We start from the raw sequence: 57671 nt of genomic DNA, 5'->3' as shown, positions 1-57671 counted from the left end.
GATAATTCTTCTGCGTCATATACACTTCCGCGAGCAGCATGGTAGCAGCTCCTTTAGTAGCAATGCCACTTTGCGGGAATACCGGATTTGCCAGTTTGGCGATTGCATCTTTTGCATCTGCAATAATGCTGGCGTATACCTGATCTACCGTGGAGCGGGTGAGATAAGATTCTTCTCTCGTGCGCACTTCTTTCAGGAATAAAGGCACGCCACCGAAATAACGCACCAGTTTGAAATAATACCAGGCCCGCAGGAATTTTGCCTGCCCTTCAATATCCGCCTTTGCGGCATCAGATAAGGAAGATCCTGCAATCCTGTCCAGCACAATATTGCAACGGGAAATACCTTTGTAAGGCTGGTAGTACAGGTTGTTGGTATAAGAGTTGGTGCTTACGTCCAGGAAGTCTGCAATGTTCTCTCTTTCCAGGTAAGCAGGCCCCCTGTCAATAGAATAGAACTCATAATGGGTATTATCAGAACGCATCTCTGCGCCATAATAATCATAACTGATCACATCCCTCAGCGGCTGATAAGCTGTTGCCAATGCCGAGCGGAACTGTTCTTCCGTTCTAAAGAAAGAAGCGGAGGAAACCTGGTCTTCCGGCGTAAGGTCCAGGAATGAACTGTTACAGGAAGAAATAAGTATCGTTAATATGCTGAAAAAGCTAAGTATCCTTTTCATATCTATGGATAATTGAAATGAACTGATGTTATTTAAAGGTAGCTGTCAGGCCAAAAGAAAAAGTACGCGGAATAGGATAAGCCCATTCGTCAATACCAATACCTTTACCGGAAGAAGCTTCCCCTTCCAGGCTTACTTCGGGATTCAGACCGGAATAGTTGGTGAGCACAAATGCCTGCTGAATAGAAGCATACAAACGGATGTTCCTCATCAGCAATCCTCTCACCGGACAGTTATAACCTAAAGTGATATTCTTCACCGTCAGATGTGAACCATCTTCAACAAAGAGGCTTTGCGCTGCCCTCCATGGACCGGTTGTACCAGTATAAGTGCTGGTAAAATAACCGTTACCCGGGTTTTCAGGTGAGCGCCAGCGGTTTTTGGCAGCCTTTGTAATATTGAATGCACCATCCAGGTTTTCAGTATACTGGTGTGTAGCATTGAAGATATCGTTCCCTACGGAGCCAGACATAGAAATAGCCAGGTCAAAGTTTTTATATTCGAAAGTGTTCGTGAACCCGAATATAAAATCAGGGTTAGGATTACCGATGAAAGTACGGTCTCCCACATCTATCACGCCATCTGCTTTCACATCTTTATATCTTACCGTACCAATGCGGGAAGTAGGTTGAACAGGCTGGTTATCCAGGTCATGTTGTGTGAGGTAGATACCATCATTGATATAACCATAGAACATACCCAAAGGTTGTCCTTCCTGGTTACGGTAGTAGCCGGAGTTCACACTCGCACTTCTATCAATATAACCAGGGCTCACCAGTTTCACTACCTGGTTTTTATCGAAGGAAATATTAAAGTTCGAATTCCATTTCAGTTTGCCCGTAAGGTTCACGGTATTGATCGTGAACTCATGTCCCCACATTTTAAAGGTGCCCACGTTGTACGCAATAGCCGTAAAACCAGATGCACGGGGAATAGGTGTATCATATAACAATCCATCCGTGAGCTTGTGATAGTAATCATAAGTAAAGGAGATCCTGTTATTGAGTACAGAAAGGTCCAGCCCTATATCAAAGGATTTATTACGTTCCCAGGCCAGTTCTGAGTTCTCCAGGGAACTGATGGTCTGCCCGGACACCAGGGTGTTATTGAACACATAATTATAGTTACCGATGCCGGAAATGAATTTATAGTTACCGATATCATTGTTACCCGTTACACCATAGCTGGCACGCAGCTTCAGGAGATTGATCACAGGAATACTTTTCATGAATGCTTCATCACTCAATACCCAGCCCACAGAAATGGAAGGAAAGAAACCGTATTTACTTTCTTTGCCGAAACGGGAAGATCCATCCTGTCGCATAGCTGCTTCCAGCAGGTATTTACCTTTATAATTATAGTTAACACGGCCTAATACAGACAACAGTGAATAAGCATAAGCACTGCTGGAACCGGAAGGGATCAAAGTTGCCTGGTTCAGGTAAGGAATTTCATCATTGGGGAAATTGGTACCATTCACAGATCCGCTTCCGGATTCAAACTTCTGCACAGAATAACCAGCAAGGAGTTCAAGGTTATGATCCTTCGCAAATGTTTTTGTATAGTTCAGGTTCGCATCTGCCGTCCAGGAATAATTATTAACGGAAGAATAGGTACCTGTAGCTTCTGTGGTGGATGTTGTTTGTCCGGGCGCTGCTGCACCGGAAATTGATTTAGGAATGAAGCGGTTGCGGCTTTCGCTACCCAAATCCAATGCAATGCTTGTTTTCAGGGTCAGGCCTGTTAAGAATTCATAGTTGAAATAAGCATTACCTAACAGCCGCGTGGTTTTATAATCATCCTTTGTCAACATCAATATCTTGTATGGATTGGTGTTGGCGATCATACCCGGAGAGGAAGAAGAATAAGGCATTTCACCGTTTGCATCTACAGGAGATATTAAAGGAGATGATTTCACCGCAGCGCTCAGCAACTGGCCCACCCCTTCTGAATTGATCCTTGCATTGTGATCTATCCTGTAGCTGGGAGCCAGGCCAAAGCCCACTTTCACTTTGCTGCTCAGGGAAAAATCCTGGTTCATGCGCAGGGAGAAACGTTTTACATCCGTATTCTTCATCACACCTTCCTGGTTAAAATAACCTGCCACGATGGTGGAAGATGAATTTTCTTTGGCAGTAGAGATCGTAACATTGTAATCCTGGATAGCTGCCTCACGCATCATATAATCGAACCAGTTAGTACCTTCTCCATAACGTTCCGGATTGGCATACACGGGGTTCAATGCGCCGGTATAGTTTTCATATTTCACCCTGTCCTGGTAGAATTCATTCTGGAATTCTGCGAACTCACGTGCATTCATCATATCCGGCCTGCCACGCTGGGGAACAGCCTGCACACCATAATTAGCACTCAGTTGAATTTTAGACTCTCCGGGTTTGGCATGTTTGGTAGTGATCAATACTACCCCATTTGCTGCACGGGAACCGTACAACGCACTGGCAGATGCATCTTTCAATACCGTGAATGTTTCAATCTCTGCGGGGTTGATATTATTGATGCTGCCTGTAATAGGAATACCATCAATTACATACAATGGAGAGTTACCTGCAGTCAGGGAAGCTGCTCCCCGGATCCTTACTTCCATGCCTCTGCCTGGCTGACCGTTAGCGGCATTGATCTGCACGCCAGCCAGTTTGCCCTGCAATTGCTGTGTGAACTGCGCTACCGGGTAATCTTCCATGGTAGCCGCTTTGATAGTGGCAATAGAACCTGTTACGGCGCGGTTGGTTTGTGTACCGTAACTCACCACCACTACTTCATTCAATGAACTGGAAGATGGCTTAAGGCGAACATTCAGAACAGATGACTCACCCACTGCTACCTGCTGCTCTTCAAATCCGATGAAGCGGAATAATAAGGTGGCTCCTTTTGTAGCGTTGATTGAATAGGAACCATCGTTGCCGGTAGAAGTACCTGTGCGGGATCCTTTAACCGATACGGAAACTCCGGGAAGCGCCAAGCCGCTTTCATCCGTAACATTTCCGCTGATCTTGCGCTCTGTGGCTGTCTGGCTAAATGCAGATGCGGCACAGAGGAGTAGGCATAAGAATAGAAGGATACGCCCCTCCTTCATAATGGAATAGTAGATTTTTGCACGCATGTTGTTCAGTTTTTTTCATTAGTGGTCTGAGCCCCTTTGGTATGAGCCGTAATGTCAAAAGGAGGTCGTGGGAGATGACTGGTCCTCTGACAATCTAGTAGCCCAAATATAAAACATTATTAAACATAATTAAACATACCAAAAAAGCCTTTTTAATGCACTTTTTGACATATTTATCCCTAAGCAAGCCCAAACGCCTTATTTCAGCACAAAGAAAGCCTTAATAGCCAGAAGTTGCTAGTCAACTGCGTTAACAAAATGTAAAGTATTTAAATAGAATTAAACATCCTTTAAAGGGAAGTAAGAGGGGATTGGGGCTAAATGATTGCATGCCTGCGCTTTATCGCAGGCATGCAATCAGGGGGAATATGGTTTTTTACCGGGTTGGGCAATGTCCTTGTTGAAAAAGTATAGGTCTTATCTGGTTGGGTAATCACATCATATCTGCTTTACTTGGGAAAGCATAGCTCTTACCCGGCTGGGTAATCACATCATATCATGCTTTAGTTGGAAAAAGTATAGGTCTTACCCGGCTGGGTAGCCACATCATATAATACTGTCTCCTTCAAAACAAGCGGCGTTAGTTTCGCCTTGCCGGAAATAACCGGTTGCGGAATATGCGCTATCGCAAAGAAAGGATTAGGGTTCTCCTCTCTGGTCGTTGCCTTCAAACCTTTTAACACATTCGGCACACGCAAACGGCAATTACCTCCCAATGTTGATCTGATCACCAGCTTCTGCACTTGTCCATCCTTCCACACTAATTCCTTTATCTCAAATCCTCCACGCGCACGCAAACCAGCCACACGCCCATTCTGCCACTGCCTCGGCAAAGCAGGCAACAGATGAACAGCCCCATCATGGCTCTGCACCAACATTTCCGCAATACCTGCTGTACAACCGAAATTCCCATCTATCTGAAAAGGAGGATGCGCATCGAACAAATTATCATAAGTACCACCACCGCTATTCTCTCCTTTATTCAATCCTGCCGGCGTCAACTGATTACGGATAAGCTGATAAGCATGATCCCCATCCAGCAACCTTGCCCATAGATTCACTTTCCAGCCCATAGACCAACCGGTAGATATATCTCCCCGCTGGATCAGTGAATTACGCACCGCCTGGAATAACTCCGGCGTGCGGTAAGCAGATATCTGGTTCCCGGGATGTAAGCCGAATAAATGAGATACATGCCGGTGTTTATCATCCGGATTATCCAGATCTTCCAGCCACTCCTGTAATTGGCCATGCTGGCCCACCTGCATAGGCGGCAACCTTTGCCGTGCAGCTTTTATTTCCACCACCATTTCCTTATCCACCTGCAGGACTTCTGCTGCACGAATGGTATTGGTGAACAGATCAAACACTATCTGATTATCCATGGTAACACCCGCCGCCATAGAAACACCAGGACGAGCTTTCGGTGCGTTCTCCGGAGAAATAGATGGAGATACTACCAGCCATTTATGCGAAGGTTCTTCTATAAGATAATCAAGATAGAATTGCGAAGCACCTTTTAAAGCAGGATAAACAGTTTGCAGGTATTTTTTATCGCCACTGTAACTGAATTTCTCCCAGGTATGCCTGCTCAGCCATGCACCACCCATTGGCCACATCGCATAAAAGATAGGATCTACCGGTCCTGATATACGCCAGAGATCTGTATTATGATGCGCTACCCATCCACGGGCACCATACATTGTTTTTGCAGTACCCTGCCCTGTTACGGATAACTCCTGCACCATCTTTACCAATGGCTCATGCATTTCTGTAAGGTTGGTTTCCTCTGCAGGCCAGTAATTCATTTCTGTATTGATATTGATGGTGTATTTACTTCCCCAGGGTGGGTCCATCTTATCATTCCAGATCCCCTGCAAATTTGCAGGCTGCCCTCCCGGCTGAGATGCAGAGATCAACAGGTAACGGCCAAACTGAAAATACAGGGAGGCAAACTGGGGATCATTACCATTGGCAAAATCCCTTAACCGCACATTCGTAGGGTTCTTCGTGGAATCCGTACGGCCAAGGTCCAGCTTCACCCTGTTGAAATATTGCTGGTATGCCGCTACATGTTCCTTCAGCAATGCAGCATAATTCTGTTGTAATGCCTTCGATAAATAAGTGGCCGCACGTTTACCCTCATCTGCACTCACATCATTATAATTCACAAAATTGGTAGCGATAGAAATATAGATCGTTACCGCATTTGCATTTGTAACGCTTACTGCACTACCAGCAGGTTTAACACTTCCTCCTTCCGTGCGCACTTTTGCCAGTGTGCGGAATTTCACTTTCCCTGCCACACCATCCTTACTACCGGATGTACCCGTCATAATCAATTCATCATTCCCTGTTACTGAAACAGCAGATGGTTTATGTTCAGTTGCAAGCGATGCCGTGAAGCTAATACTACCGGGCTTATCAGCTGTGATCCGCACAACTATTACTTGTCCCGGCACAGTGGCAAATGCACTGCGGGTGTACTGCACACCATTCACACGGTATGTTATTTTCGCAACGGCGCTTTCAAGATCCAGTTCCCGGTAATAGTTCTCAAATGCATCATGCCCCGGGAAATCCAGTTTCAGATCACCTGCCGGCTGATACTTCATACCATGGATCTTTGACTGCATTTTCTCTGTAGCCAGCTTACTGGCTTCTTTATGTTTCCCTTCAAAGATCAGCTTCCTCACTTCCGGCAAAACCGCCAGCGCATCAGGATTATCATTACGATTAGGCCCTCCGCTCCAGATGGTGGATTCATTTAACCGGATCAGTTCTGAAGCAGGATTACCATACACCATAGCAGCAAGCCGTCCATTACCCAATGGCAATGCCGCTTCCCAAACAGTACCCGCAGGTGTTTTGTACCATAACTTGTTCTGCGCGAAGACGCAGCTGGAGAGCAATAATAATCCGATTAGCTTTGAAAACATCAGTTTTATTGTTTAATGGGAATTGTAGAAACATTGGAGGCCTTTCCACGAACAATCTGACTGGTAGCCCCTGCCAAACGAAGATACCAATCCGCCGGCAAAGCAATGCCATCCTGGTCCAGCGAAAGATATTTTGCACTTACCGGTTTCTCTGCTGCCGTTGGAGCCAGTTTATACATGGCTGTTCCTTCATCCACTTCATCGTACATAGCAATGTACACCATATTCGCACCTGCATTGATCACATTATAAGATTGGTGCCAGTAGAAGTTTCCACCGCTCCGTGGTATCTGGTTAAAAGCCGTTTTGCCATTCCGCAGATTGTACCATGAAAAACCCGGCCATATCACCGGCATATAATCGATCCTGTTCTTTTTGCAATAAGCCAGATCCGGCACCACAGCCGTATCCCTGAATTTATCAGCCCCTGCATGATCTTTATAACGCCCTACAGACCATGGACTGATCACATCCAGTTTATCATATACCGGCTTCCATTCATTCTGATGATGCAGCCAGTTATTGTTTACGCCGCCCATGATCGTTGCCTGGTATTTTTTAGCCGCACCTTTATGAAACCAATTCAGCAAAGAATCTGTTTCCGCCGCAGAAGCAAAAGTGGTATGATCAAAACCAAGCCCCCATATCGCCACCAGTGGCCTGCCTTTATGATGAAGATAAGACTTACCCTTCGTAACTTCCAGTGAATCCACCAGGTATTTCCAATCCCTTTCAATGATCTCTTTCCATTGCTCTCCTGCACCGGAGATATCATACATGATGCAATACACGCGTTCATATTTTTCGCTCGCCTGTTTCACATTCCGCACCACCTGGGTAAAATGTTTCAGAGAGGCCCGGCCTTTCAGTTCCGTAACAAACCGTTGCTGGAACACACCATCCAGGTCGTGCTCCTGTAACCATTTGAAATGAAGGTCCACCACCCCGTAATGATAAGCGGAATATACTTTAGCCGGCGAACCATCTGCATATTTCATATGGGTGGCTTCCTGCGTATTTGCAGGATACTCCCGCATATCCGGCCAGAAATCAAAAGTGGCAAAACCAGAATCAGGCTTGTTGCGGAACCAGTGTTTCCAGTAACCCAGCCCGGAACCGTCATTAGGGGTACCAAACCAACCCTGATAACCGAACATCACTTTTCTATCAAGGGTGCGGGGATCTGGTTTATACTTTTCATCTGTTTTATAACCCGCTAATGTTACCAGTACGATCAATCCAAAGAAATATTTTTTCATGGTCTGTCTGCTTTTAATTTTCCGAAATTATAATTGGGTTTTTCGCCCATGAACATCTTTATCTTTCCTCGTTATTTAATATTCTCTAATTCTGCGATCGTCCAGAAAGCATTTCTTGCGGAAGTTTTTGCTCTTACCTGTTTCACACTCTCCACATCTACTACCGGTGTTTTATTTTTCCCGTAATTGTAACGGATATAACTCAACACAGCAGCTACCCATTCATCATTATTCGTAGCACCGAAGGGTGCCATTACATCCGGGTAATTTTTCCCGTCAACAGGCCCTGACAACCCATTCAGCATAATGAGGATCATCGCCACTTTATCTCCATCCACTCTTTTGGAACCTACAAAAGGCGGCGCTGCTGTAGCAGCATCCCCAACGGCCAAACCTTTACCATCCGGACCATGACAGGTAGAACATAATTGTTTATAGATATTCGCACCATTCAGGATCAGGTTACGATGTGCCGCCGGCATATTGGCCAGCCTGCCGCCAAAGAGTTTTGTATTCTTTGTTACCTCCAGGCTATTACTCACCCCATCCAATACACCCGGATACTGAGAATACGCTTTCAAACGTCCTTCCACATAACGCGCTGCCTCCGCTTTGCTCTGTCCCATTGTTAAAGCCAGCTGTACCTGTACAAGAGAAGAGGTATCACTTTTCAGTTCCGCCAGTTTATCCAATACCTGCTCATCATTTTGTTTCAGCAGCGATTCACTGATCCACACCGCAGCCTTCCTTACCTGCGGATCATTATCATCCATCGCAGCAAAGAGGGTGGGTTTATCAATAGCTCCCAAACCCTCCAGTGTCCATAAAGCATGTACACGTGCCAGGTGACTGTTTGTTTTACTTACTGCCATTTGCTTCAGCGCAGGCACCACAGACTGATCTCCTGAAACAATGATCTCCTTTTGCGCATTCTCCCGCCACCATCCGTTGGGATGTTCGAGGTAAGGCAACAAAGCGCTGGCAGGTTTATCCAGAAGTTGGGGTTTAGGGCCTGGTTTATATCCATCATGCACCAGCCGGTAAATTCTTCCGCGCCCGATATTCTTTTCCAATCCCTTTTGCAGGATCCGCGGGCGGAGGAAACTACCTTCTTTCGTCCAGGTGGCTTCCTGGATAATTCCGCGATGCATATCTACAATGTATAAACAGCCATCCGGCCCGGTAGTACTGTTCACCGGGCGGAAATTCATATCATAGGAGGCCATGAATTCTTCTTTCTCGTAAGCATTCCGCAACGTCACCTTTCCTTCGCTGGTAGTAACTTTCGCTCTGCGGATCAGCCTGCCCACCGGCTCACAGATAATGAGATCACCTTTAAGGTCTGCCGGCAATGCATCTCCCCGGAAAACGGATTGCCCGCAACCTGCCGTAAAATGATTCAGGGTGGTATCAGGGCGTAACCGGTTCATGCCGCCTTGTACATCCGGGGTAACAATGATGGGCCATACCGCCAGGAATTCCTGGTTGTACTGATCTTTCGGATTGTACAATCCATAAGCCGGGTTGATCTGAAAACCCAGTGCCGGAATTTCCGCACCTGCACTGGAAAAATACATGCGGCCATAATCATCATTGGCCAAACCCCATTGTCCGCCGGGAGAATTGGTCAGTGTATCTGCCACCAGTTTCCCTTTGGTATAACGGTAACGCACAGGGTCGCAACTTACGTAGATCCAGTTATCCATATTCCAGACCAGCCCGCTTTTCTGATGTTCCAGGTTACGCGTGTCTGCCTTCGGATTTTTATAAACAGGTTCTTTCTGATCTGCTACGCCATCTCCATTTGTATCTGTATAACTGTAGATATCGTAAGTATACGTTTCATTCACCAGTAGTTTATGCCCGATGCACAACATCATGCGGGGCAGCACCAGGCTGTCGATAAATACGGAAGACTTATCCATCGCCCCATCCCCATTCGTATCCTCCAAAAGAGAGATGCGGCAGATGGGTTCATTTTCACCCGTACCATTAATATCCTGCATGTAGGTGCGCATTTCTGCCACGTACATCCTCGCATTGCCATCCCAGACAATGGCCACCGGTTCTTTGATCATCGGCTCACTGGCCACCAGTTGTAATTTATAGCCGGGAGGAAGCTGAATGGATTCCATGCTTTCCTTTACTGAGAGATAGCCGGGATTCGGATGCGGGTTAACAATGATCTTCCCTGATCCATCCCGTTGAACAATTTGCGCCTGCTGAGATACTTTACATTTCCAGGCAAACAGACTGAGCGCTGCCACCAGGAAAACCCAGGCTCCATACTTTCTCATTTGTATCATTTTTATGATTTACATAACGTAATGCTAAGTAAGCAGAAGAGGATTAAAAAAGGATTAATAAACGTTAATAAAAGGGCTAACAAATGCACTAACAGGGGCTAATGCTATATTATTTTTTAAAAAAAAGGAGATTAAACAGTTTTCTTTTCCTCCGTATTTAACTTCCTTACCAGCCAGGGTAAAGTAAGCCCCTGCCCTATGAGCGTAAATAAAACCACCACAATGGAAATAAATATAATGGCGGCCCGCTGCGGAAACGGACTCCCATCCTTCAAAGTTGCCGGTAACCCGATAGCGATAGCCAGGGAAACAATTCCCCGCATACCTGACCAGCTGATGATCAGGCTATTTTTAAAATCCAGCAGGGCATGTTCCGTGATCCGCCCCTTCCCTTTTTTAAAAGCCCGCTCCAGGTTGAGCTGTTGCCCAAATACCCGCGCTACCCGTATCACCAAAGCCACTAGGGTAATAATAAAACCATAACCGATATACAGGATGATCTGTTCCCTTTCCAGGCTTTTGGCCACATAAGGGAACTGGAGACCAATAAGAATAAAGATCAATCCGTTCAGGAGGAAGATGATCACATCCCAGAAAGATTTACTCTGCTGGCGTAAACCATCCGGCAACAATTTTCTGCTGAACCGCGAAATACCCAAACCCAGCATCACCACTGCGATCACACCGGATACATGCATTTCTTCTGCGAGCAGGTAAGTAACAAACGGCATCAGCAACATGAAACCGATAGTGACAAGATAATTTCGATGCACGTATTGCAATACCTTCCCCAGCAGCTTCGCCATAAAAAAACCCACTAAAAAACCACCCACCATTAAGATCACAAATTCCAGCGAGGCCTTCCAGAATACAAAAGCAGTACCCGTAACAGCTGCCACGGCAAACCTGTAAACTACCAGCGCTGAAGCATCATTCACCAGGCTTTCCCCTTCCAGGATGGTATTGGTTTTGTGCGAAAGCCCCAACCCCTTTGTAATACTCATCGCCGCCACAGCATCTGTTGCAGAGAGGATAGCCCCCAATACAAAAGACAGTGGCCAGGTCATTCCGGGGATCAGGTAATGGGCTGTAACGGCTATACCCGTTGCCGTTATAAATACCAGTGAGATAGCTAAAGTGCTGATGGTATTAATGTTCGTCCGGAATTGCCGGAAAGAGATTTTGAAGGCAGCGTCATATAATAAAGGAGGAAGGAAGATCAGGAAAACCACTTCGGGGTTCAACTCAATGTTCGGTAAGGTGGGAATAAAACCCACTGCAATCCCTGCACTGATCAGTAAGATAGGATAGGGCAGCCTGACCTTGTCCGCAATGGCAGACAACCCGATCATAACAGCCAGGATAATAATGACTACGCTGTAATTTTCCATGCCTTCGCTTTAATGCTTATGCGTCCCGAACAACCGGTCCCAGATACTGGTGTAAAAACCAAAGTTATATTGTACATCCTGGTGATGATCATGATGGAAAGTGGAAGTACCCAGGTATTTCATCACAGGAAGGTTGCGGACTGCCGCAGGTAATGGCTCCATCCCCAGGTGACCTGTTAACCCGAACACCACATTTACCACCAGGTAGATCACAATGGCATAGATGGAAAAAGGATACAGCAGCAATAAAGCCAGCCACATTCCACCAAAAGCCATTGTTTCAATAGGGTGTAATATAAAAAGATCTATCGGTTTCGGATGTATGGCTTCATGGTGCAGTTGATGCACCGCTTTAAAGAGAAAGGTTTTATGAATGACGAAGTGGAATACAAACATCAGCAGGTCCATGGCAAAGAACAGGAGCAGGAAGTCAGGTATAATGCCCCAATTAACCCCCATCGTAATAGTGATCCACTCTTCCTTCCACATCCAGAAGCCGGCATAGGTCACTACCGTGTTCAATACATTCGTGATGGCACAAATGCCCCATTCCCTGGGAGTATAAACATTCCGCCTCCCCTGCACCAGCCGCCCGATATACAAAACGAGGAAAGTGATCCCTGCATTTTCCAGTAAAAAGAGGAGCCATAACAGGGGAACAGATAACCCCAACAATGCTTCACATAGGCTTGACATAGGCTCAAGATATGGTACTCCTTAACACATTCAATAAGGAAGGTGTCAGTTTCCCAAAGACAGACACTCCCGCGGCCCCATTTTCCAATGCCAGCTTAATACCCTGCCGGACCTGTTCATCATCCCCCTTAAAATCCGGGAGGTACAATCCAGCATAGAGTGGAAAACTCCCCCGCAATGCCTTCACCCCCTCAGATACCGCATCGCCTATCCACTTCACACTTTCCCGGTAGAAGCCATGATAGATCATGGGGCAAACGGCATCCAAAGGCCAATTTACCCAATCCTGCCGCACAATACGTTTGGCGATCTCTGGTGTAGGGAATACTGCTGCCGTAATGGGCTTTTTATGCTGACGCGCTACGGCGGACATGTTACGTACCACATTGCTGATACTGTCGTACCGGAACTTACGCCAGGAAGGGCTTTGATCAGGATGTTCTATTTCCAGAGGATCTAGGCCATAGGCACTTTTATATTTGCTGCGGCAGGTTTCGCAATAGCAGAAATCGTATTCCGGCAACTCTTTCGATTGGTCAATTTTGTAATTCTCCCAGAGGTTCACCGGCAATATCACATCTACAAAACGGATATAATCAAGATGCAGGCCATCCACATAATCTTTGGATAAGATCTCTTCCGCTTGCTTTTTCAGGTGTTCCACCACCCCTTCCTTATTCGGACAAAGGAAACGATAGTACCCAACATATGGCGGATGCGTAGCACAGGATTCTCCCTTCCTGTTCTGCGAATACCATTCCGGATGATTCGCCAGCAGGTCCTTATCCCCCCTGTTCATTGTCCAGAACCAGCGATGGGCAGCAATACCCACTTCTTTAGCGGTTTTAAAATGCAGCGGACTGTCTTCTTCAAAATAGATCACACCAATGCCGGCTTGTTTGTATTCCTGGTAGCGTTGTTTCAGCTCAGCTGCAGTGTCTTTATGATCGGGGTTGATCCATACCCTGTGCTGTACTTTTTTAGGGGGAACAGGAACTGATGAGATCAGCGTGGCAGGTTGAATGAATGCGAGGCTTCCAAGCCCCAGCGATTTCATGAAGTCGCGTTTATTCATGGCGAGATGTGATTTTTCCTTCCTGGTTTATAATGGTAATATAACCGGCTTCCTGGATAGATGCCGAAAATTGCAAAGTAGTACCTTCTATTACTGCGGGGGAATTGATACCCAATGCCTCCGTATTTTTTGCATAAGATTTATGCTGTTCCCAGTATTGCTTCTGGCGGTAATAGATGTTCCACAACTCATTTGCCGCCGCTGCTATCACCGGTTCTTTGAAAACACCTGGGCGCTGCACACTGAATTGAAGATAACCCCAATGTTCCGGTGCATGCATATTGATCATACCCTGCGGAGACCATACCCAATTGTATTCCGGGGTACGGGGCCGTTTAACATACTGCCCGTCTACAATATCCATTTGCCACTGCACCCGGGAGAAGTTGATCCGCCAGGTGCTGCCATCCTGCACCAGGGAACGGCGGCCATAAAAAGCCAGTGCCCTGAAAGGGATGGCCATTTCCACCGTCCAGGAAGAATCCTTGTCTGCCGGGTTATTTAAAGTTCCATTGAACCGAACTGCCGTACGGAGCCCTTTTGCATCCCAGTTGATCATAGCCTGCCCGCCATTGCGATAGGGTTTTACCATGAACAGGTCCATTACCGTATTGAGGGCATTGATCTCTATCTCATAGTATTGATGTGTATCGCCGTCAGGGTCAATGAACACTTCAAAATCATTGTCATGAAAGATGATGGTATCCCGCTGACGGAGGGTACCCCGGATATGTGGTTCTTCCAGTTCTGCCAGTACATAAAGGCAGGTATCATCCCATTGCATTTTCACACGGGTACGGTAGAGCGGAATGGGTTTGGCTGTGCCTTCTATATCCAGGAAATCTTCTGTCCATGGGATGTTTTGCCAGTCCGGAGAAGTACCTGTAGTACGATAACAAACATAATGCCTTGGCGCCTGCGCGCTTACACTGAAAACACCTGCCAGCAACACGATCAATATTAAACAAAAACGATGCATGGGTTAAATATAACTATTCAGGCCATTTTTATGGGGCAATTTGTGGGGAACAGTTTCAAATTATTTCACTTCATTTCACAAGGTATCAGCTTGCAATTCATACCAAAACTTAACATTGGGTATATTATCTTATTGTTAAATTTACAGTCCTTCACTAAACGATAAATGAATAATGGCCAAGTCCAAGAAAGAACCTGTTAAGGTTAAGCATGCATTACGTGAGCAGATTGCCACCACGCTCCAAACTACTTTTACTGATCTGAAAGAAACTGTTGGAGAAAAGAAATTCAACCGCCATGTGAAAAAAGCGAGTAAGCTATTAGCAGCCGGAGCTGAAAAGAAAACAGCTACGCCGAAGAAAGCAGCCGCCAAAAAAGTAACAGCTCCTAAGAAAGAAGCTGCGAAAAAAGCTACTGCTCCCAAGCAAGAAACAGATCAAAAAACAGCCGACTCAAAGAAAGCAAAAAAAGCAACCGCTCCGAAAAAAGCAGTCGCAAAAAAAGCAAAAGAGCCAAAAGCTAAAGCGCCGAAGAAAGCAGCAAAAGCAAGTGCTCCAAAGAAATCTGCCGCTAAAAAAGCTGCAACGAAAAAGAAAGGCGCAGCGAAGAAATAATTCAACGCTTTCCTTTAAATACAGTAGGAGAAAGGTACAGCGTTCCCTTTTGAACGCAGTAAGAGAAAGGCACAACGCTCTCCCTTTGACCGCGGCGAAGAAATAACTAGCGCTTCCCTTTGAACGCAGTAGGAGAAACTCCCAGCTTATATTTGAACACTGTTGAAAAATAAGCTGGCGAGGAAAATCCTGTTCTATACGCTACCTCTGCCACTGAAATATCTTCATGCTGCAGGAAATACCGTGCCTTCTGCAACCGCGTATTTAGGATGTACTCATTGATATTCGTGCCGATCAGCGCTTTTACTTTCCGGTATAACTGCACTTTGGAAATATTCATCTGCTTGTAGATATTCTCAATAGAGAACTCTTCATTCCCGATATTACTTTCTACAATAGAAGTGAATTCGGATACAAAACGAAGATCAGCCTTCTTAGAAATAGCACCTCTCAATCCTGCCGGAATATCCGCCGTGAAGTGTTCCTTTAGCTGGTTCCTGTTCACCAGCAAACTATTCAGGGTATGCCGCAGTATTTTAAAGTCGAAGGGTTTGGTGATGTAAGCATCCGCTTTATTCTGCAATCCTTCCACCTGCTGTTCTGCAGAAGTACGGGCCGTTAATAAGATAACAGGAATATGCGCCGTGCGCACATCGGTTTTGATCTCCTTCAGCAAAGCATGCCCGTCTTTTACCGGCATCATCACATCACAGATAATACCATCCGGCAGGTATTCAAAAGCCAGCTGCAATCCCTGCTGTCCGTTCTCCGCTTCCAGCACCTCGTATTCATTGGACAAACGGTATTTGATAAAGCTCCGCATCTCGGGATTATCTTCAACCAAAAGCAGTACGCCTTTTTTTTCCTGCGCCTTCTGCTCTTCCGGCAGATCGGTTACAGGCATAAGGTCCGCCATATAGAATTCCTGTTCTTCTTCTTTGGTAGCGGCAATAGCCAGTTCCTCCAGCTGGAAATGCTCTTTCCCTAAAGGCAGCGCCACCGTGAATACTGTGCCTTTATGCTTTTCACTGCTGGCAGTAATAGTACCATGATGCAATTGCACCAGCTCTTTACAAAGCGCCAGCCCTAACCCCGAGCCTTTGTGATTATCTACATCGCCCTGGTAAAAGATATCAAAAGCATGCTGCATTACTTCCGGAGACATACCAATACCTGTATCCTGCACCTTTATCAAAGCCTGCCCCTCTTTCTTTTCCAGGATAACCGTGATGGAACCATTGTCCGTTGTAAACTTAAAGGCGTTGGACAAGAGATTGAACAACACTTTATCCATCATGCCCGTATCCATCCAAACCGGCAGTCTTCTTTCCGAAGTCACCAACCGGCAATCGATCCTTCTTTTCCGGGCTATCTGCTGAAAGATCTCAATGATCTCATTACTGAACTGCACCAGGTCATTCTCTGATGCCTTCACCTGCATTTTACTGAATTCCAGTTTACGGAAATCAATCAATTGATTCACCAGGTGCAAGAGGCGGTTGGCATTCCTGCGCACCAGCGAAAGCTGCTGCCTGTCTGCCCCCTGTAGTTTTGAATGCTGCAGCATTTCATCCAGCGGCCCAATGATCAGTGTAAGTGGTGTTCTGATCTCATGGGAAATATTGGTGAAGAAATCGATGCGCGCTTCATTGGCTTTGGCCGCTTCCGCACTCATTTCCATGAGTTGTTTACTCTGCCGGCTGATCTCATCATTCTGCAGGGCCAGTTTTTTATTGATCTTCTGGTTCAGGTTCCTGGAGTACCATAACAGGCTGGCAAAGATCAGCGCAAACGCCAAAGTGATGCCCAGTATATACAACATCGTCCGCTGGCTGTTATACACTCTTTTCTGTTCTGCCAGCATCTGCTGCTGCAGTTCTATATCCTTCTGCTGGTTCAGGATCTTATCTGATTGCAAAACCATCATCCGCACATTGGTGGAATCCACCACCAGCGTTTGCAGGAAGGTTTCTTTGGGAAGTGGCTGATGTTGTAAGATATGCAGCGCATTACGGATCGCTTCCGTTCCTCCGGTTGGATATAATAAAGATGCTGTGAGCAAACCACCAGACACCATTTCCAATCCACCCCCTTTACCGGATAAAGCATCCACTCCAATGATCCGGGTATGTTGCACACCGGCTTTCAAACAAGCCTCCCTTGCTCCCAATGCCATCACATCGTTATGCGCAAAGATCAGGTCTGCCAATGGCAGGCTGGTGCTGATCTTATTTAAAGCCGCTTCGGATTTCTGTTTTACCCAATCCCCATGCACCTGCTCCAGGATCTGCACTTCCGGGTATTTGCTCAACCCATCCTGGAAACCCCGCCTTCTTTCAATAGCCGGTGAAGATGCCGGAAGGCCTACCACTTCTATTACATTTCCTTTCCCTTTCAGCAAACCTGCCACATATTCCCCTGCTATCTTTCCTATCTCGTAATTATCTGCCCCTATATAATTGGTGTATTTCGTAGAAGCAATTTTCCTGTCCACCACAATCACCGGGATACCTTTATTATATACCTCTTCCACTACAGGTGTAAGCGGACTGGCCTCATTGGGAGAAATAATGAGCAGGTCGATGCCCTCCGCCAGTAATTCCTTTACCTGCTTTACCTGTACACTGCTGTTATCATCCGCCTGTTTATAGATCAGCTCCATACCCGGGTGGAAAGAAAGTTCCCGTTGCATTTCTGCCAGCATGGATTTTCTCCAATGGTCTGCATCCCCGCATTGGGAGAAGCCGATCCTGAAATGACGGGGAGCAGGCGCAGGCCGGCAGCCTGCGAAAATGCCGGCCAGAAAGGTTAATATTACCAGCGTTCTCATTTCTTCACGTGTTTATTTGGAAGATCAGTGGAATTATACCCTCAATGTAGAATTTTCTTTCCTTATCCTGTAGCATAACGTAGCCCGATCCCCGGATATTTGATCCAAAAATGAAAATAGGGGATACAAAATCAAAAACCTTCAAAAAAACATCGGCCCTAAGGAATTGAAATACAGCATAATGGGAAATTGATACGATTTTAGAAGTGATTGAAACAGGGCAGCAGGTTTTCCCCTTAAAAGGCGCGTAAGTTGGTAGAAATTCCCACAACACGTTATATGAAAAACAAAGTTTTCTTCTGGAGTATTACGGTAGCCCTTGGTGGTTTTCTATTCGGCTTTGATACGGCAGTTATTTCCGGCGCTGAACAATCTATTCAACAATACTGGCAACTGGACGGCTTTGAACATGGCCTCACCGTTTCCATTGCCCTGATAGGAACTATTATCGGTTCCATGCTGGGCAGCCTGCCTTCTGAAAAACTGGGCAGAAAGAAAACACTGATCCTGATTGCTATCCTATATCTCTTTTCTTCATTAGGTACTGCACTTGCAACCGGCTGGCCGGTTTTCCTGCTTTTCCGTTTCCTGGGAGGTATTGGTGTGGGCGCATCTTCCGTAACAGCCCCCATTTATATCTCTGAGATCTCGCCTGCCGCCTCAAGAGGAAAACTGGTAGCACTTTTCCAGTTCAATATTGTTCTGGGCATCCTCATCTCCTATCTTTCCAATTACCTGATAGGCCAGGAAAGCGACACCTCCTGGCGCTGGATGATGGGCGTACAGGCCTTCCCTTCCCTCCTGTTCCTGGTATTATTACGTTTTGTTCCGGAAAGTCCCCGCTGGCTGATCCTGAGAAAAGGGCGGATAGCAGAAGCCACAGAAACTTTAAAAGTGATCAATCCCAGCGGTTATAAAGAGGAACTGTATGCCATCCGCAATGATGTACAAAGTGAGCACCAAAGCGAAGCCCTTTTCTCCCGGAAGAACCGCTTCCCCGTTTTCCTGGCTATTACCTTTGCCGTTTTTAACCAGGTATCCGGGATCAATGCCATCATCTATTACGCGCCCCGGATCTTTGAAATGACGGGGCTTGGTAAACAATCCTCTCTGTTATCCAGTGTGGGGATCGGCTTCGTGAACTTCCTTTTCACCCTGCTGGCACTTAGCTTCATTGATAGGGTAGGCAGACGTACTTTGATGCTGATCGGTTCCCTTGGACTGATCATTACCCTGGGCCTGGTATCCCGTGCCTTTTACCTGAATGAGTTCAATGGATTTATGGTCACCATATTCCTGCTGGTATATATTGCGTTCTTTGCTTTTTCCCAGGGGGCTGTGATCTGGGTGTTCATCTCTGAGATCTTCCCCAACCAGGTAAGGGCAAAAGGTCAGACGCTGGGTAGTATGACGCATTGGATAATGGCTGCAGTGATCGCTTTCATTTTTCCCATGTTGACAGAAAGCCTCGGTGGCGGCAACACTTTTCTCTTCTTCTGTGTAATGATGGTATTGCAATTGCTGTTTGTATGGAAGATCATGCCCGAAACAAAAGGCAAATCACTGGAACAGCTGGAAGGCACACTTATCATGCATTAATACTAAGCTCATGAACCACGGTATCGTTTGTTATGGAGAAATATTATGGGACCTGCTCCCTTCCGGCCCACAACCTGGCGGAGCACCCATGAATGTTGCTTATCAGCTGCACAGGCTGGGAAAAAGCCCTGCCATGATCAGCCGCATAGGTAAAGACGAAAGAGGGGATGAACTGATGAAAGTATTGCAAAACAAAGGCCTGAACACGAAATATATTCAAATAGATGAAGCAGTACCAACAGGTATCGTAAAAGCAACGCAACATCCCAACGGAGATATGTCGTACGACATTGTTTCCCCTTCTGCATGGGACCATATTGTTGCAGACGATACCACGGAGGCATTGGTGAAACAGGCGGAGTATTTTGTGTTTGGCAGTCTGAGTGCCCGCCATGCCACTTCCCGCAACACACTTTTCCAGTTGCTGGAATTAGCACATACCAAAGTGCTGGACATCAATCTGCGCACACCACATTTCAGCCGCTCCCTCATTGAATCGCTTTTACAATATGCCGATATCCTTAAACTGAATATAGATGAACTGGAACTGGTGACCAGCTGGTATGGCAGTTATAATAATACAGCAGACCGCGTATCCCTCCTGCAGGATAAATTCGGGATCCGCCATATGATCGTTACCATGGGAGCAAATGGTGCGCAATTACACCTGAATGGCCAATCGTATACTCATCCGGGTTATAAAGTACCCGTAACAGACACTGTGGGCAGCGGAGATGCTTTCCTCGCCGCCATCATCTCCAAAACAATAGACAAAGCAGCACCTGAAGCAATGCTCGATTTCGCCAACCGGTTGGCAGCAACCATCACAACCTACAAAGGCGCAATGCCGGATTATGATATCAAAGAAGTGGATTCCATTTCACATTAAAACCACGTAGTATTATGAAATACAGGATTACAATGATGGCACTTCTGCTGATAGTGCTCAGCAGTTCTGCGCAACAAAAAAAAGTGACGGGCACCGTCACAGAAAAAAACACCGGCATCCCGCTCCCCGGTGTTAGCGTACAAAGTCCTTCTACCGCAGTGATCACAGACAGCACAGGCAAATTCTCCATCCTCTCATCCACAAATGAAACCCTTACTTTCTCCTATATAGGCATGAAAGTATTCACTGCCAAAGTACCTGCCAGCGGAAATATCATCGTTGAAATGGACCGCGATGCCAGCAACCTCAATGAAGTAGTGGTTACCGGTTACCAGGCCCAAAAGAAAGCAGACCTCACCGGCGCCGTATCAGTTGTAGATGTGGAAGCCATTCGGGATGTGCCACTTGGCAACCCAGTAAAAGCCCTGCAGGGAAGAGTGCCCGGCGTATTCATCACCACTGATGGCTCTCCTTCAGGAGGTGCCACTGTTCGCATCAGGGGAATTGGTACACTCGGCAATAATGATCCCCTCTATGTAATTGATGGTGTTCCCACCAAACGAGGATTACAGGAATTAAACCAGGATGATATTGCATCCATACAGGTATTAAAAGATGCCTCCTCCGCTACCATCTATGGTTCCCGTGCAGCAAATGGAGTGATCATTGTTACCACAAAAAAAGCACGCAAAGGTTTTACCCGCGTAGATTTTGACGCTTCCCTTTCCACACAGGATTACACCACCAAACAAAAAACACTGAATGCAGACGGCCGCGGCAGAGCTTACTGGCAGGCCGCTGTGAACGACAGAACTAATCCCAACAACAACCAGATCTATCAATACGACTGGAACGGCGATTACAATAATCCCGTACTCAATAAGATCATCTACCCTGAGTTTATCGATGGCGCTAAAACCATGCGCCCCGCTGATACATACTGGTACGATCAGATTGAGCAAACAGCCATCATCCAGCAATACAATGTATCTGTAAGCAGTGGCAGCGAAAGAGGAAGCGCTTTGTTTTCGCTGGGGTATTATGATAACAAAGGTATCGTGAAAGCATCCAACAATAAAAAGATCACGGCCCGCCTTAATTCAGATTACAGCTTCTTTAAAAACAAATTGAAGATAGGTGAGAACCTAAACTTCTCCTATATCCGCAATACCCTCATTCCTATCGGAGATGTATTGTTCACGTCATTGGTACAACAACCTGTTGTACCTGTACATACCGTTGATGGAGGATGGGGTGGCCCCGCACCTGGTATGACAGACCGCCACAATCCTGTTCGCCTCATTGAAGACAATAAGCAAAACCTCAACCACTTTTACCGTGTATTCGGTAACGTGTATGCTGATGTAGATATCCTTCCTGATCTTCATTTCAGGAGCAGTGTGGGTATTGACTACAATGGTAACTACCAACGCACCCTTCGTAAATCCTACGTGTCAGGTTTTCTTTCCGATCCTTCCAATCAAACATCCACTAACCAGGGATATGATGGCAACTGGCTCTGGCAGAACACCCTCAACTACAAACTGGAACTGGATAAACACCGCTTTGAATTCCTCGTGGGTCATGAGCAGATCAAATACATGAACCAGTCGTTCTACGCATCCAGGCAGGGATATGCGCTGGAAAACATCGATTACGCTTACCTCGATGCCGGTTCTTCCAATAAAGACAATGGCGGCGGTGGTTCTGGTTATGCGCTGTTATCTTACTTCGGCAAGATCAACTATGCGTATGCAGACCGCTATTTGGCTTCTGCTACCCTTCGCAGGGACGGCTCATCCCGTTTCGGTAAAGAATACCGATATGGTACATTCCCTGCTTTCTCCCTGGGATGGCGTATCAGTGAAGAAGCCTTCATGAAAAAACAACACACCATCTCTGACCTGAAACTCAGATACGGCTGGGGTAAATCCGGCAACCAGGAAATTGCCAACAACGCTACCTACGCCCTGTATGCTTCCATCTATGGCGTAGATCCCACCTGGGGATTCGACAATGGCAGTGCTTATGATATTGGTGGCAGTGGCTCAGGACAGTTACCATCAGGTTTTACACGTATCCAGCAGGGAAATGATTCATTAAGATGGGAAGGAACGGAAGAAGCGAACTTCGGCCTGGACTTCGGTTTATTGGAAAACCGCCTCACCGGCTCTGTAGATTACTTCATCAAAAAAACATCTGATATATTGATCAGCCCCGGTTACCTGGCCGTACAGGGAGAAGGTGGTAACTATTGGTTCAATGGCGCTTCCATGCAAAACAAAGGGTTGGAAGTATTACTTTCTTACAATGGTAATATTACCAAAGACCTGCGCTTTACCGTTACCGGTAATTTCTCTACTTACAAGAACAAAGTAACTTACCTGCCCAAACAGGTATTAACTTCTTACCCCGGTAACGGAACAGATAAAACCATCCTGGGCCGTTCTATCAATTCATCTTTCGGTTACATCGCAGATGGTTTATTCACTACACAAAAAGAACTGGATGAATCTGCTGCACAGGTGGGTAAAGGGCTCGGAAGGATCCGCTACCGCGACCTCAACGGAGATAAGATAATAGACGATAAAGACCGTGATTTCATTGCAGATGGCAACCCGGATTTCCTGTATGGATTAAATGTTGAACTGTCCTACAAGAATTTTGATCTCAGCTTTTTCCTGCAAGGGGTACAGGGCATTGAGGTGAACAACACCTTCAAAACCTTCACAGACTTTTCTTCCCTTTGGGTAGGTAGCAACTGGGGAGACAGAACCCTCAGTGCATGGACATCCACGAACACAGGTTCTACCATCCCTGCACTCACATTGGTGAACAGGAATAACGAGGGGCGCTCTTCTACTTATTTCTTTGAGAACGGCTCTTACATGAAACTCCGGAATATCCAGTTAGGCTATAACCTCAAGAACGCTTTGCGCAACGTGGGTGTACAAACTGCCCGGGTATTCCTGCAAGGCAGCAACCTGATCACCATTAAAAGCAAAGGGTTTACAGCTGCCGATCCGGAAGCACCAGGCACATCGTTCCCCATTCCTGCTATCGTAACCGCTGGTTTCAATGTATCATTCTAAATAATGCATTCCATGAAAAAGATCATATCACTCATCTTCTCCGTATTGCTGATCACGGCATCCTGCAAACGGATCCTGGATGAAACACCACAGGGTGTTGTATCAGACAACGATTTGAACACACCGGAGAATGTAAACAAACTCGTGATAGCGGCTTACTCTTCTCTCGGCAATGATCACTATACTTCTCCCTACACCAACCTCTGGCCTTATGGCAGTGTGCGTGGCGGAGATGCTTATAAAGGTGGCGATGGCCCCGGAGACATTACAGAGTTCCATCTATTGGAAACATTCTCCCTCAACAGGGCAGACAATGGATTAACGGATGAACTGTGGTTCCGTTTATATGTGGGTATCGCACGCGCTAATGATGCCTTACGCCGGGTGAATGCTATTGATGAAGCCGCTTTTCCGGATAAAAAGAAACGCCAGGGAGAGTTACGCTTTCTGAGAGGGCACTTCTATTTCCTGTTAAAGATCCTCTTCAAATACGTTCCGTATATTGATGAGAATGCAGCAAAGAATGTTTATGACACCATCTCTAACAAGACGTATTCCAATGACGCCCTCTGGACAAAAATAGCAGACGACTTCCGTGCGGCTGTAGCAGATCTGCCACCAACACAACCTGAAGTAGGACGCGCCAATCAACTCTCTGCAAAAGCGTATCTCGCTAAAACACTATTATACCAGGCTTACATACAGGATGAAACAAATAATGTAACCAGTATCAGCACCACCCTGCTCACAGAAGTGAATAAACTCTGCGATGATATCATCATCTCCGGCAAATACATGCCGAATGCAGACTATGGCAACAACTTCCTCACACCGTTTGAGAACAGCAAAGAGTCTGTATTCGCTATTCAGTATTCAAAGGATGATGGTACACCCAAGGGCAGGCTGGATTATGGTCATGCACTGAACTACCCGATGAACAAAGAATTTGGCTGCTGCGGGTTTCATGTTCCCAGTCATGATCTGATCAATGCATTCAAAACAGATGCGAACGGGCTGCCTATGTTTGATACGTATAATAATGTGGATGTGGCAGCATCAGGTGATTATATGACCAGTTCTTTTGATCCCCGGCTGAACCATACAGTGGCTATTCCCGGCAAACCTTTCAAATACAAAAGCAATTACATCTTCCTGCGTTCATGGGCACGTGCACCGGAAGTATATGATGCATTTGCCAGTCTGAAAGAAGCCGTAGCACCGGATGATCCTTCTTTCCAGAAGATCCCGCCATTCATGTCCAGCTCCAAGAACTGGGATGTGATCCGTTATGCGGATGTATTGTTATTCAAAGCAGAAGCACTGATAGAACTGGGCCGTCAAAATGAAGCCTTATCGCTGATCAACGATCTGCGCACCCGTTCCGGAAATAGTACTGCCCTTCTGAAACAACCGGATGGTACACCTTCTGCTAATTACAAAATAGCCACTTACCAGCCCGGCGTTAATTGCACCTGGACGCAGGCTTTTGCAAGGCAGGCCCTCCGTTGGGAACGCCGCCTGGAATTTGCTACGGAAGGCTATCATTTCTTTGATCTTGTACGCTGGGGCATTGCAGCAGAATACATCAACAAATATTTCACCGTAGAAAAAACAAGGTCCGCCCACCTCAACGATGCTTTATTTAAAAAGAACAGGGATGAATTCCTGCCAATACCTTTAAACCAGATCAATTACAGCCGCGGGCTCTATCAGCAAAATGCAGGATGGTGATGACCACTATCGGCAAAAAATGATCACGCCGGTATTATCACAATCGTTATCGGCAAAAAAACAGAATGATCACGCAATTATCTATATCAGTATAAAAAATGATCACGCCGGTACTATTACAATCACTATCAGCAAAAAAGCAGAATGATCACGCAATTATCCATATCAGCAAAAAAAATGATCACGCCGGCATTATTACTATCAGTAAAAAAGTAAAACCATCACACCGGTATTTATTAAATTGTACATCATGAAGATCTTTTGGACAGCATTATTATGCCTCTCAACACTTTTCCAAACCGCACACGCGCAGGAATTCAGCACTGTATTCAAAGCTTCTCAAAAATACCTGGTATTACCGGTAAAGAACGGGGCAGCCAAACATAATGTAGAACTCTGGATAGACGGAGAGAAGGAACGTTACCTTAACATAGAACTGGCAGAAGGAGAACCAGACTGGCTCGCCTACCTGGACATCAGCGCCTGGAAAGGCCAGGACATTGAATTCCGTGTAGACAAGTGGAAAGCGAATTTCACCGTACAGCAAAGTGATGAAGACAAAAACGCCCTCCCCCTCTACAAAGAAAAACTGCGCGGCCAGTTTCATTTCTCCCCCAAACGCGGCTGGACGAATGATCCCAACGGCATGGTATATTTCAACGGAGAATACCACCTCTTCTTCCAGCACAATCCATATGGCCGGGAATGGGGAAATATGACCTGGGGGCATGCCGTGAGTAAAGACATGTTGCACTGGAAAGAAGTAGGCGATGCCCTCCACCCTGATAAATTCGGTACCATGTTCAGCGGCAGTGCCATTGTAGACAGCTTCAACACCAGCGGCCTGGGCAAAGGCGCCATGGTAATGTTCTTCACCGGCGCTGGCTCCTGGGGCCAGGGCCTTGCCTGGAGCAACGATGGCAGAACATTCAAAAAGCTGGACCGCACAGTGGTACACCGCATTAATAAAGACAACCGCGATCCCAAAGTGATCTGGCATGAGCCCACCAAAAAATGGGTAATGGTATTGTATGTGGAAAGAGAGAAAGAACAACACAGCATGCAATTCCTCACCTCGCCCGATCTGAAAAACTGGACAAAATCCAGCGTCATCCTCGGCGGCATCGGCAATGACCGTTATCTCTTTGAATGCCCTGAGTTCTTTGAACTACCCGTAGAAGGCAATCCCGCTGAAAAGAAATGGATCCTCATAGCAGCAAATAGTGAATACGCCATCGGCACATTCGATGGCATCACTTTCAAACCGGAAATAGAAAGACTGAATGGTCAGCATGGCAGAGACTTCTATGCTTCCCAGACTTTCAACAACGAACCAAAAAGCAGGCGCATAGAAATAGGCTGGTGGAGAACACATACCAATAAAGGAGACATGAACTTTAACCAGGCCATGAGCATTCCCCTGGAATTAAAGTTGGTACGGACCGCACAGGGCCTGAGATTAACCCGTACACCGGTAAAGGAACTGGAAAACATCCGGGAGAAAACCTTCACAGTGAAACCAACACGATTGAAAGAAGGCGGCGCCAATCCCCTCTCCGATATCCATGCGGAATTGCTGGAGATCAGAACAACCATTGAACCCGGGAAAGCCAAAGAAATAACACTGGATATTCATGGCCTCCCGGTAGTGTACGATGTAAGCAAACAACAGTTACAGATCGATGGTGTAAATGCCAGCGCTCCATTGGTGAATGGCAAACTTGATCTGATCTTATATGTAGACCGTATAGGAGTGGAATTATTCACGGCGGACGGGTTACTGTTCATGCCTGTGAATGTGAACATTGATACCAGTAAGCAATCATTGTCCCTGTCTGCAAAAGGGGACGATGCACAGTTAAAGAAGATGACGGTGTATGAACTGAAAAGCACCTGGTAATAAAACTATCAATCCGGAGGCGCTACCCCACGCTTCCGGATATGTAAATTCCTACAGTCCTTTCTTCCCCGGTATCCAGTAAGCCTTAGTAATGATCTGGCTGCTGCTCACCCCTTTTCCCTTCAACAATTTCCGGAACCGTTGTATAGACTCCCCATTCCCTGTAAGTACATAAGCAGCCTTTTCATTAACTAAGTCAAAAGAATGGCTGCCTTTACGCACAACATCTACCTGCATGCCCAGTTTCTCCGGCACACGGAAATTAACTTCATCCAATTCGAGAATACCGGTACAAGGTACTTCCTGCATAATAGCTTTAAGTGTGCCAATAGAAGATTCATCTCCAAAGAAGAAATTCTCCACGCCTTCGCGATAGAGCTTTCTGCCCCTGGGGATCACCATCTTGGTTGTATCTCCCACTTGCAAACTATCTGCAAAAGCGCTTCCGGGGCCATTTCCGTGGATATGAAAAATAATCTCACAAGTATCTTTTGTAAATACACCAGGTGTATAGTCCCTGTGGTCCAATGCACTCACCCTGAAGGTTACTGCATAACCTGCATCAAAATCCGCCCTGGACAGATCTCCCGTAAAACAAACCCTTTTCACCTCCGGGCTTAAGTATTCTACCTCCGTAACTGTTACCGTCAGGAACTTGGACGCCATAAGGCTCTCCACTGCATCTCCCATCCATTTAGGCATTCTTGGCATATAGCTAATTTATCTGCAAAGCACGCGAGAAATGAAAGGCATGGCAATAGCGGAATAAAAGGAAAGATTGGATTATTTGCGGTATTTCTTCCGGAAGGCCAGCGGTGGCGTTCCCTCCGCCCGGTTGAACACCCTGCTGAAATAAGTATGGTCTTCAAAGCCCAGATCATCTGCAATCTGTTTAACGGTATTGTCTGTATAGAACAACAAGCGTTTTGCCTCCATCATTACTTCTTCCTGGATCCAGTGGCTCACGGGAAGACCCGTAGTTAACTTCACGGCTTCATTTAAATAAGAGGGAGAGATATTCAATGCTTCCGCGTAAGCGGAAGGGCGTTTCATTTCTCTGAAGCCGCCTTTCAGCAGGCTTTTAAACTGACGGGTGATAATGGTTGTCCTGGAATGTGCATCATTCCTGCTTTCCTCCGTGGCGGAAAAGATCCCTGCAAACAAACCGATCACTACATCCGTCATGGAACGCGTCACCATCAATTGGTCCGGCTCCTGGCATAGTCCCTTTAGCACAGAGAAACAAGCCTCCAGCCGCTCTGCTGTTGCCGAAGAAATCTTCAGCAGACCGCTGCGCTCTTCAAAAACAGTACGGAACTGCTCCTGAACTAAAGCCCCGTCCACCGCCAGGAACCAGGCGAGGGTATCTTTCATGGAAATACCATAATGCACCTGCCCCGGAAGGATGCAGAAAACACCTGTGCCACTGGCTTCCACTTCTTTGAAGTCTATGATCATACGGGCATGCCCTTTCTTATGGAAAAGGAAAATATAGTGATCATCCCGGTGTATATGATTGATGAATGATGTTTCTTCTTCTCCCACTTCTGTCAACTGCCTCACTTCAATACCAGAGGTATTGCTCCCGAGTGAATGAAGGGGGATCTTATTTCTTTTGGACATATTAGCTGGCGTTGGAACAAATATAATTTATCACGCTGTAAGCCAATCCCTATTTTCATTTTTAATACATTTGTCATTACATACCAATTAGTACTTTATGTCCAAAGCAGCCGCAACCCGGTTAACAATCCTGCAAAAAGCATTTGAGCTGGTCTATGCAAACGGCTACCAGGCCACGAGCATAGATGATATTCTCATAAAAACCGCAGTTACCAAAGGCGCTTTCTTTTATCATTTTAAGAATAAGGATGATATGGGACTGGCCATGATCCAGGAGGTGATGCACCCGGCCATGTATGCAGCCATGGTATTACCACTCACTAAAGCAGAAAATCCGGTGCAGGAAATTTATAAGATGATGAAAGGACTATTGATAGAAAATCCACACCTGATCCCTAAGTACGGCTGCCCGGCAATTAACCTGATAGAAGAAATGTCTCCCCTGAACAGCACTTTCAATAAAGCACTTTCAAAGCTGGCCACCCAATGGCAGGAGGCTATTGAGCTGACTATAAAGAACGGAAAGGCTACCGGTAAAATAAGGAAAGACGTGAACGCTACGCAAACAGCGTTCTTCATTATGTCCGGCTACGGTGGTATCCGGAATCTCGGAAAGCTATACGGGAAGGATAGCTACACAGTGTACCTGAAAGAGTTGAAACGTTACCTCACGGGCCTCCAATAAGAAACGGCACCTTACAAGTCTCCAGTAAGAATTGAACCACACCTTATCGCCTTCGATAAGAATTGAAACCTTACAGCCTCCAGTAAGAATTGCCCCACATTACCGCCTTCAATAAGAATTGAATCCCACCTTACCCCCTTCGATAAGAATTGAAACCTTACCAGCCTCCAGTAATAATTGCCTCACATTACTGCCTTCAATAAGAATTGAAACCTTACCAGTCTCCAATAATAATGCCCCACCTTACCATCTTCGATAAGAATTGAAACGTTACCTCACCAGCCTCTAATAAGCATTGCTCCACTTCACCAGCCACTAATAAAAATTGCCCAGCCTCCCCATCTTCAATAATTTTTTCCCCTAAAACATACCAATCGGTATGTTTTCGATATATATTTGCAGCATGTACCAGATATTGCTGCACTTACATTCTTTATTCCGCTGGTTAGTGCTGATCAGCCTTATACTCTCCATATACCGCGCCTGGAAGGGGTATACAGGAAATAAACCATTTACCCGAACGGATAATTCCATCCGTCACTGGACGGCTACTATTGCACATATTCAACTGGTGCTTGGGTTCGTATTATATTTTAAAAGCCCATTCACAGGAGCACCATTGAAAGACACCCTGCAAAGCATGGAACTCAGCTTCTTCAGCATCATCCACATCAGCCTGATGATCATTGCCATTGTGCTGATTACCATTGGCTCCGGCCTATCCAAACGGAAACCTTTCAGCAAACAGAAATTCCGCACCATGCTTTTCTGGTTCTCCATCGCCTTATTCATCATCCTTATTGCTATCCCCTGGCCATTTTCACCCTTTTCTCACAGACCATATTTCAGATCATTCTAATCATGAACCAACTGCTTAAAACCAATATCGGAAGATTGCGGATCATCGGATTCCTGGAAGGTATATCCCTTTTACTGCTGCTTTTTGTGGCCATGCCTTTGAAATATATCTTTCATTACCCCGTTGCCACCAGTATCATGGGCACTATCCATGGCGCCCTGTTCCTGCTGTTTATCTTTAATACCCTGAGCGTAGGCGTAGAACAGGGATGGCAGTTCAAACATACTACCTGGAAGGTCTTACTGGCCTGCATCATTCCTTTCGGCACCTTTTATATAGATAAAAAGATTTTAAGAATTTGTAAACAATAGTTTAGTATATTTATACAATCCTTTTAAACTATTTGTTTGTATGCAGCATCAAAACAGGCGGAACTTCCTGCAAAGTATTGCATTGGGAAGCCTTGCGCTTACTCCGCTCAATCAACTGGCCGCTATGCCAGCGCCAGCAAACCGTAAAACGAAGATCAGGTTTGGCATCTGCACGGATGTGCACCAGGATATTATGCACGATGGGGAAGCGCGTTTGAAAACCTTTATAGATGACATGAAATCACAGCAGGTGGATTTCATTATCCAGCTGGGAGATTTCTGCCGCCCTTATGAAAAGAACCTTCCTTTCATGAATATATGGAACAGCTTCCCCGGCCCTAAATATCATGTAATAGGCAACCATGATAATGATGGCGGGTTCACCCATGAACAGGTGATCGCTTACTGGAAAGCAAACGGCGCCTACTATTCATTTGATCAGAACGGTTATCATTTTGTGATATTGAACGGGAATGAAAAAAATCCCTCTAAGGACAGGCCTCCGGGCTATGCCCGCTACATTGGTATTGAGCAGCAGGACTGGCTGGAGAAAGATCTTGCAACCACTACCCTGCCTGTGATTGTTTGCTGCCACCAGGGTTTGGATAATGATATGGGCGGCATAGAAAATGCCACACAGATAAGATTGATCTTAGAACGTGCAAAGAAAGTACAACTGGTGTTCAGCGGTCACCATCACCTGGATTATGTGAATGAGATCAATGGTATCTTTTATGTGCAGATCAACAGCATGTCCTACCAATGGCTGGGAGATGATTATGTGCGGATACGGTACGCTAAAGAGGTGGATGAAAAATATCCAATGATAAAATACACGGTGCCTTACAAAGATCCTATCTATACTATCGCGGAGATAGATCACCGTGGCAACTTTTATCTTAAAGGCTCGAGCACTTCATTTGTCGGGCCATCCCCAAAAGAATTGGGGATGACCAAACATGATATGCCTTATGAAATAGTGCCTTATATTTCTGAACGTAAGATCAAACTAGTCTAACGCGCATAAAACTGCAACCGCACAGGGCCGATCAAACCGGATTTCCTTAAGGGATAATCCTTATCAAACTTCTTCACATTCGTTTTAGTGAACCGCTTGTCCGCAGGCAGGTAATTATCACCAATGATCCTGTTGGGCCAGAGGTTCACTACCTTTAATTCCAGTGTGTTCTGCCCCTCTTTCACATAAGCAGAAATATCTCCCCGGAATGGATGCGTCCACCAAACGCCGGTATGTTTTCCATTGATGATCACTTCCGCGAGGTTGTACATTTCTCCCAGGTCCAGGAAAACCTTCTTCTGTAATTGTGCTGCACTTACCGTAAATGTCTGATGATACACTGCTGTACCGGAATAATATTTAATTCCCGGATCTGTATGATCCGTCCAGGAGATCAGTTGATTGAATACGGTGCTTTCCGGGCCACCCCATTCCTTCGCAAAGTTCACTGTCCAGGGACCAGTAACGGCTACATTCTCAGGTGTGCCCAGGGATGGCGCTACATCAAAAGTATCCATCGGCAATGCAGGAATACTGGAATGATCACCTGTACTGTTTTTCCGGAATACCACAAACACAGAGCCGAAGGGATCTAAGAACAAAGGCAGTTCTACTGTTTTACCTTTGGTAGCATATACCGTTTGCGGAACGATGGTGCCTTTATCCGGGTTCCATAACTCCGGTACTTTACCATCTACGCGGAAAGTAGTATGGATATATTCAGGACGTTCATTCCTGTTCACTACATAATAGATCTCTGCATCCGGCGTGGTACGGTGAATGTAATCGATCAATGCACCGGGTTTGCGGCTCTGGTATGCAAAATCCGGTCCCTTGCCTTTATCCTGCAATACCTGGCGGATGGTTTTACCAAATACCACTTTTCCCTTTCCGTAAGTATGTTCTGTAATAGTGGTACCATTAATATCACCCCACAATGCTGCGGATAATTCTTTCACCTTTTGTTCTCCTGCTGCCCTGTCTTTTAAACCTACTGTAGTCAGTGGTTTCGGACCAACGATCGTGGCACCGTCTTTCACCAGTTGCGCCAGCTTCACCATCACATCTACATTCACTACTTTCCAATCCGGCAAAGCCAGTACTTCATAACGCATGCCATCCGGCAGTACGATCTTTCCATCTGCTACTTTCATGCGGGTAAGGATCACTTCTGTATTACATACATCATAATCATATCCTTCACCCAGTTCAGGATGAATATGTTTCAGGGGCACCTGGTTAGGAACATTATCGCCGTAGTAATAACATACATCTCCAACAAACAGTCCACGGGAAAGCATGTAAGATACCCGGCTGTTCCATTTCAGGAAGGCGGGCGCCTGTTTCCACCAGGTTACATTCTGATTGAAGTGGGTACCGGCAAAATATTCATTACCCGGTATACCTGCTTTTTTAGGAGAATGGGTGAAGGTATGGATCACCAGCCTGTTGAGTCCTTCGCAATAAGCCCTGTCTAAAGTGGGTTTCATAAATGCGAAATCCTCTTCCCAATGTGGGCCAATGCTCGTAGGGCCTTCTGCCTGCACAAAACGTTTTCCATAGATGTGTGCAGCTGCAGCAGGTTGTTTGATAAAGATGCGGCGGAAGTCCTCCACCCTATGTGTTTTCGCCCTGATCCAGAACTCTCCCATCGGGATCGCATTCAGGCCAAGATTCTTCAATGCATCGATGGGTGCAGGATGCGGGCCGCCACTTTCTGAGTGCAGCGCCAAGCCATCCTTCTTCGCCAGTTCATCAAATCGTTTATAGTGATTTTCCCAGATCACATCCGCAATCGTTCTTCTGAAATCATAGAGGAAACGATTGGAAACATCCCTGCTTTCAATGATCTTTCCGGTTAATATAGGAAGGTACTTTTTGATATCATAGCCATTCTGTTTTTGGAAAGCGTCTACAAAAGCAGGTGTCCAGTTGGAGGCGCCGAGTTCCCAGCTATCGTCATGCAGGTATTTAAGGCTGGCGTTCTTATGACCTTTGATCAACGAAGTGACCACCTTATCGTACTGCACATCCATGGCTTCTTTGCTCATGTAATCAATAGCGAGGCCACCACCACCGGGGCTGTGGGTGGATACTTCAATACCGGTACCACTGTACCCAAACCGCATGATCTGGTAATTACCAGCTGGTACATCCCAGTTGATATTGCCTTGTGCATCTACATAACTACTTACATCTATCACATTATCCAAAGTTGCATTGGCTTCATGTGGCGGAGAAGCTTCTTCTTTCATGAAGAGGTTCCAGTCGTATCCCAATCCGTTCTTCGTCATCGGAATAGAATAGATACTGTGCACCGCTTTGATATTCATGTTTTCCAGTGGCTTGATCTGCTCGCTGTTCTCATTCAGTTTAACGGCCAGTATTGCAATGGGTTTATAATAACCTGCTTTATCCAGCTTAGCCGGCATGGGCAGCTGCATGTTTAATTTCCGCGGACCCTGGATCATGGTATCGCTCCATACGAGTTTCTTGGATGCCAGCTCCGGCGTAACCCATGGCCCGCCATCATTCCAGCCGCTGCCAATATTCAGGCTGATCTCCAGGTTCAGACTGTCTGCCACATCACAGGCATAATGGAACAGCGCTTTCCACTCCGGCCCCAGGAATACGGGACCGCTTTCTGTTTTTTCCATTTTATTGTAAGAAGAAGAACCTGCATCGAAAATGATCGCACCTTTGATGCCTGCTTCTTTCATGGCAACAAGGTCTGCTAAAACACCTTCCTTCGTTTGATAGCCTTCCAGCCACCACCAGAATACCCGGGGTTTTGCTTCATCCGGGGGATTCATGAATCCCATGGCAAGATCACCTTGTACTTCCGTTACCTGCTTGCTATTGGTGCATCCGTTAATGAAACAGCAAAGCGCTGCCCCCCATATCAGTATTTTTTTCATTTTTCGTGATTAATGATTATTTCATGTTCACCACGCACATCCGGGAGAAAATATGCGCCTTTGGAACCGGAAGGTTTAATGACCTTACCATCCATAAGAACGGTGAACTTTTGCTGTGTAAGTCTGGCAGGCAATACTACCTGAGCAGTAGTATTGGAAGGAATGGTGATTTTCATCACCAGCCTGCCGGGAGATTGTTCATATGCTGCAAGGATATCTCCTTTGATAGTGGGTACTTTTATTTTAGCCCAGGGCAGATCACCCAGCTGTGGTTTTATCCTGCATGCAGCCCATCCCGGCGCTATAGGCTCTATGCCCATCAGCTTACGGGGAATGATATTGGCAGGCACGGCGCCCCATGCATGGTTCCAGTCCTGGTTAGGTTTGTATTTATTATCCCATGCTTCCATGGTAATAGTACTGCCGGCACGGATCATATTATACCAGCTGCGTAATGCCTGTGAATTCAACAGGGAAAGGCCGTACTGGTCATCTCCGGCATCATACACCGCATCCATCAGGAACTGGCTGCCATACACACTACAGGCCATTCCGCGGGAACGGATAAAATCACCTACCGCTTTCTGGTGTTGTTCTTCCACCAATCCGAAAACCAATGCGAACATATTGGCATGCAGGGAAGCATGTGTGGTGCCGTTTCCATCCAATACTACTTTTCGTTTGGCATCCCAGAACAATTTGCGGAAAGCTTTTTTCACCTGATCTGCGCGTGCGGCAAACATGCTTTCATCCGTTTTATTACCTAAGACTCCTGCCATCACCTGCATATCGCGCAGGGCTTTATAGTAATAGGCATTCACTACTGCATTATGTGTGGTGAAGATGAAACCATCTGTTTCACCACCTTCTTCGTTCCCTAATCCTAAAATACCGGTATGCGGCCAGTCTACAATATCCCTGAGCTCTTTGCCATTAAAGTGAATGGATTGCAGGAGTGCTGCGTTCTGCCTGCCGGTGCGGGTACTGATCAATCCGCTGGAATCTTCCAGTGCCATCAGCAGTTTTGCTTTCAGCTCCGTATAGTAATGCCGGGCAGAACGGATATCTCCTGTATAGAGATAGTCATTATAGGCCATTAATACAGATTGCAGGATCCACTCTGTGGGCCAGGTGGCATGATACAGGAGGTATTCATGTGAACTGCGGGCAAGACTATATTCCCGGTCTGTAGCATAATAACCTAACTGGTTGATATAAGCATCTGCCTCATAGGGAATACGCTCCCTGTCGCCATCAACAAAAACACCTGCAAAGGAAGTGGCCTTCATGCTGTATTTACATAATTCCCACACCGCATTCAAAATAGTATCTGCACTTTCAAACGAAGCCGCTGCATCATTAAAAGGATAATTCACGGCAGAGCGGATAATATCTGTAGGTTGCAAAGTACCTGTATAACCTTCCAGTTCACAATACCGGAAAGGCAATACCTCCCCGATATAAGATGGTATTTTAATAGCCTGTGCACCGGTGTTCCGCATATCGGGCCTGATGTATACCTGGTAAGTATGAGTACCTGCACGTAAAGGCAAACGGTACGCCTGGTAACGCATGCTGCCTCCCGGTTTCCGGTTGATACTGCCATCTGCATTCACTACTTCACCAAGATGCACGGTTACGGTATCTCCATCTCCTTTGGCAGACAGGCGTAATTTCAATTGCCCGAATGCGGCTTTGCCAAAATCTATCCGGCCATCACGAACAGCTACCGGGAACTGATCTGTTTTCTGCAAAGGATATTTTGGAGTGGCATAATCCACCATTACGGAATCTGTAAAGAATATGGCAGGCTTAGAGAAACGGCTTTCCTGATCCTTTTCATCCCAGATCTGTACCATCCAGTAATAAGTAGTGTTGGGCTGTAATGCCTTACCGGCAAATACAACACCGGCAGACTGTGCGGAGGTTACTTTTTTAGAGTCCCATATATTCCCCTGGTTTTCTGGCTGGTCTGAAACCAATATCCTGTAGGCTGTCTGTTGCACAGGCGCTCCTCCGATAGCCCAGCTGAAAGCAGGCTGGCGGTTCGCGATGCGTACATACTGCCCGCCTGAAAATTTCCTGACCGGTTGCACAGGATATCCATTCACATACTGCTGATCTGTATAAGCCAGCAGATCACACATCAATCCCTCAGGAACAGCTTGCTGGGCATAACTTTGTACCGAATTAATAATGATAAAGAGAAAAAAAAGAGTCTTCCTGCGCATGGTAATAGTATAAAATGATAAGAAAGCCGGGAATAAGTTCCTGGCTTTCTTACTACAATATAAAAAAAGATTATCGCTGCCAGCCCTGATTTTGCTCCAGCTTCTCATCTTTATTGGTATCGATGACGGTTTGCGGGATAGGCCACAGGTTATAATTGAAAGTAAGGGTTGCCTTTGCTTCAGGCCAGTAAGCGTATTTTTTAATGCGGTCTACCGCAATGGTTCCACCCATCCGCAGCAAAGTATTCCAGCGGCATTCTTCATATACCAGCTCACGGGCACGTTCATCCAGGATAAGATTGAAGTTATCGTCCATATCCGCTGCCGTTACTCTGTAAGTACAGTTAGCGCGGTCCCTCAGCAAATTCACGTCATCAGCCGCCCCTTGTTTATTTCCGCTGCGTTGTTTGGCTTCTGCACGCAGGAGGATAGTTTCAGACAGGCGGATGAAATAATCATCCCTGAACAGATTGCTCATGTTCTCGCCATCAGCTATACCAGTGTATTTATCTGTGGCGATCTTGCAGGATACAGGATAGCAAAGGCTCCTGTTGTTCATATTGGTAACAGGATCTGCACTGCCATTGTATATCACGTTCCAGGGAACGATCTGGCCGAAGTAAGGAGAAGAAGCCACGTTTCCGATAAAGTTCCTGCGGAATACGATATCTGAATTACGCATATCTGCCGCCCACTGCCCTGCATATATTTCATCGCGGGTGTACATGGTAGGTATCATCTGCGCAATACCCCTTCCTCCTACATTCTCTGCTGTTCCGGTCAGGTGGTCTTTTGCACCATCACGGAAAACAGGACTATAAGTACGGGAATAAGGGAGTTTGGATTTACCATCTTCAGCTCTGTACGCTGCATAATCGATCTGTATAGCCCAGATGCATTCTTTATTGCCATCCTGGTAGTTCACGTTCTTTTCCTGGAAAAGGTCCCAGTATACATTCCCCTGCGCTTCCGTACTTCTTGCACCAAAGCGGTTCTTCATCAGGGAGAAGGTACCACCGTCTATCACCTTATTGCCGTATGCGATGGATTGTGCAAAGGCAGCATTGGCCTCTGTTGTTTTTGATTCTGCTGCCAGTTGTGTACCCAGGGCAAGATAGAGTTCGCAAAGATTATGCTGTGCGGCACCTCTTACTAAACGGCCTCCGGCGGTTGTTGTAACCGGAAGGTCGTTTTCAATAGCCAGCAGTTCATCTATCGCGAACTGGTATGTTTCTACGCGGGTAGATCTTTTAAAATTATACTGCGGCACAGTGGATGGCTGTGTTACAATAGGTACACCACCAAAGATCTCTCCCAGGTTACGGTAAGCAAATGCACGGAAGAACCTGGCCTGCGCTAAAGCATATGCTTTATCAGCCGGGGTAGCCCATGAGATCTGTGGAAGGTCCGCAGCCGATATCGCCAGGTTTGCTCTGGCGATCAGTTGGTACCAGGTGCTGTAAAAATTAAAGAAAGTACCGTTATCCGGATTGATGAGACCATAGTTGTTGAAAGTAGCCCCTCTTCTGATACTGGCCACATCGTACATATCCGTTCCATTTCCGCGGAATACAAAGATCCAGCCTTCTTCCGAAGGGTTTGCCCAAAGGTCGCGCAGCTGGGAATAGATGGCAACCAGTGACTGGTCTATCTGGGCGGAAGTGGAGTAGGCATTTTCAACTGTGTAGAAGGTAGTCGGTTTCTCCATAAGGAAATCCTTATCTGATTTACAGCTTACGATCCCTGACAACAATAGCAGCAATGCCCAGGTAGTATAATTATAATAATGATGAATGATCTTTTTCATGTTGAACTCGTTGAATTGGATTAGAAACTGATGTTGGCGCCAAAGGAATAAGATGAAGGAACCGGGAAGGTATTTTGCCTTACCGTAACACCTTCCTCCGGATCTCCGCCATGCCAGTTAGTAAAAGTGGCTACGTTTTTCGCACTTAAAAAGAATTTCGCAGCGTTGACATGCAGCCTTTTTAACAACCCCGCATTCACCTTGTAAGACAGTACAATGTCCTGTACTCTTACAAATCCACGTGATTGCAATCCCAGGAAACGCCCGTCCCCTGCAAAGTAGGCAGATGGATATATGTTACTTTTGTTCTCCGGGGTCCAATAAGGCTTGGACGTCATATTATCGTTAAAACGACCGGTACCTGCAGTAAGGTAGGCTGCCTGGTTAGCCCTCATAAAATAGCCATTGCCACCAAACGTGCCGGAGATCATCACATAGAGATCAAAGTTTTTATAATTAAAGTTGTTACTCATGCTCATCCTGAAATTTTCATTCTCGTTTCCCAGGATCTTACGGTCGCCGGCACTGATACCAGGCTGTTTGTCAATATCCCTGTATTTAGGGGCTCCGGGAGCAGCACCTGTTGCAGCGATATATTCCGCATCATCTGCCTGCACAATACCGATCTGTTCATATCCAAAGATCGGATCGAGCGGATATCCGATAAATAAATTATTCGCCAGGTCATCGTCTTCTTTACCATCTTTATTCAGATCATCTCCATACAAATTAACCACGCGGTTCCGATTCATCCAGAAGGTAAGCGAAGTGTTCCAGCCCCAGTTACTCTTTCTTACATTCACTGATCTTACCGTCACTTCAATCCCCTTATTATTCACCTGGCCCATGGAAGTTCTCATAGTCTTGAAACCTGTCATTACCGGGATGTTGCGAACGAATATCTGGTCGGTGGTTTGTGAACTGTACAGGTCTACGTCTACAAATAACCTTTCATCTAACCAGGCAGATTCAAAACCGGCGTTCCATGCAGCTGTTTTTTCCCAACCCAGGTTTGAGTTACCTAATGCATTCTGGAAGAGGCCATATTGAATTGCACTACCTGTATTAGTGAATTGATACCTTACACCACCTGAAGTACCATTGGCAATGGTAGAGAGTGTGCTATAAGGAGCTCCACTCTGATTCCCGTTCTGCCCCCAGGAAACTTTCAGTTTCAGGCTGTTCAGGGACCTAATTCCTTTCATGAATTCTTCATTAGAGATCCTCCAGGCAACACCGGCAGCAGAGAAGTTCGCCCATTTGTTATTTGCACCAAACACGGATGCTCCGTCCCGGCGATAAGAACCTGTGAAGAAATATTTATCATTATAGGAATAACTTAAGCGGCCAAGATACCCGATATTGGCCTTTTCCTCACCATTCATCTCTATCCTCTGTACAGTGGCTTTAGAGAGGCCGTACATACCCAGCGCAGTATTACCATTAGCGGCAAAGTCCGTTCCTGTTGCCCTCGTCATTTCATATCTCGTGTAATCCCTTGTAGCCACAGCTGTAACATCTATGCTATGTTTACCAAAATCCTGCTTGTAGTTCAGGATATTATCTATTACATAACTGTAAGTAGAATTATTATTAATATTCCCTGTAGCACGGGTTAAAAATCCCTGGATGGCTGCAGGGGAATAACGGGCAATGCCTTCTCCTTCCGCAATAAAACTAGATTCATAGGTAAAGTCCCCCGCCTGGTTCCTGTCCTGGTTCAGCAAATAATTCAGCCGGTAAGTAAGCCCTTTTACCCATGGCGCTTTTAACACAAGATGAGAATTGAGACGGTAGTTATTCCTGATATCCTTGTTGTCGCGCGTACCATCATTTACACCCCATAAAGGATTCACCAAAGATTGGGTGTAAGGGTATTTTTCCAGGTTCCCCTTATCGTCCCGGAACATCACACCATATGGAGACATGATCTGTGCACCTCCGATATCAGCCGGGATACCGGAATAATCCCTCCTGGAAAAACCTCCATCTACACCTATTTCCAGCCAGGAAGTAATGTTTGCATTCAGTTTTGCCAATACAGAGATCCTTTTAAAATCATCCCCTACCACAATGCTCTTGTTTTGGTCAAAGGAAGAGGAAAGATAATAGTTCACTGTGGACGTAGCGCCTGATACAGCAGCCTGGTAGCTTTGGATCAGCCCTGTACGGGTAGTTTCATCCAGCCAGTTGATTTCTTTTCCGGCATCCCTGTTAGCTATTTCTCCCGGTTTCAGCCAGTTGGTAGAACCAGGGGTATATTTATTACGTGCGTTCACTACCTCTAACCATTCTTCTCCTTTCATCATCACCGGCCTGCGTTGCCAGGTTTGTATCCCTGTTGATGTATTGAAAGCAACAGATGGTTTCCCTGAACGGCCTTTTTTAGTGGTAATGGCGATTACACCATTAGCAGAACGGGAACCGTATGCAGCTGCTGATGTAGCGTCCTTAAGGATATCAAAGCTGGCAATGTCGTTTGGATTAATATCGCCAAGACTGCCCAAAAACACGGTTCCATCCAGCACGATCAAGGGATCATTATTACCATTAATAGAGTTCTTTCCGCGCAATAGCATAGTTGGCTGGTCTCCGGCGGAATTGCTTGCGCCGATGCTCAAACCGGGTACATTCCCTTTTAATGACTCCAGTGCATTCAGGTTAGGTAACGATGCCATGGGCGAATTCTCCATTCTCACAGAACTCACAGATCCTGTGAAGTCCTTGCGCTTGGCAGTACCATATCCTATCACCACAAAGTTCTCCAGGGTAGTGGACTCTTCTTTGAGTGCGATGATAACATTGCCCAGGTTCTCTGGTTTTAGCGTAATGGTTTTATAACCCAGCATGGTTACCTCCAGTTCCACGTCCGTACCATCGGGCAGGGTAAAGGAAAACTCCCCTTTGGCATCCGTGGTAGCGCCTTTGGTGCTGTTCTTCAGCCTAACGGTGGCGCCGGGTAAAGGTTCCCCCGATTCGCTGGTCACTCTTCCTTTTATCAGTATTAGTGGCGCCGGCAATAGCGAAGGATTTACAATTGGCATTGGTTCATCCTTTTTGCGCACCACTACAGTTTGCTCAACAATTACATAATTAAATGGCTGATTGTGGAAACATGCTTCCAGCGCTTCTTTAAAAGAAGCATCCTTCAATTGCAGGGAAACCTTTTTAGCATCTTTCATCAACCGCTGGTTGAAGAAGAAGTGATAGCCACTTTGTTTCCCTATTTGTGCAAACACTTTTTCCAGCGAACCATTTTTAATGTTAATGGTGATCTGCTGGCTATATCCCTCTGCGCTCACCTGGAGGCACGTAATAAAGAGCAGGATGGCGGTTAGCTTCATGATCAGAAGAATTTTTCCGGTTGGCCACAGCCTGGATTGCAACAGACCGCGGAGGCCCTTAGACCTTGTGGAATTCGTAAATCTTAATTTCATAACTTCGTGGTTTGTTTGGGTTTTGCCCGTTTCAACAGTTAGCAAATTGATTGATACGCAGACGCAAGCATCCGGCCGGTTGTACCCTCATACTTCCGGCCTTTTTCTTGAATCCGATAATTAAACTCAGTTAGGTATTTTTAGCTTGTTCCTAAGGATTTATAATGACTGTTCTTTCCTTGATTTTGGCATTTATATCACTGTAAACTAGTATTTCCAGGAATTTAGTCAGGCTCACATGTCTTGGTAATGACCCACTGAAAAGGTCTTTCGGTACGCCGTTGGGATAAGCAACGGTAATATCATACCATCTTTCTGCCTGCCGTAATATGCTGCCGATATCGGCTTCATTGAATTTGAAGTACCCTTCCTTCCATGCAGTTATCTCTTCCAGGTCATCCGGCTCCACAACCTCTATTTTCTGCGCGATCTTAGCCTGCTGCCTGGGCTTCAGGTTTATACTGAAGGCCCCCTGGCTTATTTTCACGGAACCTTCCAGCAGCGTGGTTTTGATATCCCCTTCATTATCATACGCATTGATATTGAAATGCGTTCCCAACACCGTCACCTGTGCCTTTTCCTCTCCTGCGCCGGACATGATCTTTACCTTAAAAGGTGTTTTATGCTCCAAAGGCGCCACTTCAAAATAGGCTTCCCCTGTTACTTTCACCATCCTTTCCTCACCGGAGAATGCGGTAGGATAAGTAATGGAAGAAGCTGCATTGAGCCATACCTGTGTACCATCCGGTAAAGTGATCCGGTATTGGCCACCCCGCGGCGTGCGCATGGTATTGAACATCACTTCGGAAGCCGGGGCACCGGAGGTATTATATTCCAGTTTTCCGTTAGCCAGTTTCACCACTTTTGTATTCCCCTGCTGGCTCAGCATACCATTGGATGCACTGTCCAGCGTAATGGTGGTACCATCTGCCAGCGTAAGTATGGCTTTGTCCCCTCCCGGTTGCACTTCATTTTTTTTAATGGGCGGTGGCGGCGTGGAAGCCAGCTGAACTGGTTTTTTAGATTGGAGGAAATAAGAAGCACCGCCTGCAAGGAGTAATAAACTGGCTGCGGCAGCCCACCAGGTTCGCCTGTTAATGAAAGGCGCCCGTTTGCGGGGAACATCTTTCAAAACCGGCCGTAGTTTTTCCAGTACAGCATCTTTGGCACCGTTGTCTTCCAACTGGTGATAACGCGGATCGTTCCAGATCTCCTTCATAAAGGATTCCCAGGTTTGCCGGCTACCCGGTTCCCGGGATGCAGACCATAGCCTACGGAACTCCTCTGCGGATAATTCACCCGCCAGGTATTTTTCCAGTAAATTCTTCAGATCTGCATGCATAATGATTAGCTCCTGTGGTATGAAGACCATTGAAAAGCACAAAAGGAAGTGCCGGATAAAAAAAATATTTTAAAGGAACCTGGAAAGGAGCGCAGTAGCCAGTAAGGCATGCTCCCGGAGGTATTTTCTGAGGAAAGCGAGGGAACGGACGATATAATCTTTTACAGCCGCACGGCTAACACCCATCTGGAAACTGATCTCCTCATGGCTGAGGCCCCTTTCACGGCTAAGGCGGAAAGCTTTTTGCTGCTGTGGTGGTAACTGGCTGATCCCTAATTCCACCAGGGTTTGCAGTTCCTTGAATTCCGTGGACACGGAAGTATCGCCGGATTCAAGCCTTGCCTGATAGGTAAGATAATGCTGATAAGCTTCTTCCAGTTTTAACCGGCTCATCTTTTTAAAGATGAGGTTACGGGCACTGATGAAAAGGAAACCATCCAGCTTTTGGATGTCTGCAGCCTTTTCCCTGTTCTGCCATAACTGAAGAAATACTTCCTGCGCAATGTCCTGCGCCATCTGTGATGACTTTGTTAATACCATTGCAGAGGTGTATACCCTGTTCCAGTAATGATCAAAGAGCCGGCAGAAAGCGTCTTCGCTTCCGGCAGCCATCTCCTGTAGCAACAATTGATCAGTATAAGGTAGACTGGACAAATGAACAGCGGCTTTTATTCAAGTAAACTTAGGAAAAATAATTACTAAAAAACAATATCCCGAAAAGATCACTTTTAAAAGAATAGCTCTTTTTCTTTGGTTGATTGATCCCTCAAATATAACACCCTAAAGGTTTATATCAAATTTAGTGTAAATGAAACACTTAACCGAAGAAACAGGACAGTACAGGATGGTTCAGGGGTACTTTCAGTTCTTTTGGCTTTTATTTTTCCTGTATTCAACCGGGCTCACACCGTTATGTTTTTTGAACTGCCTGCTCAGATGACTTTCATCTGTAAAGCCCAGTTCATCTGCTATCTGGCCAATGGTCATCGTGCTGTAAGCCAGCCGTTGCTGTACCAGCTTTATCTTATACTGTGTAATGTAATGCTGCAGGCTTTCTCCTGTGAACTTCCTGAAATATTCCCCCACATAATTAGCGGAGAGATTAAAGCTTGCAGCCAGATATTCTACCCGCAGTTTTTCAGGATCATTAATATGCTGGCGGATATGTACCAGCATCCTGTTGATCAGGGGTTCCGGCTCCAGCCCGGTAGCCGTTGTTTCTGCATCCTCTGTTACGTTACGCGCAAGGATGTTCAGGATCAGGGTTACAAAATGTTGCAGGTTCTCTTCATGGTAGGATTGTTTTTCCTCATATTCCTGTACCATATTTCCTATGAGTGCGGAGATCATCTTACAATCTCCCGGTCTTTTGATCAGCAGTTCCTGGAAACGGTTATGATGTGCAAAGATGTGTTCGAGTTGTTTAAGCCATTGCGCGATCCTTTCGCGGTCCTGTGCATTTTTGAACTGTGCCAGGAAAACTTCTGAGAAACGGATGGAACAGAAACGTGTGGGGATGGAGATATCAAATCCCCGGCAGTCCAATGGCGTAAAAAGAAAGATGCTTCCCTTCTGATAAGGGAACCTGTTGCGGTTCACTTCCCGGGTGCCCTCTCCTTCCAGGATCTGCACGATCTCAAAGAAATGATAGATCAGGGGGCGCTCATGCCAGCAATCCATATCTGACACATACAACTCAAATGGCTGGTGTAACGCTTTATGCTCCATAACCTGTAAAATTACAAAACAAACCCTTCTTTATCACTGTTCCGCCAGCACAGCACGGTCTAATTTTGAGGATCAAAAACAAACATCATATGCGTTTAAAAGAAAAGCTGCTTTCTTCCCTCATTACACCTTCCATTACTTTACGCAATCGTGTGGTAATGGCCCCTATGAGCAGGCGGCGGTCAGAGAATGGTATTCCGGGTAATTCCGTAGCTGTATATTACGGGCAAAGGGCTGGCGCAGGTTTAATTATTGCAGAGAACACCGCTGTGGCGGCAAATGGCGTTGGTTATCTGCATGCACCGGGTATTTATAATACCACGCAGCAGGCGGCATGGAAAAAAGTGGTGGAAGAAGTGCATGCCAGGAATGGAAAGATCTTTATTCAACTGGTACATACAGGCCGTATAGGGCATCCGCTGAACCAGGAAGGAGCTGTTCCGTTAGTAGCACCTTCCGCCCTTACAGCAGCAGAAATCATACGTACGCCCGGAGGTATTCATTTACCTGCCACACAACCGGAAGCCCTGAGCACTGCCGGTGCACAGGATATGATAAAAGCACATATACAGGCTGCTGTTACTGCTATCGAAGTAGGTTTTGACGGCGTGGAAATACATGGTGCCCATGGTTTTTTACCGGAACAATTCCTTCACCCCCGTACCAATCAGAGAACAGATCAATATGGCGGCAGCATTGCGAACCGCAGCCGCTTTCTGTTGGAAATTATGGAAGGGGTGGCAGCAGCTATTGGTAAAGAACGTACCGGAGTGAGGCTTTCACCTTTTGCTATCCTGAATGATCTGCCGGCTTATGAGGAAGAAGAAGCTACACACCAGTATATCATAGATGCTTTACGCGAAATGGATATCCTGTACATCCATCTTTCCAGTCAGGCCTCCTCTATACCCAAGTCATACATACAGGATGTGCGTAAACGTTTCCACAATCTGTTGATCCTGGCAGGTGATTATACAGCTGCTTCTGCTGAAGCCGCTTTACAGGAAAACCTGGCAGACCTCATTGCTTTTGGCAGGCCTTTTATTTCCAATCCTGACCTGGTGGAACGTTTCAGGCACAATGTACCTTTAGCGGCTGCGAATAAAGAAACCTTTTATGAAGGAGGAGATAAGGGATATATCGATTACCCGGAGATGCCTTCTGAAGTCATGGCTACCCGTTGAATCGTATCATCTTCATTATAATGCAATACATCGATGCACACGGAGCGATGATGACTGTCGCCTTTTTCAAGCCCGCCATTATGATAGAAGAAGTAAGTACCGCCTTTGAAATCAAGGATGGCGGGCCTGTTGGTTTCACAGTTACCGGCAATTTCATTGAGGATGCCTTTGAACTCCCAGGGGCCGTGAATACTACGGCTCATCATATAAGCCACCTTTTCCGGGAAGCCGTAGCCATAAGATAAATAATACCAGCCATTCCTCTTATGGATATGCGCACCTTCCTGGAATTCCGGCAGCTGAATAGTTCTGACAGGGCTTTGCAGTTCTATCATATTCTTCTTCAGCTCTGCATAGTAACATTGCTGTTTACCCCAGAAGATATAGGCCCTGCCATCATCATCTATCAGCACGGTGGGATCGAAATTATCACCACCATTGATCGTATTCAACGACGTGATCAATGCAGTACCGCGCGCATCTGTAAACGGCCCTGCAGGATTATCTGCCTGTGCCACACCAATGGCTTTGCCATCAATAGTGGCGTGGGTTACGGCTGCATACCAGTAAAACTTCCGCTCATGGTGGATCACCTTTGAAGCGTATGCATCTCCTTTAGCCCAGGAAAAATCAGTGGCTTTCAGGGGGCTGGGGTGTTCCCTCCAGTTCAGCAGGTCTGTGGAGGAAAAGCATAACCATTCCTTCATCACATATTCCTGCGAACCTATCGGCGCTTCATCGTGGCCGGTATACAGATATACGGTGCCATTGTGGGAAACAACAGTTGGGTCTGCCGTGAATTTATGTTGGATAATAGGGTTCATAATTGCTATTCCGCCCCAAAATTCCTGCCAACCTAATCGTCTACACGGTCTCTGTCTGCCTGTAATACCCATTCCTCCAATTTATTCAGATCCGAAAATATAGGAGAAAGCAAAGCCGCAAACTTCAACTGTGTTTCTTCTGAGGGGAAATAAGCATAAAAACCACCGGCTTCAGGATCAAATTCTATTTCCGATAACAGGTCTTCATCCAGCTTTTCCAGTATCTGTGTAATATGTCCTTCCCAGCAGTAACCATTTCCTTCATAGTCGTGCTTTTGAAAGAAAGTGTAGTACCTGTTATAGAGATCATCACTTTCAAGGTCGGCTGATACGCTATACACGTCATCATTGTTCCCTAAGGTAAAAGGGTAATGTTTATTTGTTTCCATATGATTTATTTCTCTGCAATATATTTTCAATGTTGCTTGCTGCATTCGATCATAGCCAGCCCTCAACCCTTCGCCTGCCCGGGCGCAACGCCGAACTTCTTTTTAAAAGCTTTGCTGAAATGCTGCACAGAAGAATATCCCAATTGATCCGCCACTTCTTTGATGGGCATCTGCCGGTATAACAACATTTCCCTGGCCTCACTCAGTTTATGATCTGCCAGGTACCCGAACACAGTATTATTAAAAACTTCTTTGAACCCTTTCTTCAGTTTGAACTCATTGATCCCTGCAATGCGGGAGAGTTCCATGAGAGAAGGAGGTTGTAGTGAATGCTGAATTAAATAGGATTGTGCATAACGGATCCGTTCAATATCGTCCGACGTTATACTGGAAGAGAAAGGTGTTTTACCGGTAAGACTTTCATATGCCTGCGCCTGCAATGCCAGCAGTTCAACACATTTGGATTGCAGGTACATCATTTTCAAGCCGCCACTGAACCGGCAATACATAATATCCTGGATACACTGATGCATAGCCATTGTAATAGGCATGTTCTCCTTGTTGATATCTATTTTACTGTTAGTGGAGATCCTGTTAGCCAGGTCCATCAGTAGCGGGGAGCTGTTCTGTGCCAGTGCAAGAAAAGCATCGGTGGTGAAGTGTACTTCAAAGAAACGGTATCGTGTATTCTTTGCATACTCCCCGGCACCGGTGAACTGCGGCAGGTAATGCATATTGCAAAAGTTCTCTACAAAATCGTACCTGTCGCCGCTTCTGTCGTTCTGCAGGAAGCCATAACCGGATAAGGTGAAATGTAACTCTACTACAGGAGGTTCATCTTCCATGTCCATATGCAGGTTGATCTGCTCACGTAGCGCAATATCACCATACTTTACAAAAATACCAGCAAAGGATAATTGTACCATTTCCGCATCGCCAAAAGGGAACTTGATCTTATTCCTTCTCTCTATAACCTGCGTCTGATCGATCACTGTTGCCGTTGTTCCCTGGTTAACTTTCCCTGCACGCCCTTTAGCATCATAAACACTTACGATCATAAAAGAATCCGTTTAGTATAAAACATGCTCCGTATGGTATAAAAGTAAATATAAAATTCTGAAGCAGCTTTGCCTGTAAAATAAAAGACCAGATGTTTTACCAGATCACATTATTCCTGCACTCCTGGCTGCGCTGGCCGGTGATGTTGTTATTACTGGCCACCTTATTCCTAAGTTTATATGGCTGGCTGGCTAAAAAACCATTTACGGATAAACACCAGAAGTTGTTTGCCTTCTACAGCGGGATGCTGGGCATACAGGGTATTGTAGGTTTGGTATTATTCTTTGTTACCAGCCCTATCACTACCTATATCTTATATCATAACATTAAAGGTATCACCTCTGATCCGGGCATTACTTTTTTTACGCTGCGGCATCCGCTTCTTATGTTCATAGCTGTTCTGATATGCAATGCAGGAAAAAAGCGGGCGGGAAAATCGTTGCTGCCTGCGGTTAAGTTTCGGACCTGGTTTATTTTTACGCTCATTGTGTTCCTGGTGGTGATGGCTAATATCCCCTGGCCTTCCATGGAGTTCGGCAGGCCGCTGTTCCGTTTCTAAGGGAGGAAGGGGAGCCTCCAATTGTAAGGTGGATCCTTCCAATTGTTGTGTAGATTCCTCCAATTGCGCTGTAGCTCTTGCCAATTGTTGCTTGGGTTCCGCCAATTGTGCTGCGGTTTCTTTCAGCGATGCCGCAGCCAGTATTGCCTGCAACTGCAACATCGTTTCCTCTTTTTCAATTCCCAGCTTGAGCAGTTCCATGGCCATGCCTACTATCTTACGGTAGAGACCGCGCTGCTTAGGCAGGGTGCAGTAGATCTCTGAAGCAATCTTTGCAGCCAGTGCCAGGAAGGAAGCAAATTCCATGGTCCTTCTGAACCGGGGATCTTTCTTCACCCGTTTGCCAGTTAAGGAGCTTTTCAAACGGGCATAGTACTCGTCACCCATTTTATAAAAACAGATGTTGCCGATAGTACCTTCCAGTTTTACTGGGCCTGTTTGCTTTGCCATTATGCAAAGTTAGGAAGAAGGGTTATCCAAAAAATTGATATATAGCAACTTTTTTCAGGGTAAACCCCTGGCAAAAGCATAGATGAAGCATAGATAACCCATATCAAAGGCATAGATGAAGCGTAGTAAAAGCGTATGAGATATTTACTTTTTACCCTTTTTTCACCTCTTTGGGACTCAACCCGTATTTCTTCTTAAACTCATTACTAAAGTGCTGCAGGGTACTATACCCCGTTTCATAAGCTACCGCCGTTACGGTCCTATCCCCTTCCCGGATCATATTCCTCGCCTGCTCCAGCCGGTGATCCTTTAAATACCCGAAAACGGTATTCCCAAAAACATGTTTAAAACCGGCTTTCAGCTTAAAAGTATTCAGGCCTGATTGCCGGGCCAGTACTGACATGGAGGGCGGGCTCTGCAGATCCTGCAGCAGGATCTCCCGGGCCAGGTGCACCTTCCTTATATCTTCCGGGAATAATTTTGCGCTGCGCACCGGCTGGTTTTCCCTTTCTTCCAGCTGCGCACATTGCAATGCCAGCAGCTCCAGCGCTTTCGATTGCAGAAAAAGCTTACGCAATCCGCCCCGGTAACCACATTCCTTCATGCTTTCTATCAGCATATGCATCTTTGGCGTTAAAGGAAGATTTTGACAATCCTTTTGGAAAGAGGGCTTTTTACCTGCAATATACTCCGCCAGTGCTTCCATTACCGGGCTGGTATTCTCTGCCAGCGCCAGGAACCGCTCCGGCAGAAAGCTGAGCACAAACACCTGCAGGTCCTGCTGCTGTTTATACACCGTTGCTTCCGTTGTATAGGCATTCAGGAAAATATTATGCTCGCCTGAAGTAAAGTGTTGCGGTTTACGTTCTCCATGCGGCCTGGTCACAATATCCCCCTGCTGCAAAAAAGCAATGCAGGGCATAGGTGCCTGCTCAACAGTAGACACATGCAGCTCCTCATGTACATCAACATTACAATAACCCATATGGATACCATCTGAATAAAACTGGCGGAAACGCACGTCCCAGAAAGGCTTTCGATCTTCCTGAACAGTTTCCCAGGCGGAGCAATCCATTAATTGCTCCCTGTTTAGTAATAATTTGTCTTTATGCAATACCTCGCAGGCACTGTTCCTGAACACTACTTCCATAATTAATTCGTTTTACGCAAATTTTAATCCCGATCCCGCAACATTTCTCATCCATCATTTGCCAATTTTGCTTTGTATACTCTATAACGGCATATTTCCTGGATACCCCCATCATTCGGGGTACTTTGTACTTTATTTAACATACAGCATGCTTTATTTTCTTTTTCATACCATATTGCGCTACCGGTTCGCAGTAGTGATGCAAAACCTGGCCCGCTCCTTCCCGGAAAGATCATACGAAGAGATCAATCACATCGCCGGCCGGTTCTACCGGTATTTCAGTCACATGTTCCTGGAATGGCTGCAAATGATCCTGCTCTCTGAAAAACAGATGAAGAAACGGGTGCAGGTGAATAATGCCGCTTTGCTGGAGCATTATCATGCACAGCAACGGAACATCATCATCATGTTAGGGCATTATGGCAACTGGGAATACGCCAACATCCTCCCTTCTTATGTTTCATTTGATGTGCACGCCGTATTCAAACCTTTATCCAACAGGCTGTTCGACAGGATCATGCGCAAGCTCCGCTCCCGCTTTGGTTTAAAATTACTCTCCATGGACAAAGTGGTACGGTACATGCATGCCAACAGGGAACGGCCGGGTGCTTACATCTTTGTATCAGATCAATCGCCTTCGCAGGAAAACCGCTTCACTATGGATTTCCTTCATCAGCCTACCAATGTTATTACCGGTGCAGAACGGATCGCTAAAAAACTGGATGCCGTGGTGGTGTATGCCGTGATTAATAAAAGAGATGCCTCTTCTCATTGGGAGATCTCCTTTTCATTGATCACAGACCAGGCTGCTGCAACAAAAGAACATGCCATCACTAAAACATTCTCGGAATTCCTGGAACAAGATATCCGCAGATCACCTGAATACTGGCTGTGGAGCCACCGCCGCTGGAAAAATAACAGATCATGATCATCGCTCTTATCACCATACTATTCCTTTTTGCTGTTCTTGCTGTACTCGCAGGTATACTGATGCAATATCATCGCTCGCTGGAAGATTAAACATTTTTCCTACCTTCAGGGTATGCTTAATTTACGTGTAAACTATCCTTCCATTCCCCGCGAAATGGATGTATTTTTGGAATACTGCAGTAACATTAACCCTTCACTTGCCAGCAAATTGCTGCACGTACCTTATCAATCCCTGGATGCGGCCGGCGAAGCGGTTGTGTTTAACTGGTTACGCGCGACACCGGAACACTCAGACCTTATTTCCCTGCCCAGTGGTAACAATGCACTTTACTGTGTACTTTCTTTCTTCAGAAGCATCACAGAACATATTGCCATAGAACCCACTACTTTCCCCGGCTTTAAAATGGGCGCGGCCAGTATGAATTACCAGTTCCATATCATAGCCACTGATGAAGAAGGTATGCTGCCGGAAGCATTGGCAGAACATCTTAAAACCGGTAAGAGTAAACTCATCTACCTGCAACCCACTATCCACAATCCCACCTGCAGCGTAATGTCTTTAGAAAGGCGGCAGGCCATTGCGGAGGTTGTACGGGCTTATGAAGATGTATATATCCTCGAAGATGATGCTTACCGTTTCCTGCATCCTGATCCTCCGCCTTCTTTCCTCACTATCTTCCCGGAGCGTACCATGCATGTGCATAGTATGTCCAAACCCTTTAACCCCATGCTGCGTGCTGCTTATCTTGCAGCACCGAAAGGACTGCTCAAAGGCATCGAAAACCTTGTACAACTTACTTCCAGCGGTACCTCCCAGCTTTTTACCGATTTCAGTATTTACCTGATGAAAGGAGAACTGCTGAAGGGGATCATCCGTGATAAACAACAAGCCGCACAGGCCTTGCAGGAAAAGATCAGGCGTATCTTTAACGGCCTCACCTACAAAACATTCCCCAGCTCCTATCATATCTGGCTGAAAGCAGATCCTGCTATAGCGGAGCAATGGAAGGATAAGAATATTGACATTCCCCCCGGAGCAGGATTCTCCGTTACAGACCATACAGATCATATCAGGGTTGCCCTGGGAATGTCCTGGGACCAGGAGGAACTGTTACCTGGTTTACAGGCCATTGCAGACTCCCTGAAATAGTTTTTTTTCCCGAACACTTGGAGAATAGGATATAAATCCTTTATTTTGTCTACAGTTTTAGTAGACTAATAAGCCAACGTATTAAAAAACCACTCCTGAATGTAAGGGTAACTGTCCACCACCAGCAGTAGATCCTTATCAAAGGCGTTTCGTAAAATCAATCGGGATGAAACCTTTACACACATGTTCAATCCAACCCATGGTGGCAATACATACTTTATATCCCCCCATGCGTTTTAGTTGTTGCTGCTGATCCGGCCGTAACATCCGTACCAATTTTATTCCTGCATCATAGCAAGCCACTGGTGAGGCCTCCGTGTTTCTCCAAGCCGCTGCTTTCTTCCAACCAGTAATCTATTTTATGAAACAGTTTTATGTTTTTCTCCTGTTTATCAGCTCGTACAGTTGGGCCCAGCAAGCCCCAACAGTGAGCGGCACTGTTACAGATGCCGTTAGCAAACAACCCCTGTCGGGCGTCAGCATCTTTATAAAAGGATCTAACACAGAGATCGTGTCTGATGCAGATGGTAAATATAAGATCCCCGGCACTGCAAAAGAATATGTGCTGTTTGTAAGCCTTGTGGGTTATCAAAGCCGGGATGTGAAGATAAATGCAGCCAATGCACAGATCTCCCTGCAGCCGGGCAATCGCACGATCGATGAAATTGTGGTGGTGGGATATGGCACCCAAAAAAGAAAGACATTAACCAGCGCCATCTCTTCCATCAATGCTGCGGAAGTGAAAGATATTCCGGTAGCCGGTTTCAATGAACAACTGCAGGGAAAAGCTTCCGGCGTACAGATCAATTCCAATACAGGTATCCCCGGCGATGGTGCTTTTGTACGTGTGCGCGGCACTACTTCCATTAATGCCAGCAATGATCCCTTATACATCGTAGATGGTGTGTTCATCAACAACACCAGTCTGCAAACCGTCAACAGCGGCGGCCGTGCCACCTCCCCCATTGCAGACATCAACCCGGATGATATCCAGAATATAGAGATACTAAAAGATGCCAGCGCTACTGCTATCTATGGTGCCCGTGGTGCAAACGGCGTAGTGATCATTTCCACCAAACGCGGCAACTTCAATTCTAAACCAACTGTTAGCGTCAACTATTCAACCGGCTGGGCAAAGGCTGCTGAGTTATGGGATCTCACCACAGGCCCTGAGCACGCCACACTTATCAATGAATTTTACGCCAATTCGCTGGCAGATGCTACCAGCGCTGCAGATAAAACAAAATATGCACTTCCTCCTTTCCGCCCTGTCAGCCAGGGAGGCAGAGGTTTACCGCAAGAGCAGAAAACATACGACCGCCTCCATAAATTATTCCGCACAGCAAGGATCAGCAACTATAATCTTTCTCTCAGCGGTGGTGGTGCCAATACAAAATATTTCATCGGCGCCAGTTATACAGACCAGGAAGCGATTGTAAAACCACTGGGCTTTAACCGTGGAAGCTTTCGCCTGAATGTGGACCATAAGCTCAATAGCAAAGTACAGGTAGGTGTTAGCAATGGCCTCACCCGTTCTTACAGGAACCAGGGCAGAACAGGTGATGGCCCTGCAGGTGGTATGCTGCAATCAGCGCTCCATACGCCCACTTATCTGCCGGAAGTAAATGCAGATGGCACGCCTGCACGCTGGGCCGGGTTCGACAATCTGCAGGTATTGATAGACAACTATAACGTGAACACCACCAGCCTTCGCTACATTGGAAATCTTTATGTGGATGCGGAACTGCTGCCCGGTTTAAAATTCCGCAGCAGCTGGAGCCTGGACTATAACAACTATGATGAATCAGAATACTGGAACGACCAGATGCAACTAGGTGCCGCACCAACCAATGGTCTCGCCACTTCCAACATCACACAGAACAGTACCTGGATCAATGAGCAAACACTTTCCTACCGTACAACGTTTGGCCGTAAACATGATTTTGGCATACTGATAGGAAATACCATCCAAAGCAATATCACCAAAAGCACCTTTGCGCAAGGCTCCGGTTTCCCGGGTAATGCCTTCACACTCATCTCTGCTGCAGCCACCAGAACTGCCTCTCAAACCTGGACGAAGTACAATCTCACCTCCTTTTTTTCAAGGATCGATTACAGCTATGCTGATAAATACTTCCTGGAATTCACTATCCGTGCAGATGGCTCCTCCCGTTTCGGAGAGAACAGGAAGTTTGGTTACTTCCCTGCTATCGGGGCAGGATGGCGCCTGAAAGAAGAACCTTTCCTGAAAGGACTGGATGCTATCAGCGACCTGAAGTTAAGGGTCAGCGCAGGGCTTACCGGTAACCAGAATGGTATTAATAATTTTGCAGCACAGGGAAACTGGACCGGTGGAGCCGGCTATCCTGATAACAGCAGCGGAGATAAACCCGGCACCGCACCACAACAACTGGCCAACCCCGACCTGCAATGGGAGAAAACAAGGCAGCTCAATGCCGGTATCGACCTTGGCCTCTTAAAAGACCGCCTGGGTATCGAATTCAATGTCTATTCAAAATACACAACAGATAACCTGCTACAGTTACCCGTTTCTGCGATCACCGGTTATACTTCTTATTATGCTAACGCAGGTGAGATCAGTAACAAGGGCTTTGAACTGTCCATTAATTCCGTGAATGTAAAGTCGCGCCACTTCCGTTGGAGCAGCAGTTTCAATATTTCACGGAATGTGAACAGGGTAGAAAAACTGCCTATCCCCATAAATCAATACAGCAGGGATTGGGTACGTATCCAGGAAGGATATTCACTTTATTCCTTCTGGTTATACAAACAGTTGTATGTAGATCCGCAAACGGGGAATGCCGTGTTTGAAGATGTGGTGAAAGATGGCAGCATCAATGTGGCAGACCGCCAGATCCTGGGCAATGCCGCACCTGAATTCTTTGGCGGGTTGAATAACACGCTCTCCTGGAAAGGTTTTGACCTCGGCGTACTGATCAGTTACCAATATGGAAACGACATCTTCAACCTCAACCGTTTCTTCGGAGAAGGCGGAGGAACACGTGATGCCAACCGTGTGCTCTTTGCCAACCAGCTCAGGAGATGGCAGAAACCAGGCGATATAACAGATGTGCCACGCCTCACGGCTTTCGGCAATAACTATACGCTGGAGCAGAACAGCCGCTTCCTCGAAGATGGTTCATTCCTGAAACTGCGTACACTCACACTTGGCTACAAACTGCCAAAGATTCCCAAACTGCAAAGCGTACGGGTTTATTTCACCGCCAGCAACCTGTTCACATTAACCAATTATTCGGGGCCAGATCCTGAACTGAATGTGAGCAGTAATCAGAATATCCTGGGCCTTGATATTGGTACACCGCCACAGCCCCGCTCCTTTCAATTTGGCCTTAACGTAACACTGTAATAACCATGAAAACACTACAATATATACTCCTGTTCGTAACACTCACTTCCTGCAACAAATTCCTGGAAGTAAAACCCAAGGATTCTATCCCGGATGATGTAGCCATTGTTGACAAAGCTTCTGCACAGGCTGCTTTACGCGGTGTATACAGAGGCCTGGCATCTGATGGTTACTATGGTAATTCCTTTCAGTCTGTCGGTTACCTTTCCGGCGATAATATTCAATGGACGGGTTCACAATCTATTGTGCAGCAATTCATTGACCACAAAGTAAAAGCAGATAACGCCACCGTTGCGGCTGTATGGGTAGCCATTTATGCCACCATTAATAAAGCCAACAACGTGATCGCGAAAGTACCTGAACTAAAGGATGCAACACTTACCGTTGCAGAACGTGATCAAATGATCGGTGAAGCACGCTTTATCCGTGCACTGGCTTATTTCGATCTTGCCCGTACATGGGGTGGCGTACAGATCGTACTCACACCAACCACTTCCGCGGCTGATAAAAAAGGGATCAAACGCAGCACACTGGCACAAACCTATGCACAGGTACTGGCAGACCTGGAAGCAGCAGAACCTTTGGTAGCATTGCCTACAGTGCAGAACCCCGTTAGAGTGAACAGAGAAACGGTGTGGGCTTTACGCGCACGTTTTCATCTCTATCAGAAAGAATGGGCACTGGCGGAAAGTTATGCTGCAAAAGTGATCAGCAATACCACTAATTACCAGTTGCTGAAACCTTTCAATTCTTTCTTTGCACCAGCCAGTGCAGTGGCCACAAAAGAATCGGTATTTGAATTGTCCTACAGCGCTACTTACACCAGTGCGCACAGGAATCAATGGCAGCCTCCTGCTAATGGCGGTACACGCCAGATTGCTCCTAACAGTGCCGTGATAGCTTTATTAAACGACCCGCTCATTGGCGGTACAAGGAGTACGCTGTTAGCCAAAACCTCAGCTGGACTCTGGTACGCCAATCTATACTATCGCAGTCCTGCCACAGATCCTGCATACCTTATCCGCATTGCAGAATTATACCTGATCAGGGCAGAAGCACGCGCCAACCTGGAAAAAACCATTGAGGCCAAACAAGACCTGGATGCCGTGCGCGACAGGGCCGGACTTATTCCCAGCACGGCAGCTACGAAAGCAGATCTGTTGCTGGCCATTGAAAATGAAAGGAGGGTGGAATTTGTTTTTGAACCACACCGCTGGTATGATCTCATCAGAACCGGCAGAGCAGGAACTGTACTGAACCTTACAGATCCCAAACGGTATGTGCTGCCCATTCCGGCCAATGAATTAACGATAGATCCTGCCCTTGAACCCAACGATGGTTATTAAACAGTAAAAGTTTTTGTATATGCCTGAATTACATCACACAACTCCCGCCGTGGAGTGGAACAACCGGGAGAAGATCTTCTTTCGGTTCTTCTTCATTTACTTCCTGCTGCAGGTTGTACCATTAGACCCTACGTACTTTTCTTCCATCAACTGGACGCAGCTCCACTATGGAGATATTTTC

At 46.2% G+C, this 57671-nt stretch carries 40 protein-coding genes (2 of these 40 cut by a window edge); 16 read left to right on the top strand and 24 right to left on the bottom strand.

The window, feature by feature from the left end:
- The 9 genes from AAHN97_RS28755 to AAHN97_RS28715 form a co-directional block, all read right to left on the bottom strand.
- Positions 1–682, bottom strand: partial view of a RagB/SusD family nutrient uptake outer membrane protein gene (locus tag AAHN97_RS28755; RefSeq protein WP_343305514.1) — the beginning only. 869 nt of this gene lie to the left of the window's left edge; the window shows 682 of its 1551 coding nt (coding positions 1–682); the start codon lies at positions 680–682; its stop codon lies off the left edge, out of view.
- Positions 683–710: 28 nt separating this feature from the next.
- Entirely contained in the window at positions 711–3803 is a 3093-nt protein-coding gene (locus tag AAHN97_RS28750) for a SusC/RagA family TonB-linked outer membrane protein (RefSeq protein WP_343305513.1), read from the bottom strand.
- Positions 3804–4306: 503 nt separating this feature from the next.
- Entirely contained in the window at positions 4307–6742 is a 2436-nt protein-coding gene (locus tag AAHN97_RS28745) for a glycoside hydrolase family 95 protein (protein ID WP_343305512.1), read from the bottom strand.
- A 5-nt stretch (positions 6743–6747) separates the two neighbouring features.
- On the bottom strand, positions 6748–8001 hold the full coding sequence (locus AAHN97_RS28740) for a glycoside hydrolase family 71/99-like protein (protein WP_343305511.1): 1254 nt from the start codon (positions 7999–8001) through the stop codon (positions 6748–6750).
- Positions 8002–8072: 71 nt separating this feature from the next.
- Positions 8073–10298, bottom strand: a complete 2226-nt coding sequence (locus AAHN97_RS28735; RefSeq protein ID WP_343305510.1) for a PVC-type heme-binding CxxCH protein — start codon at positions 10296–10298, stop codon at positions 8073–8075.
- A 140-nt stretch (positions 10299–10438) separates the two neighbouring features.
- On the bottom strand, positions 10439–11698 hold the full coding sequence (locus AAHN97_RS28730) for a Na+/H+ antiporter (protein WP_343305509.1): 1260 nt from the start codon (positions 11696–11698) through the stop codon (positions 10439–10441).
- A 9-nt stretch (positions 11699–11707) separates the two neighbouring features.
- The gene (locus AAHN97_RS28725) at positions 11708–12394 is read right to left on the bottom strand and encodes a sterol desaturase family protein (RefSeq protein WP_343305508.1); all 687 of its coding nucleotides are present in this window, start codon (positions 12392–12394) and stop codon (positions 11708–11710) included.
- A 4-nt stretch (positions 12395–12398) separates the two neighbouring features.
- On the bottom strand, positions 12399–13469 hold the full coding sequence (locus AAHN97_RS28720; RefSeq protein WP_343305507.1) for a Tat pathway signal protein: 1071 nt from the start codon (positions 13467–13469) through the stop codon (positions 12399–12401).
- Positions 13462–14448: a carbohydrate-binding family 9-like protein gene (locus tag AAHN97_RS28715; RefSeq protein ID WP_343305506.1), complete on the bottom strand. Its 987-nt coding sequence runs from the start codon at positions 14446–14448 to the stop codon at positions 13462–13464. The genes AAHN97_RS28720 and AAHN97_RS28715 overlap by 8 nt, the downstream gene beginning before the upstream one ends.
- A gap of 172 nt (positions 14449–14620) precedes the next feature.
- Here AAHN97_RS28715 and AAHN97_RS28710 point away from each other — a divergent pair, with 172 nt between their 5' ends.
- Entirely contained in the window at positions 14621–15061 is a 441-nt protein-coding gene (locus tag AAHN97_RS28710) for a hypothetical protein (protein ID WP_343305505.1), read from the top strand.
- A gap of 106 nt (positions 15062–15167) precedes the next feature.
- Here AAHN97_RS28710 and AAHN97_RS28705 read toward each other — a convergent pair whose 3' ends face one another.
- Positions 15168–17891, bottom strand: a complete 2724-nt coding sequence (locus tag AAHN97_RS28705) for a substrate-binding domain-containing protein (protein WP_343305504.1) — start codon at positions 17889–17891, stop codon at positions 15168–15170.
- Between the two features lie 252 nt (positions 17892–18143).
- Here AAHN97_RS28705 and AAHN97_RS28700 point away from each other — a divergent pair, with 252 nt between their 5' ends.
- The 5 genes from AAHN97_RS28700 (at position 18144) to AAHN97_RS28680 (ending at position 27102) form a co-directional block, all read left to right on the top strand.
- Entirely contained in the window at positions 18144–19490 is a 1347-nt protein-coding gene (locus tag AAHN97_RS28700; protein WP_343305503.1) for a sugar porter family MFS transporter, read from the top strand.
- A gap of 10 nt (positions 19491–19500) precedes the next feature.
- Positions 19501–20379 (top strand): carbohydrate kinase family protein, encoded by an 879-nt coding sequence (locus AAHN97_RS28695; RefSeq protein ID WP_343305502.1) that lies wholly within the window; start codon positions 19501–19503, stop codon positions 20377–20379.
- A 14-nt stretch (positions 20380–20393) separates the two neighbouring features.
- On the top strand, positions 20394–23471 hold the full coding sequence (locus AAHN97_RS28690; RefSeq protein WP_343305501.1) for a SusC/RagA family TonB-linked outer membrane protein: 3078 nt from the start codon (positions 20394–20396) through the stop codon (positions 23469–23471).
- Positions 23472–23483: 12 nt separating this feature from the next.
- The gene (locus AAHN97_RS28685; RefSeq protein WP_343305500.1) at positions 23484–25202 is read left to right on the top strand and encodes a RagB/SusD family nutrient uptake outer membrane protein; all 1719 of its coding nucleotides are present in this window, start codon (positions 23484–23486) and stop codon (positions 25200–25202) included.
- Positions 25203–25452: 250 nt separating this feature from the next.
- On the top strand, positions 25453–27102 hold the full coding sequence (locus tag AAHN97_RS28680; protein ID WP_343305499.1) for a glycoside hydrolase family 32 protein: 1650 nt from the start codon (positions 25453–25455) through the stop codon (positions 27100–27102).
- A 51-nt stretch (positions 27103–27153) separates the two neighbouring features.
- On the opposite strand, the gene AAHN97_RS28675 is transcribed toward AAHN97_RS28680, so the two are convergent.
- Both AAHN97_RS28675 and AAHN97_RS28670 read right to left on the bottom strand, forming a co-directional pair.
- Complete coding sequence (locus AAHN97_RS28675) at positions 27154–27813, bottom strand: siderophore-interacting protein (RefSeq protein WP_343305498.1); 660 nt, start codon at positions 27811–27813, stop codon at positions 27154–27156.
- Positions 27814–27885: 72 nt separating this feature from the next.
- Positions 27886–28725, bottom strand: a complete 840-nt coding sequence (locus tag AAHN97_RS28670) for an AraC family transcriptional regulator (protein WP_343305497.1) — start codon at positions 28723–28725, stop codon at positions 27886–27888.
- Positions 28726–28822: 97 nt separating this feature from the next.
- On the opposite strand from AAHN97_RS28670, the gene AAHN97_RS28665 reads away from it, so the two are divergent.
- The 4 genes from AAHN97_RS28665 (at position 28823) to AAHN97_RS28650 (ending at position 31598) form a co-directional block, all read left to right on the top strand.
- Entirely contained in the window at positions 28823–29410 is a 588-nt protein-coding gene (locus AAHN97_RS28665; RefSeq protein WP_343305496.1) for a TetR/AcrR family transcriptional regulator, read from the top strand.
- A 403-nt stretch (positions 29411–29813) separates the two neighbouring features.
- Positions 29814–30269, top strand: a complete 456-nt coding sequence (locus AAHN97_RS28660) for a hypothetical protein (RefSeq protein ID WP_343305495.1) — start codon at positions 29814–29816, stop codon at positions 30267–30269.
- 2 nt (positions 30270–30271) lie between these two features.
- On the top strand, positions 30272–30580 hold the full coding sequence (locus AAHN97_RS28655; RefSeq protein WP_343305494.1) for a DUF3817 domain-containing protein: 309 nt from the start codon (positions 30272–30274) through the stop codon (positions 30578–30580).
- A 40-nt stretch (positions 30581–30620) separates the two neighbouring features.
- A complete protein-coding gene (locus AAHN97_RS28650) occupies positions 30621–31598 on the top strand; it encodes a metallophosphoesterase family protein (RefSeq protein ID WP_343305493.1) in 978 nt (325 codons plus the stop codon).
- On the opposite strand, the gene AAHN97_RS28645 is transcribed toward AAHN97_RS28650, so the two are convergent.
- The 7 genes from AAHN97_RS28645 to AAHN97_RS28615 all read right to left on the bottom strand — a co-directional run bounded on the left by AAHN97_RS28645 (position 31595) and on the right by AAHN97_RS28615 (position 45061).
- Positions 31595–34516, bottom strand: coding sequence for a glycosyl hydrolase (locus AAHN97_RS28645; RefSeq protein WP_343305492.1), 2922 nt, complete (start codon positions 34514–34516; stop codon positions 31595–31597). The two genes, AAHN97_RS28650 and AAHN97_RS28645, sit on opposite strands and share 4 nt — an antisense overlap.
- A complete protein-coding gene (locus AAHN97_RS28640) occupies positions 34513–36747 on the bottom strand; it encodes an alpha-L-rhamnosidase C-terminal domain-containing protein (protein WP_343305491.1) in 2235 nt (744 codons plus the stop codon). The genes AAHN97_RS28645 and AAHN97_RS28640 overlap by 4 nt, the downstream gene beginning before the upstream one ends.
- A gap of 70 nt (positions 36748–36817) precedes the next feature.
- The gene (locus AAHN97_RS28635; protein WP_343305490.1) at positions 36818–38554 is read right to left on the bottom strand and encodes a RagB/SusD family nutrient uptake outer membrane protein; all 1737 of its coding nucleotides are present in this window, start codon (positions 38552–38554) and stop codon (positions 36818–36820) included.
- A 20-nt stretch (positions 38555–38574) separates the two neighbouring features.
- Positions 38575–41991, bottom strand: a complete 3417-nt coding sequence (locus AAHN97_RS28630) for a SusC/RagA family TonB-linked outer membrane protein (RefSeq protein WP_343305489.1) — start codon at positions 41989–41991, stop codon at positions 38575–38577.
- 151 nt (positions 41992–42142) lie between these two features.
- A complete protein-coding gene (locus AAHN97_RS28625; RefSeq protein ID WP_343305488.1) occupies positions 42143–43333 on the bottom strand; it encodes a FecR domain-containing protein in 1191 nt (396 codons plus the stop codon).
- Positions 43334–43402: 69 nt separating this feature from the next.
- Entirely contained in the window at positions 43403–43987 is a 585-nt protein-coding gene (locus tag AAHN97_RS28620; protein ID WP_343305487.1) for a sigma-70 family RNA polymerase sigma factor, read from the bottom strand.
- A gap of 207 nt (positions 43988–44194) precedes the next feature.
- Positions 44195–45061, bottom strand: coding sequence for a helix-turn-helix domain-containing protein (locus AAHN97_RS28615; protein ID WP_343305486.1), 867 nt, complete (start codon positions 45059–45061; stop codon positions 44195–44197).
- 89 nt (positions 45062–45150) lie between these two features.
- Here AAHN97_RS28615 and AAHN97_RS28610 point away from each other — a divergent pair, with 89 nt between their 5' ends.
- Positions 45151–46245: an alkene reductase gene (locus AAHN97_RS28610; protein WP_343305485.1), complete on the top strand. Its 1095-nt coding sequence runs from the start codon at positions 45151–45153 to the stop codon at positions 46243–46245.
- On the opposite strand, the gene AAHN97_RS28605 is transcribed toward AAHN97_RS28610, so the two are convergent.
- From AAHN97_RS28605 to AAHN97_RS28585, 5 genes are all read right to left on the bottom strand, one after another.
- Entirely contained in the window at positions 46206–47069 is an 864-nt protein-coding gene (locus AAHN97_RS28605) for a glycoside hydrolase family 43 protein (protein WP_343305484.1), read from the bottom strand. The two genes, AAHN97_RS28610 and AAHN97_RS28605, sit on opposite strands and share 40 nt — an antisense overlap.
- 32 nt (positions 47070–47101) lie before the next feature.
- Positions 47102–47458, bottom strand: a complete 357-nt coding sequence (locus AAHN97_RS28600; RefSeq protein ID WP_343305483.1) for an Imm51 family immunity protein — start codon at positions 47456–47458, stop codon at positions 47102–47104.
- 62 nt (positions 47459–47520) lie between these two features.
- The gene (locus tag AAHN97_RS28595; protein ID WP_343305482.1) at positions 47521–48516 is read right to left on the bottom strand and encodes a helix-turn-helix transcriptional regulator; all 996 of its coding nucleotides are present in this window, start codon (positions 48514–48516) and stop codon (positions 47521–47523) included.
- A 314-nt stretch (positions 48517–48830) separates the two neighbouring features.
- Positions 48831–49526, bottom strand: coding sequence for a hypothetical protein (locus AAHN97_RS28590; protein WP_343305481.1), 696 nt, complete (start codon positions 49524–49526; stop codon positions 48831–48833).
- A gap of 151 nt (positions 49527–49677) precedes the next feature.
- Positions 49678–50676, bottom strand: coding sequence for a helix-turn-helix domain-containing protein (locus AAHN97_RS28585; RefSeq protein ID WP_343305480.1), 999 nt, complete (start codon positions 50674–50676; stop codon positions 49678–49680).
- Positions 50677–50824: 148 nt separating this feature from the next.
- On the opposite strand from AAHN97_RS28585, the gene AAHN97_RS28580 reads away from it, so the two are divergent.
- The 5 genes from AAHN97_RS28580 to AAHN97_RS28560 all read left to right on the top strand — a co-directional run.
- Positions 50825–51604 (top strand): lysophospholipid acyltransferase family protein, encoded by a 780-nt coding sequence (locus AAHN97_RS28580; RefSeq protein ID WP_343305479.1) that lies wholly within the window; start codon positions 50825–50827, stop codon positions 51602–51604.
- Positions 51605–51718: 114 nt separating this feature from the next.
- The gene (locus AAHN97_RS28575) at positions 51719–52756 is read left to right on the top strand and encodes a PLP-dependent aminotransferase family protein (RefSeq protein ID WP_343305478.1); all 1038 of its coding nucleotides are present in this window, start codon (positions 51719–51721) and stop codon (positions 52754–52756) included.
- Positions 52757–53117: 361 nt separating this feature from the next.
- On the top strand, positions 53118–56144 hold the full coding sequence (locus AAHN97_RS28570) for a SusC/RagA family TonB-linked outer membrane protein (RefSeq protein ID WP_343305477.1): 3027 nt from the start codon (positions 53118–53120) through the stop codon (positions 56142–56144).
- A 5-nt stretch (positions 56145–56149) separates the two neighbouring features.
- Positions 56150–57490, top strand: coding sequence for a RagB/SusD family nutrient uptake outer membrane protein (locus AAHN97_RS28565; protein ID WP_343305476.1), 1341 nt, complete (start codon positions 56150–56152; stop codon positions 57488–57490).
- 19 nt (positions 57491–57509) lie between these two features.
- Positions 57510–57671, top strand: the 5' end (the start) of a protein-coding gene (locus AAHN97_RS28560; RefSeq protein WP_343305475.1) for a DoxX family protein. Its footprint extends 1131 nt past the window's final position; 162 of the gene's 1293 nt are visible here — the first part of the coding sequence; the start codon lies at positions 57510–57512; its stop codon lies beyond the right edge, outside the window.

It is taken from the genome of Chitinophaga niabensis (assembly GCF_039545795.1).
Lineage (GTDB): Bacteria > Bacteroidota > Bacteroidia > Chitinophagales > Chitinophagaceae > Chitinophaga > Chitinophaga niabensis_B.
Note: the sequence above shows the minus strand (reverse complement) of the source record. Positions and strands in the feature narration are given on the sequence as shown.

Excerpts from the sequence above, each read along its gene's own strand:
- AAHN97_RS28690 (WP_343305501.1), top strand. The coding sequence starts at position 20,394 with ATGAAATACAGGATTACAATGATGGCACTTCTGCTGATAGTGCTCAGC.
- AAHN97_RS28650 (WP_343305493.1), top strand. The coding sequence starts at position 30,621 with ATGCAGCATCAAAACAGGCGGAACTTCCTGCAAAGTATTGCATTGGGA.
- AAHN97_RS28600 (WP_343305483.1), bottom strand. The coding sequence starts at position 47,458 with ATGGAAACAAATAAACATTACCCTTTTACCTTAGGGAACAATGATGAC.
- AAHN97_RS28640 (WP_343305491.1), bottom strand. The coding sequence starts at position 36,747 with ATGCGCAGGAAGACTCTTTTTTTTCTCTTTATCATTATTAATTCGGTA.
- AAHN97_RS28705 (WP_343305504.1), bottom strand. The coding sequence starts at position 17,891 with ATGAGAACGCTGGTAATATTAACCTTTCTGGCCGGCATTTTCGCAGGC.
- AAHN97_RS28665 (WP_343305496.1), top strand. The coding sequence starts at position 28,823 with ATGTCCAAAGCAGCCGCAACCCGGTTAACAATCCTGCAAAAAGCATTT.
- AAHN97_RS28570 (WP_343305477.1), top strand. The coding sequence starts at position 53,118 with ATGAAACAGTTTTATGTTTTTCTCCTGTTTATCAGCTCGTACAGTTGG.
- AAHN97_RS28695 (WP_343305502.1), top strand. The coding sequence starts at position 19,501 with ATGAACCACGGTATCGTTTGTTATGGAGAAATATTATGGGACCTGCTC.
- AAHN97_RS28630 (WP_343305489.1), bottom strand. The coding sequence starts at position 41,991 with ATGAAATTAAGATTTACGAATTCCACAAGGTCTAAGGGCCTCCGCGGT.
- AAHN97_RS28655 (WP_343305494.1), top strand. The coding sequence starts at position 30,272 with ATGAACCAACTGCTTAAAACCAATATCGGAAGATTGCGGATCATCGGA.
- AAHN97_RS28740 (WP_343305511.1), bottom strand. The coding sequence starts at position 8,001 with ATGAAAAAATATTTCTTTGGATTGATCGTACTGGTAACATTAGCGGGT.
- AAHN97_RS28660 (WP_343305495.1), top strand. The coding sequence starts at position 29,814 with ATGTACCAGATATTGCTGCACTTACATTCTTTATTCCGCTGGTTAGTG.
- AAHN97_RS28720 (WP_343305507.1), bottom strand. The coding sequence starts at position 13,469 with ATGAATAAACGCGACTTCATGAAATCGCTGGGGCTTGGAAGCCTCGCA.
- AAHN97_RS28615 (WP_343305486.1), bottom strand. The coding sequence starts at position 45,061 with ATGGAGCATAAAGCGTTACACCAGCCATTTGAGTTGTATGTGTCAGAT.
- AAHN97_RS28645 (WP_343305492.1), bottom strand. The coding sequence starts at position 34,516 with ATGAAAAAAATACTGATATGGGGGGCAGCGCTTTGCTGTTTCATTAAC.
- AAHN97_RS28750 (WP_343305513.1), bottom strand. The coding sequence starts at position 3,803 with ATGCGTGCAAAAATCTACTATTCCATTATGAAGGAGGGGCGTATCCTT.
- AAHN97_RS28605 (WP_343305484.1), bottom strand. The coding sequence starts at position 47,069 with ATGAACCCTATTATCCAACATAAATTCACGGCAGACCCAACTGTTGTT.
- AAHN97_RS28685 (WP_343305500.1), top strand. The coding sequence starts at position 23,484 with ATGAAAAAGATCATATCACTCATCTTCTCCGTATTGCTGATCACGGCA.
- AAHN97_RS28715 (WP_343305506.1), bottom strand. The coding sequence starts at position 14,448 with ATGCATCGTTTTTGTTTAATATTGATCGTGTTGCTGGCAGGTGTTTTC.
- AAHN97_RS28575 (WP_343305478.1), top strand. The coding sequence starts at position 51,719 with ATGCTTAATTTACGTGTAAACTATCCTTCCATTCCCCGCGAAATGGAT.
- AAHN97_RS28670 (WP_343305497.1), bottom strand. The coding sequence starts at position 28,725 with ATGTCCAAAAGAAATAAGATCCCCCTTCATTCACTCGGGAGCAATACC.
- AAHN97_RS28730 (WP_343305509.1), bottom strand. The coding sequence starts at position 11,698 with ATGGAAAATTACAGCGTAGTCATTATTATCCTGGCTGTTATGATCGGG.
- AAHN97_RS28745 (WP_343305512.1), bottom strand. The coding sequence starts at position 6,742 with ATGTTTTCAAAGCTAATCGGATTATTATTGCTCTCCAGCTGCGTCTTC.
- AAHN97_RS28565 (WP_343305476.1), top strand. The coding sequence starts at position 56,150 with ATGAAAACACTACAATATATACTCCTGTTCGTAACACTCACTTCCTGC.
- AAHN97_RS28595 (WP_343305482.1), bottom strand. The coding sequence starts at position 48,516 with ATGATCGTAAGTGTTTATGATGCTAAAGGGCGTGCAGGGAAAGTTAAC.
- AAHN97_RS28735 (WP_343305510.1), bottom strand. The coding sequence starts at position 10,298 with ATGAGAAAGTATGGAGCCTGGGTTTTCCTGGTGGCAGCGCTCAGTCTG.
- AAHN97_RS28725 (WP_343305508.1), bottom strand. The coding sequence starts at position 12,394 with ATGTCAAGCCTATGTGAAGCATTGTTGGGGTTATCTGTTCCCCTGTTA.
- AAHN97_RS28675 (WP_343305498.1), bottom strand. The coding sequence starts at position 27,813 with ATGCCAAGAATGCCTAAATGGATGGGAGATGCAGTGGAGAGCCTTATG.
- AAHN97_RS28585 (WP_343305480.1), bottom strand. The coding sequence starts at position 50,676 with ATGGAAGTAGTGTTCAGGAACAGTGCCTGCGAGGTATTGCATAAAGAC.
- AAHN97_RS28590 (WP_343305481.1), bottom strand. The coding sequence starts at position 49,526 with ATGGCAAAGCAAACAGGCCCAGTAAAACTGGAAGGTACTATCGGCAAC.
- AAHN97_RS28635 (WP_343305490.1), bottom strand. The coding sequence starts at position 38,554 with ATGAAAAAGATCATTCATCATTATTATAATTATACTACCTGGGCATTG.
- AAHN97_RS28625 (WP_343305488.1), bottom strand. The coding sequence starts at position 43,333 with ATGCATGCAGATCTGAAGAATTTACTGGAAAAATACCTGGCGGGTGAA.
- AAHN97_RS28710 (WP_343305505.1), top strand. The coding sequence starts at position 14,621 with ATGGCCAAGTCCAAGAAAGAACCTGTTAAGGTTAAGCATGCATTACGT.
- AAHN97_RS28580 (WP_343305479.1), top strand. The coding sequence starts at position 50,825 with ATGCTTTATTTTCTTTTTCATACCATATTGCGCTACCGGTTCGCAGTA.
- AAHN97_RS28610 (WP_343305485.1), top strand. The coding sequence starts at position 45,151 with ATGCGTTTAAAAGAAAAGCTGCTTTCTTCCCTCATTACACCTTCCATT.
- AAHN97_RS28680 (WP_343305499.1), top strand. The coding sequence starts at position 25,453 with ATGAAGATCTTTTGGACAGCATTATTATGCCTCTCAACACTTTTCCAA.